This window comes from Limosilactobacillus ingluviei str. Autruche 4 (genome assembly GCF_000312405.1).
Taxonomy (GTDB): Bacteria; Bacillota; Bacilli; order Lactobacillales; family Lactobacillaceae; genus Limosilactobacillus; species Limosilactobacillus ingluviei.
This window is the reverse complement of sequence record NZ_HE997175.1, coordinates 1-57,671: the sequence shown is the minus strand read 5'-3', so window position 1 is coordinate 57,671 and position 57,671 is coordinate 1. Positions and strand designations below refer to the sequence as shown.

At 49.3% G+C, this 57,671-nt stretch carries 42 protein-coding genes and 1 tRNA gene (1 of these 43 running past the window's edge); 9 read left to right on the top strand and 34 right to left on the bottom strand.

Annotated features, from left to right (window positions below; genetic code table 11):
• From recQ to BN54_RS07580, 7 genes are all read right to left on the bottom strand, one after another.
• Positions 1 to 704 carry the beginning of a DNA helicase RecQ gene (gene recQ / locus BN54_RS07605; RefSeq protein ID WP_019206588.1) on the bottom strand. It extends 1,093 nt beyond the left edge of the window, so only the first 704 of its 1,797 coding nucleotides appear in the window; its start codon is at positions 702 to 704; its stop codon lies off the left edge, out of view.
• Positions 705 to 832: 128 nt separating this feature from the next.
• A complete protein-coding gene (locus tag BN54_RS07600) occupies positions 833 to 1,111 on the bottom strand; it encodes a helix-turn-helix domain-containing protein (RefSeq protein ID WP_019206587.1) in 279 nt (92 codons plus the stop codon).
• Positions 1,112 to 1,176: 65 nt separating this feature from the next.
• A complete protein-coding gene (locus BN54_RS10410) occupies positions 1,177 to 1,344 on the bottom strand; it encodes a type II toxin-antitoxin system RelE/ParE family toxin (RefSeq protein ID WP_235720487.1) in 168 nt (55 codons plus the stop codon).
• A 259-nt stretch (positions 1,345 to 1,603) separates the two neighbouring features.
• On the bottom strand, positions 1,604 to 2,767 hold the full coding sequence (locus BN54_RS07595) for an RNA-guided endonuclease TnpB family protein (protein WP_019206586.1): 1,164 nt from the start codon (positions 2,765 to 2,767) through the stop codon (positions 1,604 to 1,606).
• Entirely contained in the window at positions 2,767 to 3,165 is a 399-nt protein-coding gene (gene tnpA, locus BN54_RS07590; RefSeq protein WP_040470070.1) for an IS200/IS605 family transposase, read from the bottom strand. Before tnpA ends, BN54_RS07595 begins: the two co-directional genes overlap by 1 nt.
• Positions 3,166 to 3,620: 455 nt before the next feature.
• A complete protein-coding gene (locus BN54_RS07585; RefSeq protein WP_019206583.1) occupies positions 3,621 to 5,657 on the bottom strand; it encodes a right-handed parallel beta-helix repeat-containing protein in 2,037 nt (678 codons plus the stop codon).
• A 27-nt stretch (positions 5,658 to 5,684) separates the two neighbouring features.
• Positions 5,685 to 7,136 carry an MFS transporter gene (locus tag BN54_RS07580; RefSeq protein ID WP_019206582.1) on the bottom strand — a complete coding sequence of 484 codons (1,452 nt, stop codon included), beginning with the start codon at positions 7,134 to 7,136 and terminating at the stop codon, positions 5,685 to 5,687.
• A gap of 158 nt (positions 7,137 to 7,294) precedes the next feature.
• On the opposite strand from BN54_RS07580, the gene BN54_RS07575 reads away from it, so the two are divergent.
• Both BN54_RS07575 and BN54_RS07570 read left to right on the top strand, forming a co-directional pair.
• On the top strand, positions 7,295 to 8,476 hold the full coding sequence (locus tag BN54_RS07575) for a helix-turn-helix domain-containing protein (protein ID WP_019206581.1): 1,182 nt from the start codon (positions 7,295 to 7,297) through the stop codon (positions 8,474 to 8,476).
• Positions 8,477 to 8,554: 78 nt separating this feature from the next.
• On the top strand, positions 8,555 to 9,436 hold the full coding sequence (locus BN54_RS07570; protein WP_019206580.1) for an Rpn family recombination-promoting nuclease/putative transposase: 882 nt from the start codon (positions 8,555 to 8,557) through the stop codon (positions 9,434 to 9,436).
• A gap of 43 nt (positions 9,437 to 9,479) precedes the next feature.
• On the opposite strand, the gene BN54_RS07565 is transcribed toward BN54_RS07570, so the two are convergent.
• The 5 genes from BN54_RS07565 to rbsK (BN54_RS07545) all read right to left on the bottom strand — a co-directional run bounded on the left by BN54_RS07565 (position 9,480) and on the right by rbsK (BN54_RS07545) (position 14,565).
• The gene (locus BN54_RS07565; RefSeq protein ID WP_019206579.1) at positions 9,480 to 10,655 is read right to left on the bottom strand and encodes an ROK family transcriptional regulator; all 1,176 of its coding nucleotides are present in this window, start codon (positions 10,653 to 10,655) and stop codon (positions 9,480 to 9,482) included.
• Positions 10,656 to 10,776: 121 nt separating this feature from the next.
• Complete coding sequence (locus BN54_RS07560; protein ID WP_019206578.1) at positions 10,777 to 11,631, bottom strand: aldo/keto reductase; 855 nt, start codon at positions 11,629 to 11,631, stop codon at positions 10,777 to 10,779.
• Positions 11,632 to 11,856: 225 nt separating this feature from the next.
• Entirely contained in the window at positions 11,857 to 13,197 is a 1,341-nt protein-coding gene (fucP, locus tag BN54_RS07555; RefSeq protein WP_019206577.1) for an L-fucose:H+ symporter permease, read from the bottom strand.
• A gap of 25 nt (positions 13,198 to 13,222) precedes the next feature.
• A complete protein-coding gene (gene rbsD, locus BN54_RS07550) occupies positions 13,223 to 13,618 on the bottom strand; it encodes a D-ribose pyranase (RefSeq protein ID WP_019206576.1) in 396 nt (131 codons plus the stop codon).
• 23 nt (positions 13,619 to 13,641) lie between these two features.
• Complete coding sequence (gene rbsK / locus BN54_RS07545) at positions 13,642 to 14,565, bottom strand: ribokinase (protein WP_019206575.1); 924 nt, start codon at positions 14,563 to 14,565, stop codon at positions 13,642 to 13,644.
• Between the two features lie 557 nt (positions 14,566 to 15,122).
• Here rbsK (BN54_RS07545) and BN54_RS07540 point away from each other — a divergent pair.
• Both BN54_RS07540 and rbsK (BN54_RS07535) read left to right on the top strand, forming a co-directional pair.
• On the top strand, positions 15,123 to 16,139 hold the full coding sequence (locus BN54_RS07540) for an aldose 1-epimerase family protein (RefSeq protein WP_019206574.1): 1,017 nt from the start codon (positions 15,123 to 15,125) through the stop codon (positions 16,137 to 16,139).
• A 59-nt stretch (positions 16,140 to 16,198) separates the two neighbouring features.
• A complete protein-coding gene (gene rbsK / locus BN54_RS07535) occupies positions 16,199 to 17,128 on the top strand; it encodes a ribokinase (protein WP_040470083.1) in 930 nt (309 codons plus the stop codon).
• A gap of 661 nt (positions 17,129 to 17,789) precedes the next feature.
• Here the strand turns inward: rbsK (BN54_RS07535) and tkt are convergent.
• From tkt to BN54_RS07515, 4 genes are all read right to left on the bottom strand, one after another.
• Positions 17,790 to 19,751, bottom strand: a complete 1,962-nt coding sequence (gene tkt, locus BN54_RS07530) for a transketolase (RefSeq protein ID WP_019206572.1) — start codon at positions 19,749 to 19,751, stop codon at positions 17,790 to 17,792.
• Positions 19,752 to 19,824: 73 nt separating this feature from the next.
• On the bottom strand, positions 19,825 to 21,192 hold the full coding sequence (ulaA, locus tag BN54_RS07525) for a PTS ascorbate transporter subunit IIC (protein WP_019206571.1): 1,368 nt from the start codon (positions 21,190 to 21,192) through the stop codon (positions 19,825 to 19,827).
• 74 nt (positions 21,193 to 21,266) lie between these two features.
• A complete protein-coding gene (locus tag BN54_RS07520) occupies positions 21,267 to 21,563 on the bottom strand; it encodes a PTS sugar transporter subunit IIB (RefSeq protein WP_019206570.1) in 297 nt (98 codons plus the stop codon).
• A 3-nt stretch (positions 21,564 to 21,566) separates the two neighbouring features.
• On the bottom strand, positions 21,567 to 22,019 hold the full coding sequence (locus BN54_RS07515; RefSeq protein WP_040470069.1) for a PTS sugar transporter subunit IIA: 453 nt from the start codon (positions 22,017 to 22,019) through the stop codon (positions 21,567 to 21,569).
• A gap of 140 nt (positions 22,020 to 22,159) precedes the next feature.
• On the opposite strand from BN54_RS07515, the gene BN54_RS07510 reads away from it, so the two are divergent.
• On the top strand, positions 22,160 to 24,235 hold the full coding sequence (locus BN54_RS07510; RefSeq protein ID WP_155818345.1) for a BglG family transcription antiterminator: 2,076 nt from the start codon (positions 22,160 to 22,162) through the stop codon (positions 24,233 to 24,235).
• A 58-nt stretch (positions 24,236 to 24,293) separates the two neighbouring features.
• On the opposite strand, the gene BN54_RS07505 is transcribed toward BN54_RS07510, so the two are convergent.
• On the bottom strand, positions 24,294 to 25,544 hold the full coding sequence (locus BN54_RS07505; protein ID WP_019206567.1) for an oligosaccharide MFS transporter: 1,251 nt from the start codon (positions 25,542 to 25,544) through the stop codon (positions 24,294 to 24,296).
• 15 nt (positions 25,545 to 25,559) lie between these two features.
• A complete protein-coding gene (locus tag BN54_RS07500; RefSeq protein ID WP_019206566.1) occupies positions 25,560 to 26,534 on the bottom strand; it encodes a glycoside hydrolase family 43 protein in 975 nt (324 codons plus the stop codon).
• 243 nt (positions 26,535 to 26,777) lie between these two features.
• On the opposite strand from BN54_RS07500, the gene BN54_RS07495 reads away from it, so the two are divergent.
• Positions 26,778 to 27,668 carry an ArsR/SmtB family transcription factor gene (locus BN54_RS07495; RefSeq protein WP_019206565.1) on the top strand — a complete coding sequence of 297 codons (891 nt, stop codon included), beginning with the start codon at positions 26,778 to 26,780 and terminating at the stop codon, positions 27,666 to 27,668.
• 141 nt (positions 27,669 to 27,809) lie between these two features.
• Here the strand turns inward: BN54_RS07495 and BN54_RS07490 are convergent, their stop codons facing one another.
• Positions 27,810 to 29,045 (bottom strand): MFS transporter, encoded by a 1,236-nt coding sequence (locus tag BN54_RS07490; RefSeq protein ID WP_019206564.1) that lies wholly within the window; start codon positions 29,043 to 29,045, stop codon positions 27,810 to 27,812.
• On the bottom strand, positions 29,042 to 30,706 hold the full coding sequence (locus tag BN54_RS07485; RefSeq protein WP_019206563.1) for a glycoside hydrolase family 43 protein: 1,665 nt from the start codon (positions 30,704 to 30,706) through the stop codon (positions 29,042 to 29,044). The genes BN54_RS07490 and BN54_RS07485 overlap by 4 nt, the downstream gene beginning before the upstream one ends.
• Positions 30,707 to 30,884: 178 nt before the next feature.
• Between BN54_RS07485 and BN54_RS07480 the strand changes: the two genes are divergently transcribed.
• Positions 30,885 to 31,700 (top strand): AraC family transcriptional regulator, encoded by an 816-nt coding sequence (locus BN54_RS07480; protein WP_019206562.1) that lies wholly within the window; start codon positions 30,885 to 30,887, stop codon positions 31,698 to 31,700.
• Positions 31,701 to 31,773: 73 nt separating this feature from the next.
• Here BN54_RS07480 and BN54_RS10355 read toward each other — a convergent pair whose 3' ends face one another.
• The 9 genes from BN54_RS10355 to BN54_RS07435 all read right to left on the bottom strand — a co-directional run bounded on the left by BN54_RS10355 (position 31,774) and on the right by BN54_RS07435 (position 42,125).
• Positions 31,774 to 32,076, bottom strand: coding sequence for a hypothetical protein (locus BN54_RS10355; protein ID WP_019206561.1), 303 nt, complete (start codon positions 32,074 to 32,076; stop codon positions 31,774 to 31,776).
• Positions 32,077 to 32,111: 35 nt separating this feature from the next.
• Complete coding sequence (locus BN54_RS07470) at positions 32,112 to 32,957, bottom strand: Rpn family recombination-promoting nuclease/putative transposase (RefSeq protein WP_191976453.1); 846 nt, start codon at positions 32,955 to 32,957, stop codon at positions 32,112 to 32,114.
• 224 nt (positions 32,958 to 33,181) lie between these two features.
• On the bottom strand, positions 33,182 to 34,603 hold the full coding sequence (gene araA / locus BN54_RS07465; RefSeq protein WP_019206559.1) for an L-arabinose isomerase: 1,422 nt from the start codon (positions 34,601 to 34,603) through the stop codon (positions 33,182 to 33,184).
• A 142-nt stretch (positions 34,604 to 34,745) separates the two neighbouring features.
• On the bottom strand, positions 34,746 to 36,131 hold the full coding sequence (locus BN54_RS07460; RefSeq protein WP_040470065.1) for a sugar porter family MFS transporter: 1,386 nt from the start codon (positions 36,129 to 36,131) through the stop codon (positions 34,746 to 34,748).
• Between the two features lie 150 nt (positions 36,132 to 36,281).
• Entirely contained in the window at positions 36,282 to 37,364 is a 1,083-nt protein-coding gene (locus BN54_RS07455; RefSeq protein ID WP_019206557.1) for a GntR family transcriptional regulator, read from the bottom strand.
• Between the two features lie 165 nt (positions 37,365 to 37,529).
• A complete protein-coding gene (locus BN54_RS07450; protein ID WP_019206556.1) occupies positions 37,530 to 38,258 on the bottom strand; it encodes an L-ribulose-5-phosphate 4-epimerase in 729 nt (242 codons plus the stop codon).
• Between the two features lie 14 nt (positions 38,259 to 38,272).
• The gene (locus BN54_RS07445; RefSeq protein ID WP_019206555.1) at positions 38,273 to 39,877 is read right to left on the bottom strand and encodes a xylulokinase; all 1,605 of its coding nucleotides are present in this window, start codon (positions 39,875 to 39,877) and stop codon (positions 38,273 to 38,275) included.
• Positions 39,878 to 40,078: 201 nt separating this feature from the next.
• A complete protein-coding gene (locus BN54_RS07440; protein WP_019206554.1) occupies positions 40,079 to 41,167 on the bottom strand; it encodes an ATP-binding protein in 1,089 nt (362 codons plus the stop codon).
• Between the two features lie 169 nt (positions 41,168 to 41,336).
• Entirely contained in the window at positions 41,337 to 42,125 is a 789-nt protein-coding gene (locus BN54_RS07435) for an SDR family NAD(P)-dependent oxidoreductase (protein WP_019206553.1), read from the bottom strand.
• 135 nt (positions 42,126 to 42,260) lie between these two features.
• Here BN54_RS07435 and BN54_RS07430 point away from each other — a divergent pair, with 135 nt between their 5' ends.
• Both BN54_RS07430 and BN54_RS07425 read left to right on the top strand, forming a co-directional pair.
• Entirely contained in the window at positions 42,261 to 43,679 is a 1,419-nt protein-coding gene (locus BN54_RS07430) for a PTS transporter subunit IIC (RefSeq protein ID WP_019206552.1), read from the top strand.
• 295 nt (positions 43,680 to 43,974) lie between these two features.
• The gene (locus BN54_RS07425) at positions 43,975 to 45,288 is read left to right on the top strand and encodes an MFS transporter (protein WP_019206550.1); all 1,314 of its coding nucleotides are present in this window, start codon (positions 43,975 to 43,977) and stop codon (positions 45,286 to 45,288) included.
• A 48-nt stretch (positions 45,289 to 45,336) separates the two neighbouring features.
• Here BN54_RS07425 and BN54_RS07420 read toward each other — a convergent pair whose 3' ends face one another.
• From BN54_RS07420 to BN54_RS07400, 5 genes are all read right to left on the bottom strand, one after another.
• The gene (locus BN54_RS07420) at positions 45,337 to 45,648 is read right to left on the bottom strand and encodes a nucleotide pyrophosphohydrolase (protein WP_040470078.1); all 312 of its coding nucleotides are present in this window, start codon (positions 45,646 to 45,648) and stop codon (positions 45,337 to 45,339) included.
• 434 nt (positions 45,649 to 46,082) lie between these two features.
• Positions 46,083 to 48,863, bottom strand: a complete 2,781-nt coding sequence (locus BN54_RS07415) for an SEC10/PgrA surface exclusion domain-containing protein (RefSeq protein WP_019206548.1) — start codon at positions 48,861 to 48,863, stop codon at positions 46,083 to 46,085.
• Between the two features lie 772 nt (positions 48,864 to 49,635).
• On the bottom strand, positions 49,636 to 54,309 hold the full coding sequence (locus tag BN54_RS09875; protein ID WP_268869345.1) for a mucin-binding protein: 4,674 nt from the start codon (positions 54,307 to 54,309) through the stop codon (positions 49,636 to 49,638).
• 530 nt (positions 54,310 to 54,839) lie between these two features.
• Positions 54,840 to 57,197, bottom strand: coding sequence for an SEC10/PgrA surface exclusion domain-containing protein (locus BN54_RS07405; RefSeq protein ID WP_019206545.1), 2,358 nt, complete (start codon positions 57,195 to 57,197; stop codon positions 54,840 to 54,842).
• Positions 57,198 to 57,519: 322 nt separating this feature from the next.
• Positions 57,520 to 57,592, bottom strand: a tRNA-Thr gene (locus BN54_RS07400).
• Positions 57,593 to 57,671: the final 79 nt, after the last annotated feature.

Genomic DNA, 57,671 nt, shown 5'->3' with positions numbered 1-57,671 from the left:
TAGATGATTCCCGCTTCGCCGGCGTGGGCCTGCAAGTACTGGACGATGTATTGACGGTCCGGGACCTGCGGGTGGACGACCTTAAAGGCTAAATTGTCCCGGGTGAAGCTGGTAATCACGAAGTTGGCCGCCGGAATTGCCAGCTGTTCGCCAATGTCTTGGCGGACCGGCGGGGTCGCAGTGGCGGTTAAAGCCAAAACTGTCGGGTGGGTCGGCAGCTTTTCGATCGCTGCTTGCAGCTGCCGGTAAGCCGGGCGAAAATCATGCCCCCACTGGGAAATACAGTGGGCTTCATCGATGGCAATCAAATCAATGGGCAAAAAGGTCAGCTGATATTGAAAGAATTCCATCGCTAAGCGCTCCGGGGTTACGTACAGGAGCTTGAGCTTGCCCTCATACGCCTGGCGCAAGATCGGGTTGACCTCTTCTTTGGGAATCGTTGAATTGATTGCCGCGGCCGGAATCCCGTTTTGGCGCAAGGCATCGACTTGATCCTTCATCAGCGCTAGCAGCGGCGACACCACCAGCGTTACCCCCTTATTTAACAAGGCCGGAATTTGGTAGCAAAGCGACTTCCCGCCCCCCGTTGGCATCACCGCCAGGGTATTTTGGTGGTTTAAGACCTGCTGGATCACTTGGGCTTGGCCCGGGCGAAATTGCTCATAACCAAAGACGGTTTGTAAAATGGCTTGTGCGCTCGGCATTATTTTTCCTCCCTCGTTAAAAGCTTACTCTAAAAAACACGGTCAGAATCGGAAAGCTCTGACCGTACGCTCCTACTACTAAATTTACTGCCCCGTTGCATGTCCCGGACTTCTCCGCAACCTTAATTTCATCCTTCGAGCGCCGGTTTCAGTGGCGTTAAATTTAAGGTCACCCTCATCCCTAAACCGGAAGCATAACGATTTAATGTTTCCAATGACGGAACTGAATCTAAGCGTTCGATTTTGGCTAATTGCGATTGACTCATCCCAATCCGCTCTGCCAGTTCGCGTTGGGTTAGGCCACTTTTAATGCGCTGCACATGTAAGGCGGCTAAAGTGTCAATTACCGAAAGTTCCTCTTTAGAAATACTAGTAATGCTGTTTTTACTCTTTTCCCAATCACCCATTTCGGTGTCTCCTTTCCCAATCATCAATTAAATTCAGCGCCCGCTCAATTTGCCGTGGATCAGTTTTATTTTGTTTTTTTAGTGTAGTGGCTTACCAATAAGAACGCTTTACCGTCCCAAGTGGTATAAAAGACCCGCTCTGGAAGTGGCCGTAATTCCCACAATTTGTGACGGTAACCCTTCAGAAACTTCGCCTGAGGCATCCCAAGATTAGTTCCTAATCCCTTTAACAATTCAATTTGATACGCCAATTTTTTTAAGACGGCGACATCTTGCTTTTGACTACTATGCGCTAAACGATCATTGAACTTCTCCCACTTAGCTAAACCTAACGGTTTGAACGCTTAAAGTGGGAGATTCTGAGAACATCGCATACTTACACTACCGTTCTCAAAAGAATTTCGTGCAGAGGTTACGACTATTAATCGCTAGACCTAACGGCCTAGAGAGGGACGGCGCGTTCCGAGCCTTTCCTCTAGGATGTGGATTACTTTAGGCTAACCCACGAGCCAAAATATTTTGAGCTGCATTCACATCGCGGTCTAAGTGGGTACCGCAACTTGGGCAATCCCATTCGCGAACACTCAACCATTCAGATTTATTAAGCCCCAACCGATGGTTGTTTTTCCCACAGTGGGCACAGAGCTGACTAGTGTAGTATGGAGCGATTTGGATTAGTTGCTTATCGTACCATTCGCATTTATACAACAACATGGTGACCAGCTTTGCCCAACTAGCGTTGCCAATGGCTCTTGCCAACTTGTGATTCTTCATCATGGCTTTGACATTAAGCTTTTCTAACACAATCACATCATAGTTGCGTACCATAGTTGTAGTTAGCTTATGCAGTTGATCTTCACGTTGGTTCTTGATCTTTTGCTTATACTTAGCCACCATGACACGAGCCTTTTGATAGTTTTTGAAATCGCTTAACTGTCGTGGAACAGGAACCTTATTGTGTTCATCCCACGCAATTGCCTTTTTGGCTTCGCGTCGACGACGAGCAGCACGACGTTCCCAATAGTGGAGCTTGCTTGCCAGCTTATCTTCATAGTGGTGAATTGGTTCTTTATAGCCATCTGACAGATTCAGCAGGGCCTTGAGGCCCAAATCACCACCAACTTGTTTCCCGGTTTTAGGCAAGGCTTGGTTTTCGCTTTCTACTAAAACCGAGGCATAGTATTGCCCGGCGCTATTAATGCGTACAGTAGCGTTAATGATCCGCCCTTGTGGCAGTCGACCAGCCCGAAAATACACTTGTTTAAGGATTGGTAACTGAATATGGTGGTCGTCGATGATCTTAATAGAGCCGCTCTTGGTACGGTAACTTTGCGCATACTTCCGCTTTTTAAACTTTGGCCGCTCATTCTGGCCTTTGAAGAATCGCTGGTATGCATCGTTTAAATCACGGCTCACACATTGGAAAGCAGAAGAGTCTACATCTTTCAGCCAGGGATATTCTTCTTTCAAACGTTTTAGCAAATTATTCATGCCAAAAGTGTTAATGAACTTAGCCTTTGGATTATTTACATATCGTGAAATATGCATGGTAAGCATCTGATTCCAAAACCAACGCATGCATCCAAAAGTACGGGCCAACAGTACCTGCTGGTCCGGTGTCGGATACAATCGTATTTTATAGGCTTTTTGAACCATTATTTTATCCCTTGATTTTCGATGTATTTTTTAACGACTTCAAGCGGCGCGCCACCAGTGCTAATTAAGCAATAGCTTTGGGTCCAGAAAGCTGATTTCCAAAGGTATTGCGTAATTTCTGGGAACTTCTTCTTAACCATCCGTGAGGATGACGACTTATAGGCATTTAGAAACTTGGCAATTTCAGTATGCGGTGTCGCTCTGAACAGGACGTGAACGTGATCGACATCATGGTTCCATTCTTGTAGAGTTACGCCATAGAATTCACCAACGCGTACGAATTGGTGTTTAAGGTACTCCGACACTTCGTCGTTTATTACCTTACGACGGTACTTAATTACCATCACAAGGTGGTAATTCAAAAGATATACTGAATGTTGATTACGGTCTAATTTCACTGTTATCACAACCATATTATTTAATTACACTTAATATAACATAGTGCAAAAGAAAAAGCACTACGTGCTTTAGAAGGGGCGATTCATCCCCCGCTTATTGAAGCGGGGGTATTCTCGCTCATTAACGATAAATTCGCCAATTTCACTTTTGCCGTGCTGATCATGATAGTAATTAACTTCCATGGTTACTGACCTACATTTCCTTTCACGTATTTATGATAACACGTTTGCAATCAGGCACGGACAAAAGGGCACGCTTTTAACACCTCTGGCGGGTGCAACCTTTTATGCGCGCCGCTGACGGCCAACGTCCCCCTTACTTTATATATACGCGTTTTAGGGTCAAAAATAGCGAAACAATTTTATTTTTTTGTTCACCAAAAAGGACCGGCGCCCACAGCCGGTCCTTTGGTATTGGTTTTGTTTGAGTAGGGAGTACTAGCGGAGGATGGTTTTTAGATCAATTTTTGACCCGCTTCCGACGCACTGGCAAATGGCCCGGCAACCGTCTTGACCCCGACCCGGGCGTGACCAAAGTAGTCTTGGTCGAAGGTAATTGGTGTCCCGTCCGGGTTTTCGTAGCGTTGTTCTGGTTCAAAGGCTTCACCCAGCGTCGCCGTTGTAATAATTCCTTGGTGCGCTTGCAACTGCTCAAAGAGGTCCGTCTTTAAGTACAGGCCATCAGCGCGTTGTTCCACCGCCACGTCGACGGGACCGTCTACGACCAAAGCATCGGTCTCGTGCACACTTGGCGTGGCCCCACCGAAGTAGACGTTGCCGCCTTCGTAAACCGGCAGGTGACCATAGTAACGGTCGTTGTTTGGCGCGTAGATGTTTTGGTAGCCTTCAAATTGCTTGATCCATTCTTCGTAGACAGGGTAATCGTTGAAGACTTGGCTGCCGACCTTAAAGTTGTAGTCGTCCCATTCATCTGGTTCATCCGCCTTGCGGGCTTCTAAAGCCTTGATGCTGTCCCGCAGCGGCTTTTGCACGAAGATATTGTTGTAGAAGCGGTCATCCCCATGCAAGAAGCTCATGAAACCAACCACTTGGGTCCCGTGAGGCACGTGGTATGGGGTATAGCGGTCCGATGGGACGTTGACCGAGTTATTATTGGTCCCCCGCCCAACGGCACAGAAACTACCGGCAATCAGGTTGTGAACCAGCGCGACCCCTTGGGCTGCCAAACGTAACGACCGATCCGACAGCATCAAGTTGTTGTCCACCAGGGTTGGCCCGTGGGAAACTTCGACCCACAAGTCTTCCCCCAGCCCCATCAACAGGCCGTCGAGCGTATCTTCGTTGACCTCAAAGTCAAACGGCAAAGTGTTGTCGTAGAAGACGTTTTGGGAAACCCGCGTCCCTTGGGCTTGCCAGTCCAGCCAAATCCCCCGGTTGTTAAAGTGGATTTGATTGCGCCGAATGATCACGTCGATGGCCGCGTGGAGCTTGATCCCCCCGGTTTCAGCCCCGCCCAGGTTCTGGCGGATGTTGTTGCGGTCAATTTCGTTGTCTTCAATGACCGAGAAGATGCAGCCCAGGTGACCTACGATCCCGGCTTGACCGTTATCGTGGATGTGGTTGCGCCGAATCACGTGCGAACCAATGTGATCCTTGTCCCAGCCTTCGTAGGAAGCTTGCAGAACGGCTTCCCGTTCAGTCTGAGTTCCGTCCTTGAGCTTGGTCTTCAGCCACTTGTTATCGTTGTTGGGTTGCAGGTACTTCCCTAAGGAAATCCCGACACACTTGGAGTTGGCGATGTCACAGTCTTCGATGATCCAGCCCTTGGACCAGTGCGGCCCAATCATCCCGTCTTGGAAGGCCGTCGGCGGCGCCCATTGGGTGGCAGCTTTGTTAATCGCAAAGCCGCTGACCGTCAAGTAGCCGATCCCTTCTTGTTGCGGGAAGAAGCATTCCTTACGGACATTGATTTCCACTTGGGCCGTCGTCGGATCGACGCCTTGGAAGTTTGCGTAAATCACCGTTTGATCAGCCGCAGCATCTTGTTCGGCATACCAAGTCAGCAGGGTCTTTTCGGGTTCAAAGGAGCGCAGGTACGGCTTGGGATCCTTCACAGCTGCCAAGCTGGTAACTTCGTACAAGGCCTGGTCGTTTAAGTAAACTTCCCCGGTGTGGTGCACCGTCCGGCCGTCAAACCAGTCCCCGGCTACTCGCGTCGTGTACGGGTTGTAATCCCCAAACAAGGAGTTATCAATCCGGGTCACCCAAACATCACCGCTCACTGGTTCCCAATCGGTCACCGGTTCGGCCCCGGTAATCACTGCCCCGAAGGGTTCGACGGAGCGGTATTCAATCCGAGCAGCCGCCGTCCCGGCGTGCTTAGGGTTAACATTTTCCCGGTACACCCCCGGGGCCACTAAGACGACGTCGCCTGGTTGCGCGACATCGGCTGCCGCTTGAATCGTGGTAAAGGGGCGCTTTTCGCTCCCATCCCCGCTCACCGGGGCGTTGACATCAACATAAAGCTTCATTGTGCTTTCTCCTTTCGTTAACTTGGGCTACTGGTTGCGCCGCGCTTCGATTTCGTGGTTGATCCGGTCAACTTCAGTGTCACTCAAGCTGTACTTGCTCATGATCCACATCGCTACTACGGCCAAAATAATTGGCAACCAGATCATAGAAATCGTGATTCCGTTCAAAGCCGCCGCTGATTGGGTCGCCTTGGTTCCGTCAAAGTGACAGAAGGCGTTGATGTAACCTGGGATGATCCCCCCAAGGGCCAACCCAATCTTAAAGAACAGCCCCATCAAAGCGTTGATAATCCCAGCCACCCGCTTTTGGGAAGTGTATTCGCCGTACGAGATGACTTCTGGAACCAGTGACCACATGTAGCCGGTCGCCGCGGTAATCCCCCATTGCATGACAAACCGACCAACGTAACCCAGCCAGATTTGATCCTTCAAACCTGGGAAAGACCAGATCCAAAGCAAGAGCGTCCCGATGATAAACATCAGCAAGAACAGGTAGAAGAAATTCTTCTTCCCGAATTTGCGCCGCACGATCGGCCACAAGAAGACCAAGAAGATCCCCGGAATCGAACCAATCAGGTTAACTGACGCCATCCATTCCGAGTGTCCAATGTTGTATTGCATGTAAAAGGCCCAGGAAGTATTACCAAAAAACATGAAGGTAAAGGCAATCAAGAAGAACCAGCCTAAGACTTGCAGCGGTTTGTTACGCCGCAGCTCGTTCCATAGGTCGGAGAATTTAACCGCGTCAGTTTCTTTGGCCGTTGGCAAGACCCGTTCTTTAATCCCAAAGTAAGTGCACATCAGCATGATAAACCCAATCACCATGTAGATGGACATAACCTTGAAGTAGGCGCCGGCCGCCTCAGGCGAAGCGTAGTTCCCCAAGTTCAACTTGATCCCAAAGAACCCAATATCTTTTAACTGCTTCGCAGGGGAAGCCATTTGAACAAATAATGGCAAGAACGTGTACACTAACAGGTTCCCAATGTTGGCTTCCGTCATCCGCACCGTCGTCAAGGTTGACACTTCATCGTTGTCCCGGGTCAAAGACGCATTTAAGGACCCGTATGGAATGTTAACCAAAGAGTAAATCAAGGCCGTGGCCAAGTAAGCAACGAAGGCATAGACGACGCTCCCCCGGACCGCCGGAATTGGCAAGAACAGCATCGCACTGCACAGGGTCAACGGAATCCCAAAGTACAGCAAGAATGGCTTGTACTTGCCGGCCTTAAAGTTACTCTTGTCAACCACCGTCCCGATCCACGGATCCCAAAAGACGTTAACCCACCGGACAATCAGAAAAATGGTCGCCCCGGCCGCCGCCGAGATTCCAAAGACCGTCGTCAAGTAGAACAGCAACATGGACCCAATCGTCCCGAAAATCAAGTTTTGGGCCAGGTCCCCAGCCCCATAAGCAATTCGCTCGCCCCATGACAGCTTCGCGAATTCGTCAACCTTTTTAGTAGTTGGCGTCTCCATTCTTTGTCACACCTTTCTAAGAAAACAACCCTCAATAACAGTCACGTGACAATTAGTTGGTTATTCGAACCAACCATTTGATTATATTTTAAGAAAGCGGTAACATATTTGAATGAAGCAATCAAACTTTTTTTGAACGAAAAAGGGGTAGCGCTACCATGAGTCGAATTGAAAACTTTCTCAAGGCCCTGAATTTACCAGCGGGCATCTGGCGTCAAGCAGCGGGGGAATTGACCTTAGAATTCAAGCAAGGCGGTCTTTCCGCTGCTACAATGCAAGCCATCATTACGGCCCAGCCAACGAAACCGGTGGGTTTTTTGCGCCACAGTTCTTCCCTCTACAGCTGCGTGATTCAGCACCAAGACCAAATCATCTTGCTGGGGCCAACGATCATTACTGACGTCAGCCAACTGATCGGTCAGCGCGGGCAAGTCCTCTTCTTGCCCCGTTTTTTAAACACCACTTCGCTCACCACTGATCAATTTTGCTACCAAGTGCTGACCTTGTTGGAGTTGGCCGCCGCCCCGCTGCCGCTGGCGACGATCAAGACCGCCTTTCAAGCGGCCGCCTTTGCCAATACCTTTGGGGCCAAATTCACCAACCTGCAGTTTACCGCCGACGCCAACCACGTCAATTACTATTACGAACGGGCGGTCAAAAAGGCGATTGCCCAGGGGGACATCGCTGCCTTGCCAACGATTTTTAAGAACAACCTTAATTCCGGCCGGGTCGGGGTCTTAGCGGAAAATGACGAATTGCGCAGCGTCAAAAACTGGGCGATTATTTCCGTTTCGGTCAACTTACGGGCCTTTTTCACCGTGGGGATGGATTACGAAATGGCCTACTCGCTAAATGACCAGTACGTCCGCGATATTGAACGCCTGCAGAGCCAACACGAAGTCCTTGCCGCCATTGAACGGATCGACATCGATATGGCCACCCGCTGCAAAACCTTGCTCTCCGCGAAAATGACCGCCCCGATCAGCAAAGTTTTTTGGCGGCTGATGAAAGATCCCACGACTGCTGCCACCATCGCGGATTTAGCCCGAGCCGTTGACCTGTCCACCCAGTACTTGGGGACCAGCTTTAAAAAGCAGGTCGGCGTTTCCATCAATCAGTTCCGCCAATTATGCCGGATCAATTACGCGATCGAAGACCTCTTAGACTCTGACCTCGCGATTGGCGAGATCGCCGCCAAATATGATTTTGCCGACCAAGCCCACTTCTCCCGCGTTTTTCACCATTGGGCCGGCGTCAGTCCCAAAGCCGCCCAACAAGATCAGCGCACGATTACCGATTGGAATCTCTACGACTACCTGTTTCAGCCGAGTAAAAATTAAATTATTTATCCGCAACGATTTGCGCAAAAAAACGTATATATAAGATGGGGGGATTGATTAGAAGTAAGGAGGAGCTAAATGAACGATTTTTTAACACCAATCGAGCGGCATTACGCGACCAAGTGGGAGCAAATGACGATTTTGGACGATCCAATCTTTGGCGCTGTCATGGAAAACGAGCGACTTTGCCAGGAATTATTGCGCCGGGCCTTACCGGAATTAAAGATTGACACGGTGAAATTAGTGGAACGCCAGCACACCATTGTCGGCACCCTGACTTCCCACGCCGTCCGCTACGATGTCTACGTCCGTGACAACCGCCAACGTAACTTTGCGGTGGAAATGCAGATCGCCGACCAAAAGAACCTGCCCTACCACTTGCGCTACTACCAAGACATGATGGACACTGAACTGCTGCGCCCCGGGGAAGACTACCGTGCCCTGGCCAAGCGGCCGACCTACGTGATCATGTTCTGTGCCTTTGACTACTACGGCCAGGGAGCGGCGCGCTACGAATTTGGCAATGTCAACTTGTTTGACCGCCGACAAGAAATGGGCGACGGTCGCAAAATTGTCGTCTTTAATTCCAAGGCCAAGCACTTTGAGCACGCTCGTGAAATCCGCACATTCCTTGACTTTATGGAAAAGCGGCCCAATACTGAAGATAGCTTTATCAACGACGTCCAAACGACCATTGAATTAGTCAAAGGCAACAAGGAAAGGAAGTGGGCCTACGTGAAGTTTGAAGCAGACTTACAATACCGGTTGAACCAAAGTCGGGAACAAGGGATTCAACAAGGGGAAAAACAAGGCCAAGCTAAGAGTGCGACTGGGATCATCAAATTCCTCAGCGCCCAAGGGCAGTCCGCGCAAGAAATCGTGGCCAATTTGGCCCAGATGCTCAATATCTCCCCTGAGCAAGCCCAACGCTACTACGAGCAAACAATGGCTCACGCCTAAAAAATCGCGGCACGACCAATTTTTGGTCGCGCCGCGATTTTCCTTATTCGACATTTTTAACTTCCTTTGGCCACTTGAGGATCAGCGAGTAGTCCATCATCCCCAAGACAACGTGGATTGCCACCGAGCCAGCCCCGAGCAATGAGGCCATCTTCGAACCATGAATCATCGCTAGCGAAATCTGCGATGGCAAGGCCATCTTGGCGACCCATTGCTTAACGCCATGGTAGATTTCCGGAATGGCTTCCATGATCGGCGCATTGAAGTACACCGCCCGCGGGCCATAATTAATCATGGCGTTATAGGTAACCTTGCCCAGTTGGTTCACCATCTCATCGACAATTGCCACCGTTTCGCGGTCGCCTTGATGATAGAGTTCAGCAACCTTGGCAATTGAAATGTTGGGCAGCTGCTTCACTCGCTGGACCTTAGACAAGACTGCCCCTTCGGAACACACGTCTTCGACCTTGACTAAGTGGTCACCTTCCACCACCAGCGACCGGCCAATTTCACCGGCAAAGCCCTCGTTGCCCGCGTACAAGCGTTGGTTCGCAATGATGCCAGCCCCAATCCCGCGGTGAATGCTGATGGTGACTAAATTATCGTACCGATCCGAGGCCCCAAAGTCGCGTTCAAACACCGCCGCCATGTTGGCTTCGTTGGCCAAGACCACCGGCACGGCATACTTGTCCTGGTAGTATTGTTCCAGGTCGATCCCGCCTAACTCAATGAAGGGCGAGTCGGTAATCCGGTTGTCGACGATCACCCCGTGAATCGAAAAGCCAATTGCCAAGAGACCGTGCAGGGTCGTGTTGTGACTGAGCATCCGATCCAGTTCCGCTGAAATCAGCTGCATGATCGCCAAAATATCCCGCTTGGGCAAATCAATCTCCCGGAAGCTGATAATTTCCCCGTTTAAGTAGTTAAACATCGCCCGCAAGTGACTGGTGCCAATTTCAAAGCTGGCGACAAACCCGTATTCACGGTTTAAGCGAATCAAATTGGGCCGGCGCCCGCCACTTTTGGTCGACTCCCCACTGCCCAGTTCTTCAATAAAGCCCTCGGCCTGCAGCTCATTGTACAGCGATGAAACCGTTGATTTGTTAAGGTTCAAACGGCTCGCGATCTCCGCGCGTGACGTCGCTTCATGATTAAAAAGTTCTTGCAAGACCCGCCGCCGGTTGGTCAGCCGCAAGCCCGCCCGTTTATTTCCTGCCATTTTCAATACTACTCCCCGTTTAAGTTAGTTTATTAATTATACTAACACGCGATAAAAACAAATGCTACTCCGATTACCCTAACCTATGTACCAGGCCGCCCTTCGCCAGGCGGCCCACCGCTTAACGCGTGTACGGGTACTGTTCCCCAAATTCATAAACCATTTCTGGTTCTTTGCTGATCCGGTGGTTCCAATTCAAACCATCAATTTGGGCCATCTCAGCGGGCGACAATTCAAAATCATAGATTGCGGCGTTCTCTTGGATCCGCGCGGCGTGGGTCGACTTTGGAATGATTGCGACGCCGTTTTGTAAGTGCCAACGCAAGATCACCTGGGCACTCGATTTGCCGTGCGCCGCCGCGATTTGTTGCAAGACTGGTTCGGTCAAAAGCTGACCCCGCCCAAGTGGCGACCAAGCCTGGGTAACAATCTGATGAGCCCGGTTGAATTCAAGCATTGGCTTTTCGCTTAGCCACGGGTGGCATTCCAATTGGTTGACGACCGGCATTTCGTTGGCCTGGGTCGCCAAGTATTGCAAGTGGATCATCCCGTAGTTGCTGACCCCAATTGACCGGGTCAATCCGGCCTTTTTCAAGTCTTCAAAGGCCCGCCAGGTTTCAAAAAAGTGGGTGTGGATCGGCCAGTGCACCATCAATAAATCGACGTAATCCATCCGCAGCTTCTTAAGCGATTCCTTCACTGAAGCAATCGTTGTTTCATACCCCTGGTTAGCTTCGTTCACCTTGGTAGCGATAAAGAAGTTGTCGCGGGCCACGTTTAAATCGGCTAAGGCCTGCCCGAGCAAGGCTTCATTTTGATACATTTGGGCCGTGTCAAACAGCCGGTAGCCGGCTTCATAAGCAGCGTGGACCGCCCCGGTCAATTCCGCTTGGTCCGTAATTTTGTAAATGCCAAACCCTTCTTGCGGCATTTGGTTGCCATCGGCTAAGGTCAACAAATTGTCTTTAATATCCATAATAAATCCCCGTCCTTTTTCTTCCATTATAGCAAATCAATCCGGATGAATTTCGCTTTTACAATATTTCCTGGGAAATACAAACGACCCCGCCACTGGGGCAGGGTCGCAGAATTGGATTGTAGTTATTCTAGCGGAGTATTTCTAGAATGATTGTTAGTGCATTATGGGGTGGGAAATGCCCACCACCCGAATGGTTTGTTTTAGTAGATTAAGGTTGATTGTTTAGGCGGCCTTGGCTGCACCCTTCTTGTGTTCAGACAGGAAGAACCACAAGATCAACGCAAAGCCGATTGCGGGCACGATGAAGGATAATTGCATCGAACCACTCAGGTCGGAAACCCGCCCCATGATCACTGGGACAAAGGCCCCACCGACTAAGGACATGACCATGAAGGCCCCACCAGTTTCGGTGTGTTGCTTTTCGGTCACTTGGTCTAACCCGTGCGCGTAAATCGTTGGGTAAACCGGTCCAAAGAAGAAGCTGGTAGCCACGGCCCCCCAGATAGCGATTGGGGAGTGAATCGTCGCCGTCAAAATCAAGACCACCGTTCCAAGCAGGCAGTACCAGATCATGACCTTGGTAATCGAGAAGCGTTCCATCAGCCAGTTAGCGCAAAGCTTCCCAACGAACCAAACCCCGTAGGAGATGATCATGTAGTTGGTAGCCGCGTGGTCGGTAATCCCTGGGATAATCCGCAACGCCAGCCGGATCGTAAAGGACCAGACACAAGTTTGGATCCCCACGTAGAGGAATTGCGCCCCCACCGCCTTCATAAAGCGGGTGTTGTGCAGCAAGTAGTTGATTGATTCACCCAGGGATGGTTGCTTAACCCCGGCCCCACCTTGTGCAGCCGCCAGATCCGTCTTGGCCTTGGCGTATGGCATCTTGGTAATAGCGACTAAGACTAAGAGCACCAACAGGACAAAGAGGATGTACTTGTATGGCTTCAGGGTCAAGAGTAAGACTTCCTTGTTAAAGGCCGCCTTTTGTGCGGCACTCAAGCCGGCACTTTCGGCTTCCAGGTTGCTGTGCCCACTAAAGATCAAGTACTTCCCAAGGATGATCCCCATCGCGTCCCCGAATGGAATCAGGGTTTGGGAAATGTTGATCCGCCGGTTAGCGGATTCTTGGGGTCCCATCATCGTCGAGTAGGTGTCACAAGACGTTTCCAAGAAGCTCAGCCCGATGGCAATCACGAAGATCGCGGCTAAGAACATCCCGTAGGTCGCCATGTGAGAAGCCGGGAAGAACATCGCACAACCAATGATAAAGAAAGTCAAACCGGTCATAATTGCAGTCTTGTACGTGTTCTTCCGGATAATGTAGGCCGCGGGCAGGGCAATCAAGAAGTACCCACCGTAAAAGGCCGATTGCACAAAGGCCGTCGCCGTGTCACTTAAAGTAAAGACGGTCTTGAACTGGGTGATCAAGATGTCATTTAAGGAAGCGGCCATCCCCCACATTGGGAAGATCAATGAAACTAAGACGTATTGCCAAATTGGCGTTTTGCTCAGGTACCCGTTGTCTAACTGGACCCAAGATTGCTTTTTCAAACTATCCATGATGGAAAATTTCCTCCTAAGGTCACTAGAATGTCACACCAGATTCAAGGATGATGTTGGAGTAAGGCGTCGCTTCCCCGGTCCGAATAAAGGCGTGGGTCTTGGCCAAACTCTTCTTCAAGTCGCTGTGTGGCATGAATTCAATTTCCACGTTTGGCAAGGCTTGCTTAATGTTGGCCAATTGGGTCGGGTTTTGGTCCTTGATTTCTTCGGCCAAGTAGATCTTTTGGACGGCCATTTCCGTTAAGACGTTTTCCAAGACTTGCATAAAGGTTGGCAACCCTTGTTCCACGCACAGATCAATCTTCTTGGTTTCCATCGGCACCGGCATCCCGGCATCACCAATGGACAGCCAGTCCATGTGGCCCATGTCGGCTACGACTGATGCAACTTCTGAGTTTAAAATTCCTGACTTCTTCATTTTTAAATCCTCACTATCTCTGATTAATCATTTGCCAACGCCGCCGTAACTTCCGCTTCGGTTGGAATCGATGGCATCGCTCCCATCCGTTGGACCGTCAGGCTAGACGCCCGTTGGGCATAGCGGATCGCGTCGGCCAGGTTGGTCATTGCCGGATCGAGCTGGGAAATCAAGGCCCCTAAGAAGGTGTCCCCGGCCGCCGTCGTGTCCACCGCCTTCACCTTGAAGGCCGGCACGATGCCGTGGTCATCCTTGGTGGCAAAGAAGGCCCCCTTGGATCCCAGCGTGATCAAGGTCGTCGTAACGCCCTTGGCTTGGAACGCTTGCGCCGTTTGCACCAATGATGCTTCATCCGTGATTTCAATCCCGGACAAGAGGGCACTTTCCGTTTCGTTGGGCGCAATCACATCGGTGTAGGCCAGCAGTTCCGGCAAGATTTCCTTAGCCGGCGCCGGGTTCAAGACCGTGATCACGTCGTGGGCCTTGGCCGTCTTGAAGGCCGCCAGGGCCACTTCTTGCGGCGTTTCAAATTGCGTCACCAAGAAGTCGACTTCTTCCATCAGGGCATCGAGGTCCTTCAGGTTAGCCGTCGTCATGGCTTGGTTGGCGCCCCCGTAGACCATGATGTCATTTTGGCCATTGGCATCCAAGGTTACCAAAGCCGTCCCGGTTCCGTGGTGGGAGTCATTACCAATGTGGCTGGTGTCGATGCCGTCGGCTTGCAAGGCTTCACGCATGAACTTCCCTTCCGCGTCCGTGCCGACCATCCCAATAAAGTAGGTCTGCGAACCGGACCGCGCTGCTGCGACGGCTTGGTTGGCACCCTTGCCCCCCGGAGCAGAACTCTTATCCTTAGCAGCAAGCGTTTCCCCTGGTTCGGGGAAACGTTCCATGTGGTAGGTCGTATCAACGTTGATACTTCCCAAAACGGCAACCTTGTTTGACATACTCTCCATCTCCTACTTTTCAAATGATCCAATCAGTCGAGATATTTAAAACGTTTTACATATCAGCGATGGTGCTAATTTACCATCGCCCGAAAACGATTGCAAATTCACTCTTGCACATTTTGACCGCTTTTCGCGACTTTTGGGGCAGCTCATCGCTTTGGTAAACTGTTTTACCCAAACTTATTCATTTTTAGAGAATTTATTTTTTTGTAGTTACTATATATCCGTAACAGACTTAGTTAATTAATTTAATCTCTGACTTATTTTTTATTAATAAACTTTCGCTTGAAATGATCGCTTATTAATCATAAGCCGAGGCGCCTCAACCCCGGACGCAAACCGTTTTCACAGTTGTTTCATTTTGGAACATTTCACCCGCTTAATCCAAAAGAGCGCTTACAAATCTTAACTTTCACAATCTTTTGGGGCCGCTTTCCAATTTCTGGCAGGCATCGCACCTTCATAAACCCTTTTACTTTTTATGACTGGCTATTTACAATTGAATTTGTAACGCTTATGATGAAAGCGGATACATTCACGAAGGAGTTTTTTGTATGAAGAAGTTTAACTTAAGCCACGCCATGTTTAACCCCGCGTCCTTTACCTTGTATCAAGACGCGGATTTCACGGTTGAAACCTTTACTTATCCCTCCGGGGAGGAAGCCCTCAAGCTTACCAACCACCGCGGTTACCTGACCGTCTTGCCGTTTTATGGGCTGATGATTTGGGACGCTGTCTTTGATGGGATCAACCTCAAGGAAAAAGACGGCTTCACCTACCCACGCTTTGGCAAGCAAATCGCCGATACCTACGGGGCCTTTGAATTCAATTCCGGCTTGCTGGCCAGCGGGAACCCAAGCCCCGAGGATGACCACGTCCAACACGGTGAATTTGCGACCGCCCGCATGGATCACGCCGCCTTATTGATTGAAGACGGCCAACTGACCGTCCAAAGCGACTACGAATACATCAAGGGCTTTGGGGACCACTATTTAGCCACCCCGTCGGTCACCATATTTGCTGACAGCGGCCTATTCGATCTTGACATGCACGTTAAAAACCTGTCGCACGCGGCCCCGATGCCACTGCAGTACATGTGCCACCTCTGCTACGCCTACGTTCCTGGCGCGACGATGACGGCCAACGTGCCCGATGAAGCCTTCCAGCTGCGGACTTCCGTCCCGGCCCACGTTCACCCGACGCCGGAATGGACAGCCTTTACCGATGAACTGCAAGCCAGTGGCAAGCTGATTGACAAGCTCGACGACGCCAGCCACTACGACCCCGAAATCGTCTTTTTCTCCGATGACTTGTCCAAGTATACGGACACGGCCGAGTTCCGGGTTGAATTAGGCGACGGCCATACCTTCTTGACCAAGTACCCAACGGCCGACTTGCCAATCGTCACCCGTTGGATCCTCTACAACGGCGACCAACAAGTCAACGCCTTTGCCCTGCCCGGCACCTCCACTCCCGAGGGTCGCCTGGCCGCTAAGCAAGCCGGAACCTTGATTATGTTGCCACCACAAGCTGAAAAGCACTTCCACGTCCAAACCGGGCTGGAAAAGTAATGTCTGAACACTAATGATGAACCTCAGTGCAACCTGAGGAAACGAAGGGAATGATCACGATGATGTACGATGTATTGGTAATTGGCTCCAACATGATGGAATTAACCACCGAAATTGACCGGATGCCGCAACTGGGCGAAACCGTAGCGGCCCCCAACTTCCACATGGCCTTTGGCGGCAAAGGGGCGAACCAGGCCGTGGCCGCCGCGAAATTAGGCGCCAAGGTAGCGATGATTTCCAAGGTCGGCGCCGACTCCTTAGGCCAGGCCTACCTCGCCCACTTTAAACAAACCGGCATCGACATCAGCGGGGTCAGTGTCGGCACCCAATCCAACGGGGTCGCGCCGTGCTTCATTCACGGCAATATGAACAGCATTATCGTGGTCCAAGGGGCCAACAGTGAATTGACCCCGGCTAGTCTGGATGATTACCACGCCCTGATTAAAAACGCCAAGCTGATCGTCTTACAACAAGAAATCGACCTGGCAACCAACTACCGGGCTATTGACCTGGCGGAACAGTACGGCGTTCCAGTCCTGTTAAACCCCGCCCCGGCCAACGACGACTTAGACCTGGCCCACGTCACCAAGTGCGAATTTTACGCGCCCAACGAAACCGAACTGGGCCGCTTGACCAAGCGGCCGGTCGAAACCCTGGCCGAAATCACCACGGCGGCCAAGGAACTCGTGGCTCAGGGGGTCAAGAACGTGATTGTCACGATCGGGGCCCGCGGTGCTTTGTGGGTTACTAAGGACCAAGAGCTGTTGATTCCGTCCTACCAGGTTCCGGCCATCGATTCGATCGGCGCCGGCGATTCCTTTATCGGGGCCTTTGCCTACTATTACACCCACGGTGAAGACATCCCAACCGCCCTCCACCACGCCAACGCCTACGCGGCGGTGACCGTGACGAGGAAGGGCAGCCAAACCTCCTACCCAACGGCCGCTGAATTACCGGCCTTGCAAGCTCAACTAGGGATTCAAAGCTAAGTCAAACGGCCCCGGCACCATTCCATAGGCGCCGGGGCCGCTTTTTATTTCCCGGGAAATTTCCGACGCTAAAAGTTAATCACGCGCAAGGTCAAATGAAAAAGTGTAGTTTTCGCTTTCACGACGTATATAAGAAATAGGGGCTAAATTTAGTCCCTCAATTTTGAATTTCGGGAAAAGTGACACTCGGAGATTGCAGCAGGGGACTTGCGGACGCTGGTCGTTTTTAACACTAAGGTGAAGGATTATGAACACGCGACAGAGATCCGCCCTTTTCTTGACATGATCCGTGGAACCTTGACTAGTAGCGTCATTAGAAGCTCAGGGTGTTTCTGCAAGCAAGATTAATGCTATCACCGCTGAGCTTCAAAAAGCTTTTAGTAAAGACCCTGCGGAAAGGTTCACAGAACTGCTCGCCCAAGAAAAACTTAATTCACGTTAATGGTAAAGCGGCTGATGGTCCATGTTCCATCAGCCGCTTGTTTGGTTTTGTTGTTACTAATTCAGAAGGAGTTGCTTTTAGTTCAAGGTTGTAAACTCGCCGACTTCGCAATTAGCTAAAAAGGATAGACTTGTCCGGAATGATCCTTTAATCACAACAAAGTATATTTTATTTCGATTAACTAGCTTATCATCACGTTTTCCTTAGGAGGAATGTACATTAAAGTTCTTTAAAAGTTTCAGCAACCTTCCTTGGGGTAAAGCCAAAATGTTCAATAACCTCTGGCCCCTTACCACTTGCTCCAAAGGCATCAATCCCCATTACTTTTCCATTCAAGCCAACATATCGTCCCCAACTAAGGCTAGCACCCATTTCTACTGCAAGCCGCTTAGTAACCGAAGCAGGTAAGATGGCTTCTTTGTACTCAGCCGATTGCTCTTCAAACAGATTCATAACTGGCATCGATACAACTCGAACGTCGATCTCTTCTTCTAGAAGGAGCTTTTGCGCTGCTAGTGCCAAGGCAACTTCCGAACCAGCTGCTAGAATTATCCCGTCTGGCACCGCTTTTTTAGCGTCACTTACGATATATGCCCCTTTTTCAATCGGCGCATCTACCGTTTGAGCAAGAACCGGCAGTTTTTGACGTGAAGTAACCAAGAAAGATGGCCGGTCAGTGGTTTGCGCTATTAATTTCCAAGCAGCTAAAGTTTCATTTGCATCCGCAGGTCGAATTAAATTCAGATTTGGCATTGCACGGAAACTGGTCAATTGTTCAATTGGTTCGTGAGTTGGCCCATCTTCCCCAACCGCAATAGAATCATGCGAACCAATAAAGATCGATGGCAGATTCATAATCGCTGCTAATCGCACTGCCGCACGCATGTAATCAGAGAAAACAAAGAAGGTACTCCCAAAAGCGCGACTGCCACCATGTAAATTAATCCCATTGATTGCAGTTGCCATTCCAAATTCACGGACCCCAAAGAAAATGTTGTTGCCAGCTGGATCATCTGGAGTAAAAACACCTTGATCTTTCAAAAGAGTTTTATTTGAAGAAGCTAAGTCAGCTGCCCCACCCCAGAATTGTGGATTAGTTTTAGTAATTTGGTTCATGATATTTTGGCTTGCCACGCGAGTAGCTATTTCATCACCAATTTGATAATCATTAGTTACTGCTGACATATCCAACTGTGAATTAGTTAACTGAGCAGCTTCTGAAGGATACGTGGCAGAGTATTTTGCAAACATTTTTGCCCATTGATCATAAATAACACGCTTATCTTCAACGGCTTTGGTAAAGGCATCGGTTACCTCATCATCAAACTCAAAGGGTTCTTGATGCCAATCAAAAAATTCTCGAAGCTTGCGAACGCCATCTTCACCCAAAGCAGCACCATGGACCGCATTGGTTCCTTGTTTAGGCGCGCCATAACCAATCGTCGTCTTAATTTCAATCAACGATGGTCGATTGGTATGTTGTGCTGCTCGAATAGCCGCAGTAATGGCATCGATATCCGTGTTACCATCAACGACTAAACGATAATCCCAACCAGCAGCCTCAACACGAGCTTTGACATCTTCGTCTGTACTCAAACTCAATGGTCCATCCAATGAAACATCGTTTGAATCATAAAGGACGATCAGCTTACTCAACTGCTTATCTCCAGCAATATTAAGCGCTTCTTCACTAAGCCCCTCCATCAAATCACCATCACCAATCAGGGAGTAGGTATAGTGATCGATTACCGGGAAGCCTGGCTTATTGTAAATGGCTGCCAAGTGCTTCTCGGCAAGGGCCATACCGACCGCTGTTGCAATCCCTTGTGAAAGCGGGCCAGTCGTTGCATCTACCCCCGCAGTATGACCTACTTCGGGGTGACCTGGCGTTTTGGAACCCAATTGACGAAAGTTTTTCAAATCTTTAATTGTTAATCCAAAGCCATTGAAGTACAGCAAACTATACAATAATGACGAGCCATGGCCCGCCGAAAGAACAAAGCGGTCGCGGTTAATCCAGTTAGCATAATTAGGGTTGAAATGCATTACTTTTTCCCATAGTGCAAATGCCATTGGAGCAGCATCAATCGCTACCCCTGGGTGGCCACTATTAGCTTTTTGAATCATGTCGACACTTAGGATTCGCAATGCATTAACAGCCTTCATTTCGTTAGTTTCCATAATATCCTCCTGGTTTTAAAAAACTACTTTGTTCCATTCGCCTGGCTCAAAGTAGTTATTTCAAGCATTCAGCTTATTTGGCAGCGTTGTTGGCTGTTGTAGGTGTCTTCATAAACATACTGATCAAGACAACAATCACAACGAAACCAAGAATTCCAAAGGTAACCGCCGCATTCCCAAAGCTGCCAAGTTTTCCAAGTAAGATCCCCGGTACTAAGTAATCAGTATCCGCAAAGGTTGAAGCAGCCAACTTGAGGCTTCCAAGCATTGGTAAAATGTATAATGGTAACCACGAAATCAGCAGACTGTTAACAGTGGCACCGAGAATCGCACCCCGCCGGCCACCTTTTGAGTTACCATAGATTGCAGCTGCCGCCCCACAGAAGAAGTGACCGACAACCCCTGGAATAATAACTGTTGTGTGCATAGCAATCATGACAAACATTGAAATCGTCCCGACAATAAACGAAACAAAGAAGCCGAGTAAAACAGCATTCGGAGCATAAGGGAAGATAATTGGTACATCCAAAGCTGGTTTCGAGTTCGGTACCAACTTCTTAGAGATCCCTTGGAAGGCTGGCACAATTTCTGCCAAAATCATCCGAACCCCTTGCAGTACCACAGCAAACCCGGCGGCAAAAGTACCGGCCTGAACAATAACGTAAACCAAGAAGTTAGTCCCAGCGCTCAACTTACTTTCCACAAAAGCTGGACCGGAGGCAAGTGCAAGGCAAATGTAAACAATTGCCATCACTAAAGTAATGGACACTGTAGAGTCCCGTAAAAAGCCAAGCGCCTTAGGGAATTGGATATCTTCGGTACTGTGTTCTTTATTACCAAAAATCTTACCAACCCAACCAGCTAAAGCATAGCCGATGTTCCCGGTGTGCCCCATCGCAACCGCGTCACCATGAGTAATTTCGCGCATAAATTGCTGACACAAAGCTGGAGTAACCGTTAAAAGTGTTCCTTCAAACAAGCCGCCTAATAAAATTGTCTTCCAGCCGGTACCCATTCCTGCGCTAACCAAGATGACCGCAGTCAAACAAGATACATATAGCATTGCTTGCCCCGTTAAAAAAATATATTTAAATTTCGTAAAGCGAGCCAACGCAATATTCACAACCATACCAACAAACATAATTAGCGCGGTAATTGAACCATACTTAACCAATGCAATGGCAACAACCGCTTCGTTACTTGGCACCACCCCTTGGACGTTCAAAGCAAATTTGAACATCTTGGCAAATGGTACCAAAGCATTTTGTAAGATAGTGGCCCCACCGGTTAAAATCAAGAACCCTGCAAAGGTCTTAACCCCACCTTGGACCACGTCAGTCGCTTTCTTCTTTTGGAGAAGTAAACCCAGTACAGCTAATAACCCAACTAATAGTGAAGGTTGTTGTACAAGACTGACGAAGAAGTTTAATACAGCTTTCATGGTGTACCTCCTCGTACTAAGACGCTGCCATTAAATAATTGCTAACCTCGAAAGTGACAGCCTAAAAGAAATCATTAATCGTGAGCAATGCCTTCCTTGTCTAACACGGCATTAACCTTTTCTTTCAATTCATTTGCATCCACAAGACTTTCTAGAATAATCAAACGGTCTTGCGGCAAACTACCTGCCGAAGTCTTTAACGTGGGATCCAAGAAAAAATAATCCGCTTGATCAGCAGTAGCACTCCCAATATCTGAGTGATCCACTTCAATTTCCGCTTGAACATTTTCTTCTTGAAGTAAGTTTTGAATATTCATTTGAACCATAAAACTACTTCCGAGACCTGATTGACATAAAGCTTCAAACTTCATGACTTATACCTCCTTTGAATGACCTAATACATCTAAAATCTCTTCAACAGACTCAGCCTCGAGTAACTTTTGTGTATTCTCCGCGTTCATCAGCAGCGCTGACAATTCCTGAATAACTGAAAGATGACTAGTACTATCAACTGCGGCTAAAACAAACCATAATTTCACTGGGTGTTGATCATTAACCAAGTTGATTGGCTGGTTAGTTTTCATTAACGATAAGCTGACCTTTTTTACACTTGGGCAAGGTCGTGCATGCGCCAAAGCGATGTTTGGACCGATATTAATATATGGCCCTTGTTCATCCACAACTTGGATCATCTTATCGACATAATCATTTCCAACCAGCTTTTTTTGCACTAGCGGATCGGCTGCTTTCTTAATCGCCATCCGCCAATCTAAATCCTTCCCGTCAACCACTTGAACAGTTTGAGAATCCAATAAATCCAGTGCCAAAGCTTCACCCCCGTCTCTAACTAACTCGATTACAACTCAATAATATTGATTTGATTGTTATGTCACAAGTGCAAAGAAAACACTTGCAAAAGTGCAAAAACTAGACTATCTTAACAAAAAAGGTTAGTTAGGAGTTGCAAATGTTAGCTATTCGCAATAAACACGGTAATGAGTTGTTGAAGTTACTCCAACAAAATCCAGCTGGAGTCAACTTAAAAACACTAGAAGAACGAATGAACTTATCCCGCCGAAGTATCTTCTACACTATTAAAGCGGTTAATCTTTCTTTAGCTGAAAACCAACTTGATGAAATCGAACATATTCATGAACTTGGTTATGTACTTCCTCAAGAAACTGCTCGAGCTTTGCAACAACTGCAAACGCAAGAGAAGCGAGCTACTAGCTTTACCGATTTTCTCGCTAATCCGTGGTGTAGTTCTTCAGTTAATAAAATTGAGCGACAGTTGCTAATGCGATGGCTTTTAGTTAGTCGCTCTACTACATCAATCAATCAGTTCAGCCGTTTCTTCAGGATTAGCCGGAACACCGCTATTCATGATTTAGCAGCAATTGAACGAAATTTACCAAAGGGAATTGTCTTAAAAAATTCACCCCTAGGAAAAACAATGCTGGGTGATGAAGTCAACAAGCGGCGCTGGGTCTTTGCTAACTTTAACCAACTGTTCGAACTGGTTCATGATCAATTAAGTTTCTCTGATGACAAACGAATCAATCAGCAATTGCACTTATTAGAAAAAATCACCGGAAATACGCTCGTTGACGAAGCTTTTCACTCATTAGTGTTATACATAAAGTGGGTGCTCGAGCGAATCAAAACTTTCCCTCAATATCAGCTAAAGGAACCAGTAGCTGAACCTGAAACCTTAGCATTCACATGGGCTAACAGTTTTTTGCATGATTTTGGGGTTGATTTACCAGCCGAAGCTAAATTTTTGGCTGAGATTATCAACACGCAAGCATTCCAACATGTCAATCAGGAAAATCCTCTCGTAAAAAAGCTTTATCCTATTACCGTTCGGATGATTGAACGCTTCAATGAAATTTCTGGTACTGAGCTACAAGTTAATAAGGGAACGTTAGTGCAAAATCTTTCCGTCCACATGGTTTCAACCTACTATCGGTGTATGTATGGAATTAAGTATCATAATCCGTTACTAAAGCAGATTCAAACCGACTACCGCGAGTCTTTTGAACTTACCCGTAAAGCTGTCGAACCATTTGTCACATTCACGGGTAAACCATTATCTGATGATGAAATTGCATTAATTACCGTTTACTTTAGCGGTGCAATTCGAAACCTTGACTTGCCAACCAATAGCCATGGCGGTGTGATGGTAATCTGTTCCAGCGGAATTGGTACGTCACAACTATTGATTTCGCAACTAAGAAGTCACTACCCAATGGTTGAATTCATCGGACCCTACAATACTTTTCAGTACGAGAATGCCTCACTCAATAATGTACGATTAGTTATTAGTACCGTTAAATTACCGCAACGACTATCCACCACTCGTCCAATGATTACCGTCCCTGTAATGCCAACCACAACTGATTGGCAACAGATTGGAACTTGGCTTAAACGAACTGGAGCGATCCCTGAATATGCCTCACAGACAAACACCAAAATCGATATCAACTCGTTAATTGATGTAATGTCAAATTACGTTCGAATTGTTGATTATCAAGGTTTAGAAAAAGCACTCAAAGAATATGTCGGACAAGTTACTCCGACCGCCAATCCTATTGTCCCAACAGCCTTTGACAATAGTTTTGCCACATATGTCGATCGAGCGGTTGAGTGGAAAAACGCTACCTGGTTGGCCATGGATCCGTTGATAAAAAACGGCTCCATCGAACCGCGCTACACTTCAAGAATTATTCAGCTTACTGAAGAACATGGCGATTACATGGCTATTGGGAAAGGCATCTTTTTGGCGCATGCTGCACCAAGCGCTGGGGTCAATCAGCTTGGCTTTACGTATACATTTTTCAAAGAGCCCTTTCGGATCACCGGTTCAAAGAAAGAGCTTAATTTAATTATTGGCTTAGCGCCAATTGATCCGAAACAACATTTAAAAGTTCTTGGAACATTAATGCACTATATTCAAGATGATCAGTGGATCGAGCAATTGCACCACGTCCGGTCACAAGCCCAATTAGAAGAATTATTAGTACACAGTCATTTAATCAATTAACTCAAAAAGAGGATTGCTCAATTAATGAACAATCCTCTTCAAACTCATTTCCTAGAGATTAATTTGCTTCTTTAACTTCACCTGCTTGAACAGGATCTTCCTTGGTTAACGTCAAGGCACAGATGACAGTTACAACTGCAACGATAATACCCAAAATTAAGTAGGTGTGTTGGAAACCGATTTGATCGTAGAGCTTCCCGGCAAATGATGAGAAGAAGAATAGCGCTATTTGTTTAGCAAAATTAGATGACAGAGCATATACGGTGGCGTATAAGCGCAAATCAAACGCCCCCGCAATGTACTTCATGATCGAAACCAGCAATAACGGCATTTCAACCCCAGCTAACAAGCGCAAGAAAATGATAAAGGCTACATTGGGTACCAAAGCAGAACCAATAATCCGAATTGCTAAGACTACCCCGTAGATGATTAGCCCGTTCCGTGAACCAATCTTGTTAATCAACCACGGCATTGGAATCATCAACAGAAATTCAATCGCCGTTTGAGCACTGATCATGTAACTATAAGCGATAGTCCCTGATGAAGCAGTATCAAAAAATGTCTTAAAGAAGATAATAAACTGCTGATCAAAAGTATCATAGACAGCTGATGTCCCCATGTAGAAGAGTGATAAAATCCAAAAGTTTCGCAGCTTGAAAATTGAAGCAATTTGTTTCCAATCTAGCTTAGCAGACGTATCCTTACCTGAAGCGGCTTCAATGTTCTCCATGTGGATCTTATCACTGAACACAAAGCAACAAGTTAAAATAATGGCAGAAATCGTACATGCCCAAAAAATCGAGTTTGGACTCCAGAGGAATAAGCGACCACCAATTAAAGATGCAACCGCCCCAGCTAATGAGCCGCCCATCCGTGAGTGACCATATTCAAATTTATTCGTTAAACTGGCACGTTGAACGTATTGTTCAATTACGGCTACCCCACCGTTTAAAATAAAACTAAGGTAAAGTCCCGTAACCAAAGCAGCAGCCGTCGCATTAATCCCCAAGAAGATATTAAAGACCCATTGGAAATATGGCCCAACTAAAATCATCCCAACCGCAATAGCAATTACCAAGTCTTTTCTCATTACCAAACGGTCAGAAACAATTCCGAAAATAGGTTGGAATAACAGCGATAACCCCGACATCATTGAAAAGACAAGTCCCGCTTCAACTCCATTAAAGTGTGCTTGTTGCTCCAACCAAAGTGTCAGATAACCAAAAACAATTGCCCAAGTAAAGAAATACGAAAAGTGGGTGACTGGAAAGCCCCAAAAGTCTTTCTTTTGTTTTACATCACTACTCATAATTAACAGTTCTCCTTATTCATAGTTGTACGGAACCGGCTTACCAAAATTAGGGGTTCCATCATCGTTCCACGTAAAGGCTTTAATTAAGGTGTGACGGTTAGGATCGTACAGAGGATCCCCCTTAATATCCGTATAATTACGACAATGATAAACCATTAAATCCGTCTCACCATCTTCAGCAACTGTAAATGAATTATGACCAGGACCATATTGATGAGTTGCTAAGTCACTTTGGAAAACTGGCTGCGCCGATTTTGTCCAATTTTTTGAATCTAACAAATCAACGTCATCAGCTACCGTAAGCATCCCCATTGCATAGTTCTCGTCAGTAGCACTAGCTGAATAAGTTAAGAAGAAGCGTCCATTGCGATGAAGAACCGCTGGCCCTTCATTTACCCAAAAAATCTTGGTTTCCCAATCATATTCTGGTTTAGTTAGCATTACAGGTTTGGTTTTAAGAGTCCACGGATTTTCCATTTCAGCAATGTATAAATTAGAGTTTCCTTTAATATCTGGGTCCTTTTGCGCCCAGACATAATAAAGCTTACCTTTATGCTCAAAAGTTGTTGCATCTAGGGAGAATGAATCCATACCCGTTTGGATTTGCCCCTTCTCTACCCAATCTTCTTCACTCTGCATCGGATCTGGGTTAGCACATTCAATACAGAACATCCGATGTTGGAACATACCATTTTTATCAAACGCTGTCGTTTCCGCAGCCGCAAAATAGATGTACCATTTGTTATTAATGTAATGAATTTCTGGCGCCCAGATTAATTGACTCATTGGACCCTTATCATGTTTGCGCCAAACTGTCCGTGGTGCAGCATGTGCCAACCCTTCCAATGTCTTAGCACGACGAATTTCAATTAAATTATAAGCAGGGACTGAAGCGGTAAAGTAATAGTATCCATCAGTATGCTTATAGATAAACGGATCGGCTCTTTGAATAATCAATGGTGCTGTATAACTCGGTAATGCCACCATCATTCTCCCCTTTCAACAAAATCCATAACAATTTGCTTACAAATATAAGATATAATCCTTGGTAAGCGGTTGCAATTAAATTTGTTGGAAGTTATACTGTTTTTGGAGAATGATAAACATTTACGTTTATAATATCGTTTTCAAGAGACTTTTTTGCTTATTTAATCAATATATATATTTAGTATACTTGTTATTAGGCTTTTTCAATTCAACTAAATCTCATTATTTATACGGACAAATACTATGGAAACTAATATTTCACTTACTGATCTCGCTGTTTATAAAGCTTTAGCTAGTCCTGTTCGGTTGCAAATCATCCAGCTGCTTGCTCAAAGATCGCAAAATGCTCAAGCTCTCGCAAAAGCTTTGCAACTTAGTCAAACCATTACTTCACTCCATTTAAAGAAACTTGCAGAAGCAGGTATCATTGATTTTTATCAAAAAGGACACTGTAAAATGGCACAACTCGAGGTTGACCATATTGATATCAACTTTCCGAAAAAAATATATGAACCTTATAATGTATACCAAACTGATATCCCAGTGGGTCAATTTACCAATTTCCATGTTGAACCATCTTGTGGGATGGCAGATCAAACTGGCTACATTGGTAAAGTAGATGAGCCAGCCTACTTCATTGATCCCCGTCGCTTTAACGCTGGAATGATTTGGTGGAATAACGGCTATCTCGAATATCAAGTTCCAAATCACCTAACCCAACAAGATACCCTTCAAATGATTGATATTATTGCTGAATTAGGAAGCGAATTTCCTTTCTCAAACAATAATTGGCCGTCCGACATTACAGTATCCGTCAACGGAACTGAATTGGGATATTGGACAAGTCCCGGTGATTTTTCTGATGTTAGAGGAAAATATACTCCTAATTGGGTTCCGAATAACGTTAATCAATATGGCTTACAAAAAATATTCCGCATCACTGATCATGGTACCTATCTCGATGGTAAACCTTGGTCAGATGTATGCTTACAGGACCTTGAGTTTATTCCTGACCGTTTTATTCTTCGCTTTGAAATTAAGTCAATTGCTACTAATAACGGGGGATGCACTATTTTTGGCAAGGGATTTGGAAACTATAACCAAGATCTACGGATGAAGCTCTTCTATAGTTAATAAATTAAAAATGACATAGTTATTCGCCATAATTTGCAAAACTTTCTATTAGCTGCCTTTTGAGAAGCATTTTTTAAAGATACACCAAAAGACCGCCACAGCAATCAACGCTCTGGCGGTCTGAGTTTTATATCCAAATTTTTACCTATCTACCGTTTTAATCGCTAAGACACATAGTCCGCCGATTAAAGCAAAGATAAAGGAAACAAAGAAGATGGCTGAGTAACCAAAGACAGAAATTACCGCTGCCGCAATAATTGGCGCGATCGCTTGGGTAACGGTATTTCCCAGGTTGTAGACACCCAAGAAGAAGGCGACCCGATTTTCATCTGGAATGACCCGCAAGTTTAACAAGTTATCCAAGGCGTTCCACAGCCCCATTCCCAAGCCGGCAAAGAAGGCATAAATAAAGATCCCCGTCGTATTTCGGAAGAAGAACAAGGCTAAAGCGGCAATCGCTAGGAAAATCGTCGAGAAACCAACCGGTAACTTCAAAATCTTCAGCTTATCGGAAGCCGGTCCTGCTAACAACCCCATCAAAATCCCGAAAATCAGCATAATCGTGTTAATCAACTGGATTGAAGATTGGGTCTGGCTCCCCCGGTGTAAGAAGTCGGTCATGATGTACAAAATATAGCCCGTAATGGCAAAGTTGCCGACCCCTTGGAACATCTTACCAATCAAAGCTAAGTAGTAATCCCGGCCAACTGACCACTTTGGAAAAATAACCGTCAAATCCTTTAATGACCACTTTTGCTTGGTTTCCTTAGTTGTCACCGTTTCATCTAAGTTACTTGGTTCGTGGACAATCAAAACTGCTAAAACCGTACCGATGAAAGCAATGATCCCAAAGACAATAAAACCAAAGCGGTACTGGCCTAAGAACAGGGCTCCCACGACATTAAAGCCGTTGTTCCCCAAGGCCATCCCCAAGCCACCATAAGCCGAAGAAGCCGCCCCTTTGCCGTCTTCTGGAGCAAAGTCAATCCAAGCCACCATTGGCGCCACAATGAAGTTCAGCGCCGCTTGTCCAACCATCCAAGCAGCTAACAGCATCGGAATATTGGTCGCAAAAGAGGCCCATATCATCGTCAACATGAAGACCAAGGCCCCACCGACGATCCACGGGGCCCGCTTCCCAAAGCGCGATCGGGTTTTATCTGAAAGCGCTCCGGCCACCATGTTGGAAATGGCAGCCACGATCATCCCACAGGTGGAGAAGAGGGCCACCAGTTGAACCTTGTGCGGCGCATCCAAGTGTTGGATCAAGGCCGGTAAAAACAGACTGTTCATTACAATGTACGGCCCCAACCAGCTCCCGGGACCGATAATCAACCCCGGAATCAGCCGGGGCAACGGAATCGTTACTTTCTTCATGCGTTTGCTCCTCCTTGATTAATTACACGGTAGTAACTAAATTCACCGTATGAGTCATGCTGATGGGCATCGACGGCCCCAATAAAGTTAAACAGACCAGTAAAGCCACCAATTTCGCCTGGTTCGCCATTCACCCCTTCGTCCGAAAGGTATTGAACGTCAATTGGCTGGCCGAGGGCTTGCCAAGCTTCATCCGCAGCAAACCGGTAGCTGATCGTCGCCACCCCGAAATGATACGTTAGCTTAATTTCTACGCTACCCGCTGGGACGCCCACTTCATCAAAGCGGTAGTTCAACCGCTGGCCGAGTTTGGCCTGCATCAAGCGCAAGGTCAATTGCTTTTCGTCGTCTGCCAAGCCAAGACGGGCATAAAGCCAATTGTTGGAATCATAATATAAGCCTACCCCGGCCGATTCTGAATAATGATCCGGCTTAATTTGCACCTTCGTTTGCACGGTATAGTCTAATGAGGTGGCCCGCGTTGCCATAATTGATGGTGCAAACTGGGAAAACAGGGAATTCCCGCCGTAAATTTTCAGCTTCCCCGGAATCGTATTATCCAACCAAGCCGGACTTTGCGGGTGGTAAGGGGTCATAAACCGTTGATCATAAATTACCGTGGCAAAATCCTCATCAATGTCCCAACCCGCTTGGTCTTGAACCTGCGCACCAGGAATTTCTACCGTTGCTTTGGCCAGATTGCTGCCATCCGTTAACGTTAACCAACCATCCGCGGTCCACTTAACCGGCTGCAAGCCTGTTTCCCGCCCTAGAGGGTTCAGCTTCGTCCCTGGTAATGGTCGCGCCATTAAGTGGGTCAAATACCAGTGACCATCTGGTGTCTCGACCAGCGAACCGTGCCCCGCCTTTTGAATTGGCGAGTGCGGATTGTACATTTCAAAGTGCCCAGCATCGGGATCTCCCAGTGAGAAAAGATGCGCCGGTTGCGAAGTCAGAATTGGTTCACCGGTCGGATTTGGTTCATACGGACCAAAAATTGATTTGGCTCGGCCAATCTCAATTCCATGGCCATAGCCCGTGCCGCCTGACGCTAACAACAAGTAATAATATCCATCGTGATAATATAATTGCGGTGCTTCAACACATCCCCGGGTCGTAAAGCCTTGCGTAACGCGGTGCCATTCCCCAACCTGACCGGTAGTCAGATCAACTTCCGCCAATACAATGTGCCCTGGCGCTTGATAGCCCTCCCGCGTTTCCCACTCCAAGATCGCCAAATAATGGTGACCATCTGGTGCATGGTAAAGCGAAGGATCAAACCCAATCGAGGTTAAGTACAGGGGCTTTGACCACGGCCCCCGAATATCCGACGCCCAGACCGCATAGGCATCGGCGTTAAACTCTCGGCCGGCCATATTTTGCATGTGCGAGTATACCAACCAAAACCGCTTTGTAGCTGAATCATACGACAAATGCGGCGCCCAAATCCCGGCCGGGGTATTAGTACCTTGGAGGCTGACTTCTTCCTTCGTCAAGGCGTAACCAACTGCTTCCCAATTCGCCAAATCACGGGAATGAAAGAGTTGGATACCTGGTTGCCAATGAAAAGTCGAAGTCGCCAAGTAATAATCTTCACCCACTCGAACAATTGACGGATCTGGTGCCATACCTGGAATAACTGGATTTACAACTTTTCCCATCTTGTTCTTTTCTCCTATTAAGCTTTATAATCCTTACTAAATCAGTAACAAAAATTTCTGATTCGAATCAACGCTTAGATCATATCTTGAAAGCGCATTCGTTACAATAGTGTTAGTTGATATGATCAACAAACTGCACTAACCAAGTAAGAATTGTTACTTTTTAGGAGGGAATATGATGAGCGGTCAACACCACGAAAATGTTGTGCCTAATTTACAACCCGGCGTACGCTTCTATTTTTCTAACGTCACTACCAACGGCTACGTGCCTTTTCACTGGCACAGCAGCTTAGAAATCATTACCGTGGTCAAAGGTCATTTGCGGTTTACTTTAAACGGCCAGGTCTACCACGTGAGGGACAATCAATTTATCATCATCCCCTCCGGGGTCGTCCACGACGTTGCCAACGATCCCAACCAAGCCTACGTCCTCCAAATCCCGATCCAATTCATCACGCCTTACTACGCCCACCCCGAAAACGTCACTTTTACCAATCGTCACCAAGCATCCCCTGCTTACCAACAGGTTGTCACCCAGATTTACGCATTAGGCCGGCTGATTCAGCATCCCGATGCCACGACCCCCTTTGACTTTGGCATTACGCTGCTAACCATTCTGAAACTCCTCTTCCAAGAATTCCGGACTGAGCAGCCCTTGCCCACCGTCGTCAGCAATATTCGCAACATCATCATCTACATTAATGAACACCACCGCCAACGGCTAACCGTCCAGGGCTTAGCCACGCGTTTCAATTACAACGCCAACTACCTGTCGCGGCTGTTCAAACAGCAAGTCGGCCTCTCTTTGATTGAGTATATTTACGAAGTGAAGCTCAGTCATCTCTACGACGATTTGCTTCATAGCGACGAGAGCATTGCCGATTTAATGGCGCAAAATGGGCTCACCAACCGGCGAACGAGTCGTGAAATCTTTAAACGGATGTATGGCAAGCTCCCCAAAGACGTGCGGACCAGGCCAACGAAACCTCTATAACTCAAAAAGGGTGCGCCCACCACTGAAATTAGTGATGGGCGCACCCTTCGCATTTTATTTGCCATATCGTGAATTAACCGGTAACGACTAGCCGATCATAATATTTTTGCGCTTCGGCTTGAGAAATGGATTGCATATCCGCAATGGTTGCGACAATTTCTGAAGTCGCAATCCCCCGCTTTTCTAACGCCTTTGCCATGTCTAAAATTCCTGCTTCCCGACTCTTCCGCAACTCATGGCGCCGTTCTATTTGTTCTTTCATAAACCTCGCCTCCCGCTTTTTATCGGCGTGAATTTCTTGCACTTCCGCATCCACGGCGGCAATGAATTTATCTTTAGCATCGGCGGTCCCATTCTTCCCACGAGAGAACCACATCAAAATCTTTCTGGGACAGTTGGAGTTAATAAAATTTAGTTAGCCACCGTTGCTTGATCATAAAATTTTTGGGCTTCTTCGGTTGAAGTCCCCATTGAAGTCGCAATGATCGTAATAATTTGCTCTTGCGGAATGCCCTGGGCCGCCATATTCTTAGCGACTGTTAGGATTCCTGCTTCCCGACTCTTGCGCAACTCACGGCGCCGTTCAATTTGTTCCTTCATAAACCTCGCCTCCCGCTTTTTATCGGCACGAATTTCTTGCACTTCCGCATCCACGGCGGCAATAAACTTATCCTTAGTATCGACGGTCCCCCGGATCATGTCAAGAAAAGGGCGGATTTCAGCAGCGTGTTGGTAGTCCTTCGCCTTGGTGTTAAAAACGACTAGCGTCCGCAAGTCACCTGCGGCGATCTCCGGGTGCCACTTGTCCCGGAACTCAAATTGGTAGCGGGCCAAGCCGCGCCGGTAGTAGTCAAAGTTGCAGAAAAAGATTACGTAAGTTGGGTAGTTGGCCAACTTGTCGTAATCATCACCGCTGTTTAGGATCTCCTGGTCCATCAACTCTTGGTATTCTCGCATCCGGAAGGGCAGATTGTGTTCATTCACCATCTGCATTTCAATGGTGTAAGTTCGGTTCCGATCATCCCGCGCATAGACATCAATTCGAATCCCCTTGGCCGTTGGGGTGGCTTGGATCGTGTGCTGGGGGTCAGCGTCCTTGACCCACTTAATCGTTAATTCCGGCAAGGCCCGCCGCAACAGCTCGGCACACAACTCAGGATTGGTCATCACCGTCCCGAAGATCGGATCGTCCTTGATTGTCTTTTGTTGCCACTCAGCTCGTAAAGCCGCCCGTTCCAACGTTAAATTCTCTGGCATCATTTTCGCCTCCTTCAAAATTGCGGGACTAAATTTAGCCCCTATTTCTTATATACGTCGTGAAAGCGAAAATTCACTTTTTCATTTGACCTGCTGGGCGATAAATTTTCCAACAAAAGACGCGCCGCTCTTCCGTGTGTGCAGTCACGGAAGAGCGGCGCGCCTTGATTAAGGTTGCATTTATTCTAGAAAGAGCGTGGTCAGATCATTGAGGAGTAACGTTATTACTTGATGCTGATGAAGTCAACCTTGAAGAGGTCAGCCAGTTGCTTCAATTGGGCTTCGCTCAGCGTTAAGGTCAAGACGGTGTGGTGACCCCCACCGTAACGCATCCATTGCTTAGCCCCTTCTTCCAAGCCGACTTCTGGCGTCCACATTTGCTTAGCCACTGGCAGCTTCGGCATTTCAGCTTCTGGCGTCTTGCAGTCCACTGGGTAGCCAATGAACTTGTAGCCATCGTCAAAGTAAGACAGGGTAATGTCGTAACCCTTACCTTCGGCCCCCGTGAAGACGAGCCGGGCTGGGTCGTCCTTGCCCCCAATGCCCAGTGGGTGAACTTCTACCCGTGGCTTGTCAGAAGCCAAGGTTGGGTCGACTTCCAGCATGTGCGAGCCCATGATCGCTTCGTGGCCGGCCCGCAGATCAAGCGTGTAGTCTTCCATCAGGGCAGTTTGCTTGTTGTCGGCGGCAATCTTGAGCAGGCGGGTTAAACCAGCCATCTTGAAGTCCCCTTCTGGACCGAAGCCGTAGCCGTCAATCATCAACAATTGGACCGCTAAACCTGGCAATTGTTCCAAGCCGTTTAAGTCTTGGAAGTTGTCAGTAAAGGCATCGTAGCCGTTGTCATCCAAGAACTTCTTGATTCCCAGGTATTCACGCAGTTGGTAACGCACGGAGTGAACGTACTTGTCGTGGTCGTTGTCGCCTTCGACCAGGTCGTACTTCTTTTCCAGGTCGGCGTAAGCTTCGTCGATCGCTTCTTCAGAGATACCGTTGATTACATCAACCAATTCATTGATTGGGTAGTAGTCAACCGTCCAGCCCAACTTGATTTGTGCAGCGACCTTGTCACCTTCCGTCACGGCCACGTCCCGCATCGTGTCGCCAAAGCGGGCAATCTTGATGTGGAAGCTTTCGTTGTAGGCAATCGCAACGTGTTGCCAGTCCGCAATTTCCTTTTGGACCTTTTCGTCACCCCACCAGCCGTAAACCGAAGCGGCTGGGATGTGGAGCCGGGAATTGATGTAGGCGTATTCGCGGTCCCCGTGAGCACTTTGGTTCAAGTTCATGTAGTCCATGTCGATCGAATCGAATGGAATGTTGTTCAAGAATTGGGTTGCCAGGTGGAGCAATGGCTTTTGCAGCAATTGCGTCCCGCGGATCCAGTTCTTAGCTGGTGAGAAGGTGTGCATCCAAGTGATCACCCCGGCCACTTCATCAGTGAAGTTAGCTTCCTTCATGAACTTGGTAATGCTGTCCGCCGTCGTAGCAACCAGCTTGAATTCCACCGGGTAGTCCAGCTTGCCACTTTCGTTCAAGCTAGCGACGATTTCCTTAGCGTCCTTTTCAACAGCTTCTAGTGCTTCCGGCCCGTAGAGGGGTTGACTGCCGACAACGAACCAAAACTTGTAATCTACATTCCGCATGATTGATAATCCCCTTTGTTAAAACTGTGCCTATGCCAATAAACACATTTTCCAAATCAACTTTCAAACTAAATCGCTTACAATTTGCATTGTAAAATATTTGTACGGATAAATCAATACAAATTCCAAAATTGTTATTGATTTATTTTAACGTCCCTTGAGCTTCGATTTCTTCCAAGGTCTTCCCTTGCGTTTCTGGGACCCGGAACTTAACGAACAGAACCCCCAGGACACAAATCAAACCGAAGATGGCAAAGACGGCTTCTTGTGACATCGTGCTGGTCATAATCGGGAAGACTAACCCAACTAACCACGAACCAACCCAGTTCATGGATGACGCCAGCCCAGCGGCCCGGCCCCGGATTGACAGCGGGAAGATTTCCCCCACAATCACCCAGGTCAACGGCGCCCAAGTAAAGGAGTAAAAGGCCACGTAGATACTCAAGAAGACCACGATCATCATCGGGTTAACGTTTGGCACCATGTAGTGAATCAAGGATGGCAAGAGGAAGGACAGGGCCATCACGGTCCCACCCATCATAATTAACGTCCGCCGCTTAATCTTGTCGGCAATGGCGATAAAGAGCAAGGAACCAAGCACTAAGATGACCCCTTGAATAATCGGCCACATCAAGGCTGAACTGGCCGCATTCCCGGTTGCCTTTTCAACAATCAGTGGAATGTAGTAGAAGATCGCGTTGGCCCCTTGGAATTGTTGGAAAGCAGCCACGCCGACCCCAGCAATTACCAGGTAACGGTACTTCTTGCTAAACAGCATCTTGTAGCTAACGTGAGCCGCCGCAGCCTTTTCTTCCTTAGCCGTCGCTTTGATTTGACTTAATTCCTCATCAATTTCTTGTTGCGTTGAGCGAATCATCCCCAGCACGTGGCGGGCACCTGTTTCATCCCCATTTTGCAGCAAGAACCGTGGTGATTCTGGCAACCGCAGCACCCCGAGGAACAAGATGATCGCCGGTACGGCCGCCAAGGCCAACATCGTCCGCCAAGCCCAAGTACCTGGCAAGTCCTTCAAAACAAAGTCCATGACGTAAGATAAGAGCATCCCCGACACAATCATCGTTTGGTTCAACCCGGACAGCCGGCCCCGCATCTTAGCTGGTGCCATTTCTGACATGTAGGCGGGCACGAGGGCTGAGGCCGCCCCAACGGCCAACCCCAAGAACATCCGGACAATCACCAGGAATAAGGCCCCGTTGTGTGGTGCCACCCCAGACAGGATGGACCCCAAGGCAAAAATAATTGCTGAGTAAAGAATAACTTTCCGCCGTCCCAGGTGGTCAGATAATTGCCCCGCCAAGGCGCCCCCGAAGATCGCCCCAAACATTACGGCTGAAGTGATCCAACCGACAATGGAAGCATTACCCGACAAGTTCCAGTCAACTTGCAAGAACGGCAAGGCCCCGGTCATCACCCCAATGTCATAACCGAAGAGAATGCCCCCGAAGGAGCCAAAGAAGTAAATAAATTTATTCGAGATAGTCTTATTCATATTCGACCTACCCTCCATAGAAATTTGTCCTAATAGGTATCGATAAGTCGTAAGCGATTTCATCAGATATGATAACAGACTAACCAAATAAATTCAATACAATTTACGTACAAATTCAAAACGCTTCCTTGGCCAAAAGAAAAAAGCCGTTGCTAACAACGACTTTCCCTAGTTCCGTTTCGCTACCGATTCATTGTAATGCGGTGGCATCTCGTATTTGATTGATTCGACGGGTTCCCCTTCAATCATTTTGACAATCATCGTCCCCGCATCGAGCCCCATCTTCTCCTTTGGGTGTTCCAACGTCGTCAACCGCGGCTTGATGTAGCGGCCCAAGACAAAGTCATCACAACCAGTGACGCTGACGTCTTCTGGAATACGCAAGCCTAACGAGCGAATCACGTCCATAATTTGGATCGCCAACTCATCGTTGTAACACATCACGGCTGTTGGGTGTTCGGGTTGACTCATAATCGTTGAAACCTGCTTCAAGACCTTGGTCATATCCTGTCCGGACTGGTACATAATCGTCTTGTTCAGGTACGAAATTTCCGGGTGGGCCATATAAGCATTAATAAAGCCCCGCATCCGGTGGGTCCCTTGCATGTCATCGACTTGGAAAATCCCCAAAATTCGTTGGTGACCTTGGCTAATCAGGTATTCCGTCATCGCCAGCTCGGCTTCCATATCCTTGGTTTCCAAAAATGGCACTTGCAGTTGCGGATAGTGCGCGTTGATAAATAAAGTCGGGATCTTGGCCGCCTCAATTTGTTGATACAGTTCAATATTGGGATCCGGCATGGCACTTTGGGTGGGTTCAATAATCAGCCCGGCGACCTGGTTATCCAACATTTTTTGCAGGCTCTGGGCTTCTTTTTCCCGGTTATTATGCGTATTACTGATAATCAGCGAATACCCCCGGGCAGAAATCGCCCGGTCAATCCCACTGATGATGCTAGGAAAAATGTAATCAGCCAAGTGGGTGGTTACAACCCCAATCATCTTGTTATTGATTGTCCGTTTTTGCACGCTATCTTGCCAATCATCAACGTACATCCCCCCACCTTGAATCCGATAAACATAGTGATCATTTTGCAGTTCGCCAACGGCCCGCCGCACCGTATAGCGACTGACCTGGTACTGAGCCATTAAGTCCGATTCCGTCGGCAGCTTATCCCCTACCTGATAATCACCGCGTTCAATGGCTTCTTTCAGTCCTTTTTTTACGATTTCGTATTTAATCTCCGCCATAATACTCCTCAATTATTTTGCTTGATATGTTCTATATCTTTTTATCATAACGCAACTAACCGCCTTTCTGCTACCGATCTGACGTTAAATAAAACATTAATAAAAAGAACTCACCCCGCCCCTGGCCAGGTAAGTTCTTTTAAACAACTAACTTATTTTAACCGGTTATAACCGCTTCGCATGGTCCTTAGAGTGGGCGTTATTTTGCCCGTAGTAGGCGTTGGCGCCGTGCTTGCGGTAGTAGTGCTTGTCCAAGAGGTATTGGGGCAGGTGGGAGTCGCCCATCGTCATTTGCATCGTGTGATAGTCTTCTTCGGCCACGACTTCCAGTACTTTCGCGTTGTAAACCGCCTTAGCCGGCGTTGCCCCCCAGGTAAAAGGCCCGTGTTGGGAAACCAGGGTCCCCGGGGTGGCTTCGTAATCCAAGCCCCGTTCCTCAAAGGTCTTGACGATCGTCTTCCCGGTGTTGCCTTCGTAGTCGGCTTCGATTTCGTCCTTCGTCAGGGCGTCAGCGGCGGGAATGTCGGTGTAGAAAGTATCGGCATGGGTCGTGTTCATCGCTGGAATGTCCAACTTGGCCGCCGCAAAGGCCACCGCCCACGGGGAGTGGGTGTGCACAATCCCGCCGATCTTTGGGAAGTGGTTGTACAAGTAGGTGTGGGTTGGCGTGTCAGATGATGGATTGTAGTCCCCTTCGACGACTTCCCCGGCCAGGTTCACCACAACCATGTCGGCCGGCTTTAATTCATCGTACGGCATCCCGGACGGCTTGATCACGTACAAGCCCTTTTCCCGGTCAATCCCGGAAACGTTCCCCCAGGTAAAGGACACCAGGCCTAATTTGGGCAGTTGCATGTTGGCTTCGTAAACTTCTTGTTTTAATTGTTCGAGCATCTTTGATTCCTTCCTTAATCCAGTTTCATGGCTTCGCCCGCCGCTTGTTCAGCCGGCATGGCCTGCTTATAGTTGTCAATAAATTGTTCGTAACCCTTCACGCTGGCTGGTTCCGGCATCAGCGTCGCACTTTCGCTGGCGACAAAGACTTCTTGGTCGAGGTAATCGGCCAGGCTCTTGCCACGGTTATCCGCAGTAAAGAGGGCCAGTACGGCCATCCCCCACGGGCCCCCTTGGCCGGCGTTGCTCATCACCGTAATTGGGGTATCCAAGGCATCGGCCAGAGCTTGTTGGGCCACGACTGGAGTCTTGAAGAGGCCCCCTTGCGCCACCAGCGAATCGGTCTTAATGTGCTCTTCGCGCAGCAAAATATCCATCCCGATCTTCAGCGGGGCAAAGGCCGAGTATAGTTGGACCTTAAAGAGGTTGGCTAACGAGAAGTTGCTGTCGGGCTTGCGGACCAGCATTGGCCGGCCTTCTTGGACCCGGGTAATGTTTTCCCCGGACAGGTAAGCAAAGTTCACCAAACCCCCGGCGTCTTGTTCCCCGCGCAGGGACGCGTCAAAGAGTTTTTCGTACAGTTCATTCGGCTTGAGATCAACCCCGAGCAAGCGAGCAAACTGGTTAAAGACGTTGGCCCAGGCGTTAATGTCTGAGGAGCAATTGTTGGTGTGGACCATTGCTACCGGCGCCCCATCTGGGGTCGTGACGACGTCGATGTCGCGGTGGACTTGGGTCAAAGCTTGGTCTAAGACCACCATTGAGAAGGCTGACGTCCCAATTGAGACGTTCCCCGTCCGTTTGCGAACCGCGTTGGTTGCGACCATCCCGGTGCCGGCGTCCCCTTCGGATGGGGCGAAGACGGCGCCAGCTTGCAACTGCCCACTTGGGTCGAGCAGTTTGGCCCCGGCTGCCGTCAAATGCCCCGCCGTTTGACCAGCCAGCAAGACTTCTGGTAACAGGTCCTTGATGTGCCAATCAAAGGCCGCCACTTCCGGCAGGTTAGCAAACTGCGTCAACATCTTCGCATCGTAGTCATGGGTTGCTTCATCAATTGGGAACATCCCGGAAGCATCGCCGATCCCGGTGTTCTTTTCCCCGGTCAACTGCCAGGTTACGTACCCGTCCAAGGTCGTCAGAAAGGCCAGGTCCTTGACGTGGGCTTCGTGGTTTAAGATCGCTTGGTACAAGTGAGCAATGCTCCAGCGTTCTGGAATGTTAAAGCCAAACAATTCCGTCAGCTTCGCGGCTGCCTCGCCAGTAATGTTGTTGCGCCAGGTCCTAAATGGCACCAGCAATTGATCGTGTTGGTCAAAGGCCAAGTACCCGTGCATCATGGCACTGATCCCCACCGACCCCAGCTTAGTCAGCGCCACGCCGTATTCACTTTTGACCTCGGCTGCCAGCTTGGCATAGCTGGTTTGAATCCCATCCCACACTTTAGCGAGTGGGTAGGTCCAGATATGGTGATCGAGTTCGTTTTCCCACACGTACGACCCGCTGGCCACGACTTGAAAATCATTAGTGACCAACACCGCCTTAATCGTGGTCGACCCCAGCTCGATTCCGAGGGCCGTTTCCCCGGCTAAGATGGCTTGCTTAATTTGTTCGCGCTCCACTTGTCTTCACCTCACGTAACTTCCGTACAAATCGATATTTGTAATTAATTCATCTTAAAACAATTACATTTTATGATTTTTGTACGGACAAATCAATACAAGATGGCAAATTTATTGAAGCGGTTTCATTTCGCGATACGCAAAAAGCCCGGTCGATCCCCCCAAAAGGGGATCAGACCGGGCTTTAGTGCCGAATAGCACCTAACCGCCGATCTCGACTGGTTGGTAATAAATCGTATCTGGATCTTGGGTGGCCAGAATAAATTCCTTAAATTGCGGCAGAGTGTAGGCCACTTTGCCATAGCCAGTAGCAACAATCAAATGGCGCGCCAACGCCCGCCGGCGATACTGAGATACATAGGAGCGCGATTTCTTCATCCGTTCACTGACCGTCGCAAAAGTGGGATTGTCCGCAATGGCCACCAAGTACTGGCGATCCATTTCGGATAAATCCGCAAAGATTTTTTGATAAGCATTCTCAAATAAATATAGCTGATACTGATCCATGACAGAATTGATCGTCGCCTCCGTAACCGGCGCCCCATTGGCCGTTTCAAAGACCAAATAGCCCAACAGTTGAAAGGCGTAGGAGTAGCCAGCCGTTAATTTTGCCATCCGTTGCGCCAATGGTAAGTCCAACTTTAATGTCTGTTGGTAGGCCATCGTCATGGCTACTAAATTTAAAGGTGACAGGGCCACCTTATCCGCCCGCAATAAAAAGGTCAACCGATCGGCAGTTTGGACGTCTAGCACCAAATCTGGCAATCCGGTCATTAACGCAAACAAAGGAAGATCAAACCGTTTCATCGCACTGAATAGTTGGGCAAACTCGCGAATCACCGGCGAATTATCGACCTCATCAATTACTACAACCACGTATTTTCCCTGTTGCTTAATCTTTTCCAGCAACTGGCGAATGACGACTTGATCACTAGCCCCCGGAGCTTGAAATTCAAGGGTAATCCCCGCTGCCGAGAGTGAACTTAACTTAGCCAATCCTTTCTTAACCGGATTGGCCGCGGCTTGAGCCAACTGCTGCTTTAGATCTTCAATCAAGGTTTCGTTATTCAGCAAATCAATTACGCAACACTTGGGCTGCCGGGCTAATTCTTTTTCCGTTTTTGTTAGCAAAACCGTTTTGCCAGAGCCACGAACCCCAGTAATAAAAATCGCCCGTGGATAATTACTGCTTTCAATCAATTGGGCTAAATCTTGGGCCGGCACTTGATGTTTATTCACCAGCACTTGGGGCACATCCCCAAACGTAGGATTAAATGGGTTCGTTTGCAATCTGATCACTCCTTTTTAGATTTCTTTAGATTGTTGATTTGGTTTTAGATACTTTTAGACTCTTTTAGATTGTTAAATTCATTTTAGACTCTTTTAGATTGTTTCGCAATAACTGCGCCCACCAAAAAAATCCGGTGAGCTCCCCCACCGGACTTCACTGGCTTGATCATTACTGCCGCACCCGTTGCAACTCTTCAACCACCTTTAAAACCAAGCGTTTAGGCAAAATTGGGTAGGCCTTAGCCGTGACTTGCATCCACCAGGGCAGCCCGGCCACGACATTGAGCTTACCTTGCAACATCCCCGCGTAACCAGCCTTGGCAATCACGGCCGGGTCGGCCCCGGTCCCGGGCGCAAAGAGCTTGGTGGCCATTAAATGACCAGCCGCCGCAAAGCCGGTCTCAATTGGCCCGGGCATCAAGGTCGTCACCGTCACCCCCGTGGTCCGCATTTCTTGCCACAAGGCGTTGCCCAACGAGGTCAAGTAGGCCTTGGTCGCAAAGTACTCGGCCTGTTCGGGCCCCGGGAAAAAGGCCGCTGATGACGAGACGTTTAAGACCCGCCCCCGACCGCGCTTGACCATCCCCGGTAAGAACAGCTTCATCAATTCCGTCGGCACCGCGGCGTTGACCCGCAGCATCGTCAAATCCGCTGCCAGACTGCGGTCAATAAATTTCCCCTGGCCGCCAAAGCCGGCGTTATTGATTAAATAATCGACCGGCCAATCAAAGCCTTGCACTTCTTGGTAGACCTGGGCGGCCGTATGTCCCTTGGCAAAGTCGGCGGTGACCGTCGCCACCCGGCTGGCCGGGCACTGGTGGTGCAAATCGGCCACCAGGCTGGCCAACTTCATTTCATTGCGGGCCACTAAAATCAAATCGCCCCCGCGCCGGGCGTGTTCAAAGGCCAAGGCCCGGCCCAAACCGCCGGTCGCTCCTGTAATCAGTGCCACTGTCATTGTGATTCCCCCTTTGTTTTGGTTATCCCCATTGTACGCCTGGCGTGGGCAGATTGTTTCGGTTTTCGCCGTTCATTTCGTATAATTATCTTAATTATGCGCTCACTTGCGCGGTTCGTAGAAAGGATGTCCATCATGCTCAACGCGGTTAATCACTTCTTTACCACTTTTGGCGCCAGCGTGATCGTGCCGGTAATGATTTTTTTGGTCGCCGGCTTACTGGGGGTGAAGCTGAAAGTCGCCCTGCAAAGCGCCCTGGCCGCCGGGGTCGGGCTGACCGGCTTTGGCTGGCTGATCAGCGCCTTTACCCCGACCGTGACCAAGCTGATCAAGCAAATGGTCCAAACTACCGGCATTCACCTGCCCATCGTCGACCTCGGTTGGCAGACCGGCTCACTGGCCGCCTTTGGTTCCACCGTTGGTTTGACCTTTTTCATCGGCGGGCTGCTGCTGGAATTGGCTCTCTTTGCCCTTAAAATCACCAGGGTCTTTATGCCCTCAAACCTCTGGAATAACTTTGGTTTTATGATTTGGGCGACAATGGCCTATACCGTTACCCATAATTTGGGGCTCGCCCTGGGCTTGGCGACCTTTTTACTGTTGGTCACCTTGCTGTTAGCCGAAATCCAAGCCGACGCCTGGTCCGCCTTTTACGGGATCAAAAACGCTACCGTTGCCGCGCCCCACAACATCGAGCAAGTGGTCCCAATCCTCTTGCTCGATCCCTTGTGGAACCTGCTGGGCTTTAACCGGGTCCACGTCACTCCGGCCCGCTTCAAAGCCCGCTTCGGTCTCTTGGGCGAGCCCACCGTCCTTGGCGCCTTGCTCGGCCTTTTGATCGGGATTTTAGGCAACTTGACCCGGCTAACCAGCTTGAGTGCCTGGGGGCAGATCGCCCAATTTACGATCCAACTCGCCGCGATCATGACGATCTTCCCGCTGGTGACCCAAGTCTTTGCCGGCGCCTTTGCCCCGCTGGCGGCGGCAATCGACCAACGCCACCAGACCAGCGACCAAGCCAGCACGGACTTAACGGACCCCAAGCGCTGGTTTTTAGCGATTGACGATGGGGTTGGCTACGGGGAAACAACCACCCTGATGGCGGGAATGCTGCTGATCCCCTTGATGGTGGGAGTGGCCTTTCTTTTGCCGGGTAACCGGGCCCTGCCGGTCGTGGACCTGATCGCAATTCCCTTCATGATTGAATCGATCGTGGCCCTGACCCGCGGTAATCTGCTGAAGATCCTGGCCACCGGGGTAATCTGGTTCTCCTTGGGCCTGTACGCGGCCAGCTGGCTTGGCGACGTCTACACCGCCGCTGTTGCCCAATACGGGACGGCGCTGCCGACCGGAGTCGTCTTGATCACCAGCTTTAACTTGATTGCCCGGCCACTCAATGCCCTGATCTTCGCCGCCTTTATCTCGCAAAGTCCGGTCTGGATCGGCCTGTGCCTGCTCTTGTATCTGATCGGCCTGGTCGCCTTGCGGACCCGGCGCCCGCAAATCTGGGCCTACCTGCGCAAGATGGCCGCCCAAAATGAACCCGCGAAATAACCTTAACCCTTGGCCATCCAGTTTCGGATGGCTTTTTAAGTCCGTTGATGAAAGCAGTTGACACCATCCTTTAAATCCGTAAGTAACATCCCCACCGGACGGTTAGATGATTGATCAAAGCTAAAGATAATTAAGTCCGCTCCCATTAAATGCTTATGCCACCCGGGGTCTGCGGCCGGCTGCACTTATTTTCTCATCATATTCTCATTTAACCCTTTTAAAAAACCGCAAAACTCGCTATGATAACCCCACTTACTAAAAACGGTGTCCTCACCGCCAGATTGGAGGAAATTATATGCGTGAAATAACTGCAGCCCCGGGCTTTAATTTGCCAGTCCGGAGTGAAAAACAAATCGCCAGCAACGTCTTAAAGGGTTCTTTGGGTAACCTGATTGAATGGTTTGATTGGTACGTCTACGCGTCCTTTGCCATCTATTTCTCCGGGGCCTTCTTCCCCGCCGGCAACCAAACCGCCCAACTCTTAGCCTCCGCGGGCGTGTTTGCGATCGGCTTCTTTATGCGCCCGTTGGGGTCGTTGGTGATGGGTCGTTTGGCAGATCGCCACGGCCGGCGGACCGCCTTGACGGTCTCCGTCTTGATCATGGCCACCGGTTCGCTGATCATCGCCTTGGTGCCAACCTACGCGACCATCGGGCTTTGGTCACCCCTCATTCTGATCCTCACCCGCTTGCTCCAAGGCCTCTCGCTCGGCGGGGAATACGGCACCTCGGCTACCTACCTGTCGGAAATGGCCAGTCCCCACCGGCGCGGCTTTTACGCCTCTTTTCAATACGTCACCCTGATTGCCGGGCAATTGTTGGCCCTGCTGGTGCAAATTGTCCTACAAAAGCTTTATACCAACGCCCAACTCACCGCCTTTGGCTGGCGGATTCCCTTTGCGATCGGGGCCGTGGGAGCGCTGGTTGTCCTCTGGTTGCGGCTGTCGATGGAAGAATCCGACCAATTTACCCGCCGCAACCAACACCAAGCCAACGCCGGTACGCTGCGGCTCTTACTTCGCTACCCCAAGCAAGTCGTGATCGTCATCATGATGACCTTAGGCGGGACGATTTGTTTCTACACTTTTACAACCTACCTGCAACAATTCATGATTAACTCAGTCGGCTTGGCCAAGGAAAAGGTCGCTTTGATCAACTTCGTCGCCCTCTTGGTCATGATCCTGCTCCAACCCCTCTTTGGGGCATTATCCGACCGGATCGGCCGGCGCCCGCTCCTAATTTTCTTTGGTTTGGGGGCCACGCTGGGAACGGTCCCGCTCTTTACCCTGCTAGGCCACGCCACCACCGGCAAGCAAGCCTTTGGGTTAATGGTGGTCGCTCTAATTGTTGTCTCGGGCTACACCTCAATTAATGCCATCGTAAAAGCCGAACTCTTCCCGAGTGAAATCCGGGCCCTGGGAGTTGGCTTGCCGTACGGGCTGACCGTGGCCCTCTTTGGCGGCACCGTTAACTACGTGGCCCTGTGGTTGCGGAGCCTCCACCACGAAAGCCTCTTCTTCTGGTACGTTTCGGCGACGGCCTTCATCTCCCTGTGCGCGTACCTTTTCCTATTAAAGGGCCACCGCTCCCAATTTACAACCGAAGCCTAATTTAAACGTCGCTAGCTCCATCAAGCAAGGAGCCAGCGGCGTTTGTGGTTAATTTTGATCTTCTTTCCAGTGACGCCCTTCATTAATCTTCATCTTCTTAGCGATCTCTTCATACGGGTCCATCCCCAGTTGGTCACACATGTAAAAGAGGTAGATCAAGGTATCGGCAATTTCTTCTTTTAAATGTGCCGTTTCTGCATCCGTCAAGGCTTGGCCTTCGGGCTTCCACTGAAAGATTTCTAAGACCTCGCTGGCCTCCAAATTAACCGACAGGGCTAAATCCTTGAGGTTATGATAATCGTCCCAGCCCCGCGCGGCGCGAAAGTTGCGCAAAATTGTTAACGCTGCTTGGTAATCCATTTTGTTCACCGCCATCCTTGTCATTTTTCTTCCATTATAAACCAAAAGCCCCCGGCGCATCAGGCACCGGAGGCTTCTGGTTTTGGAATATACGACTAAGTCTCGTCAATTAACCCCTTGACGAACTTGGGTCGAGAACGGCCTTATCACCCCGACAGACCTCTGGGACACAAATTCCCAGACGTTTAGGCAGATGAGCACGCTCACTGCCATTAAGGACGACCAGGTTCTTCCTCGCCCATGGGGTTCTCACCCGAGGCTGAGAGAAAACCGTGTTTTCTCCCAGCCTCTGTTGGTTTTCGAATATTACACAGATCACGTGGTAAATAACCACAAGCCTAGTGGATAAGTACGAACGACGCGTACCGCGTCAACCTTCGTCCTAGCTTATCCATCCGGCTTGCCGAGGAGGTTATTTCCCACTCTCTTTTTTCTTAGTGCCGCTTGAAGGCCAAGCCGGCCCCAGCCAAAGCCGTCGTCAGCATCAGTCCCAGACTGGCCAGCAAGCCCGCTTGGATGTTGGCGTGCGTTTGTTGCGCCGTCGCCGACGTGGCCGTGACTTCACTGACCTTGTCCTTCACGTTCGCGGTTGCTGCTTGGACCACCGGTGCGACCGTATCTTGCACCGCTGTAGCTACGTGAGACACAGCCGGTTGGACCTGGCTGATGGCCGCGACTGGCGCCACGGCGGCTTCAACGATCGCTTGGGCGGCCGCCGTGGTCATTGGGATCACCACTGGCGCCACTGGGGTTACAACTGGAGCAACCGTCTTTGCGACCGGTACCACGGCTGGCAACGTTGCCGGCAAGGCTGAGGCTGGTTGTTCAGCCGCCGCCTTTAACATCAGCAGGGCGGTCTTGCCAGGGGCAACCGTAATCACAATCGGTTGGACAGCTGGTTCTTCAACTTGGGCCTTCACGTTCATTAACTTCGTTTGCGCCTTAGCTAACTTCGCAGTCGCTGCCTCGGCTGCCGCTTGGGCTTGGTCAACTACCGCGGCCTTGGCATCCACGGCGGCCTTCAACAGTTGTAATTGGGCCGTCGCCGTTGCCAACTTTTGTTCGGCCACCGCCAGGTCAGCTTGGGCGACCGTTAAATCAACCGGTGCCCCTTGTTGACTAGCCAGGCTGGCCTTTAAGGCCGCCAGCTTCGTTTGCGCCGCACTGACTGCCGCTTGGGCCGTCTTGACCGCTGCTTGACTGGCGTTAAACTTCGCTTGTGCCTTAGCTTGAACGGCTTGTTTCGTTGCTAAGTTGGCTTGGGCTTGGGCTAACGTTGCTTGGGCCGCTTGTAAGGCCGCTGCTTGAGTCGCGTGCCCCGCCAGCAATTGGTCAACCTTAGCTTGAGCCGCTTGGACCGCCGCCTTGGCTTGCGCTAATTGAGCTTGGGCGGTCTTCACCGCCGCTTGGGCCACCTTGACCTTGGCTTGGGCTTGACTCAGGTTCGCCCGGGCCGTTTGCAAGGCTTGTTGGGCGGCCTGGACTTGCGTAGCCTTAACTTGGGCCGTTGCTTGAGTCAACTTGGCTTGGGCCGTTTGATAGTTGGCCTTGGCGGTGGCCAAGTTGGCTTGCGCGGCTTGCAGGGCTGCTAATTGCGCCGCCGTCGCGTGCCCAGTCACCGTCAAGTCCAGCAGCTTTTGCCCTAAGACATTAGTCTTGCCGTAAACCGTGGTCGTCCCGAGGTTAAAGTGGAGCCAACCATCGTGGCCCACGCTGACCCCTAAGGCTTGTTGGTGGTCACCCGTAATCAATTTGGCGTTGATCAAACCGGTTAAGGATTCACTGTGGCCCCAGTTGGAATCCAAATCGTTAAAGAGCATCCCGACCAGGCCCTTGTAGATGTTTTCCTTGATTGCATCCAAGGTAACGCTGGTCTTGACCGTTTGCCAGCCCGGCAATTTATTGCGGGCCATTTGGTTCCACACGATGTTGATACTTTCGTCTTCTTCCCAGAAGGTATTGAATTGATCACCGATCTTGTAGAGGGCGTGGGTGTCGTGGCCCGGTTCCGCGTAGTTGTTAAAACCATCGGCATCGTATTGCGCCGCCACGGCTTGGGCGTACGCCACGGAGCCTTCACTGACGACCAGCGGCGTCGTCCCCATTGCCCGCCGAATTTGGTTCAACAGGTTGGCCGTCCACTTGGTCAATTCCGTCCGGGCCGCCACGCTCATGTTAAAGACGTTGTCGATCACCGTCGCTTGGTCGGCCGCGTTGTGGACAAATTTGTTAACCTTGACGCTATCCCAATTGCCGTTTCCAGCCAGCGCAATCACTTGCACTTGTTGTGCGGAAAGCTTCCCAGCCATAAAGTCCTTCAAGGCTTGGGCGTAACCCTTCGGCAGGACGATTTGGTTAGCATTGTCCACGGCTTTGGCCTTCGCCACAGCGGTTTGGGCTTGTTGGCAAGCGACTTGGGCCGCGTTCAATTGCGCTTGGGCGGTCTTAACTGCTGCGGCCGCTTGGCTTTGGGCCGTTTGCGCTGCTTGTTGGGCCGCCGTGGTCGTCTTGACCGTTTGGGTCGCCGCTTGAACGTCACTTTGGGCGTTGGCTACCGCCGCATTAGCGTGGGCTAAATCAGTTTGCGCATCAGCCAGGGTCGCAGCCGCGTCACTTTGCGCTTGCTTCGTTGCCGTCAACTTGGCTTGAGCGGCGTCCAAGGCCGGATCGTTTAAGGCCGCTTGCAACTTAGCCACGTTGGCACTGGCGGTAGCAACTTGGGCTTGGGCCGCTTGGGTCGCGGCTTGCGCCGTGTTAAGTTGGGCTTGAGCCGTGTTAGCCGCCGCTTCTTTAACCGTTAAGGCTGCTTGCGTGGCAGCGACGGTGCCGGCTTGTTGGCGCAGGGCTTCGTTTAACGCGGCCCGGTTGGCACTCGTCGTGGCCGCAGCACTTTGCATCGCAGCCACGGCACTGGCTTGGTTGGCCACAGCCGCCGACGCATCAGCGACGACCGCCGCTTGGGTCGCGTAATCGCTGGCCGCTTGGGCGTAATCACTTTGGGCGCTGATCAGGGTTGCTTGGGTGTTGACAACCGCATCACTGGCCTGGTTCACCGTTGCTTGGGTGCTTTCAACTGATTGGACTGGGGCGGCTTGGCTTGCTGAAAGGGGGGTGAGGCTATCAGCTTGCGCTTCCGTTTGGTTGACTGCTACACCGGCAGTCACTGCTGCCGCCAAAGCTGTTGCCGCCGCGAAACTCTTTACTGTCTTGTTCATGATGTTCACTCCTTAGTCGTATATTAAAATCCAAAACTTGTTTACGGTTCGAGTTTACTCATGAATATTTCATTTTCAGACTGATCATTATGCGAAAAAAGAATATTTTTCGGTTTTCACGTGACATGAAAGCGCCTTTCATGAATTTAAAGGTGATAAGGTGTTTTTTAACCTCATGATTTTTTAATTTTCTGGTGATTAAACGCACCGCTGGTTGCTAAATCAACGATTAGCGCCATTGTCAAGTGAAAACCATTTTAGGAGTGAAAACGCTTCACTCTTAAATAACGGCCGTTAAACTAAAAAAATAATAAGTCGGAAATTTTTCCTTAATTTTTGTATTATATGACTATATTTTCATATAAAAAGCTAATCCAACGAACAATTCCGTTTCTGAATGGCCAAATTGATCGCCCGTTAGCCAAAGCCCTTGGTATCATTGATTTTTCGACAGCTAAGTTAAATTAGCTTTATTTATCATGCGACACCAAGCCGTTTTTGTCCTGGACAAAATATAAAAAATTCAGCTTATCGCCATTAAAACTAACGGTAAGAATACTTTTTAACCTTACATATCAGTTACACAAGCAAGGACCCTTAAAAAACGTTCGTCCGTATTTATCCAATGACAACCAAGCCTGGCAACTAGTAAAACGCGAATTTAGAAAATAGCAACAACAAAAAGCGCTAGAAAGCAACGTTTTCAGTAACGTGGTTTCTAGCGCTTTTAAGTTGGAAGATTTTTTCTCAGGCTGCCCGTAGCATGATTTAACTAACGTTTATTTTCACGACGTGGGCGATTGAACCAACCGACTAACAACGTTAATGTTCCTAGTAAGTTAAGTAGGACTGTTGATTTTGCCCCCGTTTGCGGCAATTGCTGTGGCTTTGCCTGCTTTGAGTCACCATTCTCCTTCAGGGTAGCTGCGTTAGCCTTTCCGAATCGTGTTGGACCTTCTTTGCTATCCGTACTCAACACCCCTGGAGTAATCAGTTCCGGCGTCAGTGGATTATCATTCGCCGAATCTACTGGTGCTTCCGGCTTTAATGGTTGAACTGTCGGAACCAACGATCCTTCTGGCAGTGGCGTTTCATGATCATCTTCTGTCGGATCCACTGCTACTTTTGAAGGCGGCACCACCCTATTTGCTGGATCTTTAGGAGTTATTGAAGCATTGGCTGCCATTGGTGTGTAGCTAACTACTTCGCGGTAGCTCAGCGCCAGTGGCGTAACTGTTTTACCCCCTGCTTCTTCACGATCCGCACGATAACCCGCGATCTTCGGTGTGGATTCACTGCTAAAACCAAATACTTCCGGCGACCACGAATCTGACCGTACTTCTCCCGTAACTTTATCAACCACAATTTTTCTTGCAAAAGTTACTGACTGAATTTTATCGGCTGGCGTTTCAGCCCCGGCCCCTTGATAATGCACCGTTTGAGTTAGCGTCCGTTGAACGTCGCCAGCTTCGGCCGGCCACTTTGGTCCCTCGGGATCATTTGGATTGATTGGTGTCCCAGGTTCTTGAGGAGCCGCTGGCGTGACTGTTTGCGTCCCGTGCTTGACGATCACATCGTAGGTCTTGCCGTTGTTGCCATCGCCCAGTTCGCCACCAACTTGGTTGGTGTAACCATCGTCAACCAGGACGTAACCTTGGTCGCTCAACGCTTTCAGTTCGTCGGCCGTACGGTACGTGATTTGGTCGCCGTACTTTCCGTTGACACTTTGGCTGTCGATTTCTTTGTTGCCATTGTCTTGATCCAGGTACCGCACCGTAAAGCCGGCATCCTTCTTCACGTAGGTCACTTCCGTATCCTTCGTTGGATCTTCTGGCGTCACCGTCTTTTCAAGCGGCGCGTAACCTAGCACGTCTGGCACTGATTGATCCGGCGTTACCTTGGTTGGATCCTTTGGATCCGTTGAGTAACTTGGTCGATCAACCCCTGGAATCTCATGACCTTCTGGGTCCACCGGCACGATCTTCCCGTTTGGCCGGTACGTAACCGTATCCGTCACGTTCAGGTTGTCCGGCGTTGCCGTCTGGGTCCCGGCCGTGGCTTTGTCAGCCGTGTAGCCTGCTACCACTGGCGTCGCTTCTGCCCCAAAGGTGTGATCCGTTGGCGTCCACGCCGTCGTGCTCGTCACTTCCCCCGTGACCTTGTCGACCGTCACCGTCCGGGTAAAGACGTTTTCAGCCGTTTGGGTCCGGTCAGCTGGCGTCTTAGCGCCGGCTCCTTGGTAGTGCACCGTTTGCGTGGCCGTCCGTTGGACGTCGCCAACTTCTACTGGCCATTTTGGTCCTTCCGGATCGTTTGGGTTGATTGGCGTCCCAGGTTCTTGTGGGTCATCTGGCGTGACCGTTTGTGTTCCGTGCTTGACGATCACATCGTAGGTCTTGCCGTTGTTGCCATCGCCCAGTTCGCTACCAACTTGCTTGGTGTAACCATCGTCAACCAGGACGTAACCTTGGTCACTCAACGCTTTCAGTTCGTCGGCCGTACGGTACGTGATTTGGTCGCCGTACTTTCCGTTGACACTTTGGCTGTCGATTTCTATGTTGTCCTGGTCTTGATCTAGGTACCGCACCGTAAAGCTGGCATCCTTCTTCACGTAGGTCACTTCCGTATCCTGCGTTGGATCGTCTGGCGTCACCGTGTCTTCAAGCGGCACGTAACCTGGCACGTCTGGCACTGATTGGTTCGGAGTGACCTTGGTTGGATCCTTTGGATCAGTTGAATAACTTGGTCGATCAACCCCTGGAATCTCATGACCTTCTGGGTCCACCGGCACGATCTTCCCGTTTGGCCGGTACGTTACCGTATCCGTCACGTTCAGGTTGTCCGGCGTTGCCGTCTGGGTCCCGGCCATGGCTTGGTCAGCCGTGTGGCCTGCTACCACTGGCGTCGCTTCTGCCCCAAAGGTGTGATCCGTTGGCGTCCACGCCGTCGTGCTCGTCACTTCCCCCGTGACCTTGTCGACCGTCACCGTCCGCGTAAAGACGTTTTCAGCCGTTTGGGTCCGGTCAGCTGGCGTATCCTTCCCAGCTCCTTGGTAGTGCACCGTTTGCGTGGCCGTCCGTTGGACGTCGCCAACTTCTACTGGCCATTTTGGTCCCTCCGGATCGTTTGGGTTGATTGGCGTCCCGGGTTTTTGGGGAGCCTTTGGCGTGACCGTTTGTGTTCCGCGCTTGACGATCACATCGTAGGTCTTGCCGTTGTTGCCATCGCCCAGTTCGCCACCAACTTTGCTGGTGTAGCCATCGTCAACCAGGACGTAACCTTGGTCGCTCAACGCTTTCAGTTCGTCGGCCGTACTGTACGTCACCTTGTCGCCGTACTTCCCGTTGACACTTTGGCTGTCGATTTCTTTGTTGTCCTGGTCTTGATCCAGGTACCGCACCGTGAAGCCAGCCTCCTTCTTCACGTAGATCACTTCCGTATCCTTCGTTGGATCTTCTGGCGTCACCGTTTCTTCACGCGGCACGTAACCTGGCACGTCTGGCACTGATTGGTTCGGAGTGACCTTGGTTGGATCCTTTGGATCAGTTGAATAACTTGGTCGATCAACCCCTGGAATCTCATGACCTTCTGGGTCCACCGGTACAATCTTACCGTTTGGTCGGTACGTGACCGTTACATTTGAAAGGCCACTAACTTGACCGGCATCATTGATCTTTACCACGCTTGTTGCAATTTCCGCCACTTGTTTTTGATCCGCATGATAACCATCGATCACTGGAACCTTTTGTGCTGGTAGACTCGCGACTGCCGTTTGCCATGGGGTTGCTGCTACCCCCGGGTCGCCTTGCAACACCCGGGCATAATCAATTGTCACCGTTCGCGTAAAATCAGCTTCTTGCGTTACTGATGGCGGCAAAGTCGGTTCATTTGCTTTAGGTCCTTCATATTGATAGTTGATCTGCCGGCTGGCGGTTACTGTTTCACTCGTCTGAAGCAGGTCTTCATGATACGTCAAGGTTGGTTTATCATAGCTCACAAATTTTGATTTATCTAAAATCCCAAAACCAATCTGCGTATAATCTTTCCAAACCATATTCGGGTGGTCTGGATCCGCAGGATTGGCAGTTTGAATATCATCTGGATCACCTTGCGTATTCGGGTTCACCACCCCTAAGATAAAGCTAGCCTTCCCTTGCGTTAAGAAAACAATTGCTTCGGCATTGGCAATATACTTATCAAAACCTTTTGAATAGTACACCGTCTCACTCAGTTGCTGATCAGCAGGTCGGGTCGCATTAATTTTTTCAATTAATTGCTTCGCGCCAGAATTCCCCTGACTAATGTCTTGCGGGGTCGGAATAATCTGCGAGCCACTCGGAATAAACGCCGCCAGGCTGCCATCAATTGGCTTCACAAATTCCGCCCGTGCCTTCAAGGAATCCAAGCCATCAATTGGTACTTGGCGATTTAAGGTATCTTGGGTAAAGTAATCTTCCCCTTCATAAACCTTATCCGTTCCCGTTTCAACTAGGTACTTCGTCAATTTTAAAGCCGTAATCCGGTCAAAGACGATCCCATTAGCTGGGTCTCGAAAAATTTCATAAAACCCTTTGGTATTCGCTCCCGCAAAGCGTTGATCGATGATTGGGTCAGATAATTCAATCACCATATCGTAGGAACGCTTTGTGTTCGCGTCAGTTAAAACTTTCGTCCACTTAATTCGCAACTTGGTATCGGCAGTAACATCATTTACCTGCAAGCGGACAGGATTATTTTCCATAAAATCACGCGGCTTGCCACTTTGGTCTGCTAAAACATTGAAATTGGCATCCGTCAGCGGAATTGGTTGTTCAACTTCCTGACCGTCAACTACTTTGACATAGGCAGCTTGAACCGTTTCAGCATCATTATGGTATTCAAAGCTGTTTTCTACGTATGCTTTGTCCGTAGCTTCAATTGCTTGATTGGGATTAAATTTTTCTGCTTGCGCTTGCCGTTCTTGCTCCCACTTTGCCAAGGCCGCCTGCGTGTTTTCAAGCTGCTCCTGCAAGGCTGCCGCTTGCGTTTGATAGTCTGTTGTTGTGGCGGTTACCCAGTCTTTCGTGGCTTGATCTGCAACCGTTACCTGCGGAGTCGCTTGCTCAACCGTAATCCCACTGGCCTGAGCTGCTTTGATTGCATCAAGCAATGCTTGGCGGGCGTTAACTAATGCCGTCCGGTCAGCCGCGGTCGTCGCTTCGTTTAAAGTCGTCTGCGTCGGGGTCTGGCTCGTAGAAGCAACTGGGCGTAAAGTAATTTGGTTTTTGTCATTCGATTGACTTTCTGCGTCATTTAAAACCGTCGCGTCAACACTGGGTGCTTCGGCGGCCTGAGCATGAATTGTCAAGCCATTCCAATATAAGAGACTGGCGACAGCAACTGAAGCAACCCCAAGACTAGTTTTCTTAATTGTAAATCGATTGACTTTTTTGGCAGTTTTGCGCATTTTTAAGAATGTGTTTTTCCGGCTAACCATAACTTTATGAAATATTCCTCTCTTTTTTTAATTTCCAGATAAATAATTAAGAGGGTGATAACCCTCCATTTCACCAAATTGATAGAAATTATTTTTTTATATTCGAAAAATCAGCAGTTTTGATTTTAGCTGTTCACCTTCCAAAAATCAACCGTTTTACTAAATTTGTCTCATAGTCCAACTGTCATTTTTCGCTCAGTATCGCTACTTTTTTCTTTTATCATTTCATTTTTCTTCTATTCGAATTCATATTCCAATAAAAATACAAATAATTTTAAATTGTTTTTATTTTGAATTGTTATTGACTTTTCGTCAGTAACACTCCCCTCCTTAACAATCTTTTCGCTTAATGCTGCAAATCCCACCCGCTAAATCCTCAACTTTAGTAAGAAAGTGCTTAATAAACACCAAAAACCCCCACCAAGACAAAGCTCAGTGGGGGCTTGGGAAATCTTGAATTGTTAATTAGTGAAAATCAATGGTGCACAAATTTAATTAACCTAGTTGTGACGCTTCTTCAATAAACTGGTCCCGGTCAGCATGGAAACCATTGCCAAGCCTAAGGCGGACATCCAACCAACCGCCGGGGTAGCTTCACCCGTTTGTGGCAAAGCAGCTTGGGCCGCTTGGTGCTTCATTGCCGCGGCCTGGGCTTCAACCCGCTTTAAGGCCGCGACTTGCGCTGCCTTCGCCGCTAACGCCGCCTTAGCAGCCGCAACTTTCGCTTGGGCCGCTTGCAAGACTTCAACGGCGGCCTTGTACAGCGCTTCGGCCTTCGCTAACGCTGCTTGCGCGGCGTCAGCCCGCACTTGCAATTCTGGCAACGCCGCCTTGGCCGCTGACCAAGCGGCCTTGGCAGCCGTTAATTCCGCTTGCGCCTTGGCCAGGTTTGCTGGCGCGTTTTCCAGATCACTGAGCTGTTGCTTGAGCAAGGCCAGCTTTTCAAGGGCCGCCTGCAAATCTGCTTGGGCCTTGGTCAGGTTAGCTTGGGCCGCTTCGTACTTAGCTTGTGGATCAGCAGCAGCCGCCTGGGCCTTATTCAGATCACTTTCGGCCGTTGCCAAGTCTTGCTTGGCCTTAGCCAGAGCGGCTTCCTTTTCAGTTTGCGTTCCTTGGAATTGCTTGACTTGGTTTTCCGCATTCGTGACGGCTTCCTTAGTCGTCTTAACTTGGTTTTCCGCGTCCGTAACGTTCTTTTGAGCCGTGGTTACCTTGGTCGAAGCATCGTTGGCCTTACCAGTAGCGTTTTGCACGTTCGTGTTGGCAACGTCCAAATTGTACTTAGCCTTGTCCGCCGCTGGGTTAGCTGGCGTAGCGTTATCGGCAATCTTGCTGTGAACGCCATTGGTCGTGGTCGTTCCGAAGTCAAAGTGGAGCCAACCATCTTGGCCCATGTCGACCCCGAGGGCTTGTTGGTGATCCTGCGGTAACCCAGCGTTGGTCAGCCCACTGATCGATTTGGCGTGCGTCCAGTGCATCTCGGCATCCTTAAACAAGAAGCCCTTCAACCCGTCGTAGATCAATTCCTTTAATTGGTCCAAGGTCAGGCTGGTTTTAACGGTTTGCCACCCGTTTGCTTTAGCGCTAGCGGTTGGGTTTACCCAAACCTTGTCCGTCCCAGGAATCGTTTCGACACTCAGATCTTCTTCGTATTGGGTTCCATATTCGTCAGCAACATCCTTTAAAGCTGCGTTATCGTGATCAACTGGAACAGCAAAATTATTGAAGTTATCCGTCGTGTAGCGTTGCGTAATTTTGTGCGCGTACTCAACCGAACTTGTCGTGACAATTACCGGGTTGTAACCAGTTTGTTGCCGAATTTGATTAATCAAACCGGCCGCCCATTCAGATAACTCGGTCCGCGTTGCTTCATCCAAGGCAAAGACGTTGTCGAGCTTGATCTGTTGATCCGCCGCACTGTGCTTAAAGGTGTTCTTATCCATCCAACCAGCTAATTGGTTGGCCAAGGCCTCACTGGACAGATTCCCACCAAAATAAGCCTTTAACAAGCTCATGTAATTGGTCGGTAAGGTGATTTGGTTATCAGTTACCTCTGCGGCCGCGACTGGCTTAGCACCATTCTTGATTGCTTGATCATAAGCCGATTGAGCTTGCTTTTGTTGCTCCTTGGCGGCCGCTAAAGCATTATCCGCTTGTTGCTTAGCCGTTTGTGCGTCTGCTAACGCCTTTTGCGCGGCCGTCAACTTAGCTTGTGCTTGCTTAGCAGCAGTTTGTGCTTGCGTCAATTCCTGTTGGGCCTTTCCTAAGGCTGAGCCGTCTAAAGCGTTGGTCGCCGCCGTTACTTTTTGTTGCGCGGCGTCAACCTTAGCTTGCGCGTCATTCACGGCTTGGTTGGCTTGCTCTGCTGCCTGCTTGGTCGTTTCAACGTCCTTTTGGGCGGTGGCTACCTTTTCCTGGGCGGCACTAACCACTTGCTCTTGGTCCGTAACTGCCTGCTTAGCTGCCGCAATATTTTCACTGGTAGCGTTTTGCAGGTCGGTTTGCGCCTTGGCTACCGCCTTTTCCCCGGCTTGAACTGCCGCCGCGTCCTTGGCCACTTCATTCTGCTGGTTGGCTAGCGCCCCTTGCGCGGCGTCATTGTCCGCTTGCGCCGCATCAAGGGCTTGCTTGGCATTATTCGCCTGTTGCGTTGCATCAGCTAAAGTAGTTACCGCCGCACTAGCCGTACTTTCGGCCTTGACGGTTGGCGTTTGCACCGTTGCTGAAGCAGTTGAAGCTGGGGCGCCGGTTGTGGCATCGTCAGCGTGAGCCGTGGTCGCATTAACCGCGGCCCCCGTCGTTACAACGGCCGCCGCAACTGCCGTAGCCGTCGCTAATTCTTTCACGTTTTTCTTCATATCATCGACTCCTCACCATTTTTAAAAGTTCGCAAAAACATCTTAAACAACCCAAGGATAGCACCAACTAAACCAAAGGTAAATCTTTTGGAAAAGTCGTGCGATAAATAATCGAATTATTAACCAAGAAAGCGCCAACTTTTCCATACTGTTATTTTACACCTAATAATCTGAACTTGATAACCGATTATCGCCACCTTGCAACCCCTTTCATATTTTATAGACCAATTCCCAAAAATCACAAGGTTAGCAGTTAACCAGCTATGCAATGAACGCGAAATACGAAAAAAGCCCGCCATCAAACGATGACGAGCTTTACTAATGCTGACTAGAGGATTCGAACCTCCGACCTACGCATTACTAGTGCGTTGCTCTGCCAACTGAGCTAAGTCAGCATATAGCGGCGAACCGCTATAAAAAAAGAGTACGGATATCCGTACTCAACTCGCGTGGCGACGCCCTATCCTCGCAAGG

Coding starts and splice junctions, on each gene's coding strand:
- BN54_RS07600 (WP_019206587.1), bottom strand. CDS start 1,111: ATGGGTGATTGGGAAAAGAGTAAAAACAGCATTACTAGTATTTCTAAA.
- BN54_RS07595 (WP_019206586.1), bottom strand. CDS start 2,767: ATGGTTCAAAAAGCCTATAAAATACGATTGTATCCGACACCGGACCAG.
- BN54_RS07585 (WP_019206583.1), bottom strand. CDS start 5,657: ATGAAGCTTTATGTTGATGTCAACGCCCCGGTGAGCGGGGATGGGAGC.
- BN54_RS07580 (WP_019206582.1), bottom strand. CDS start 7,136: ATGGAGACGCCAACTACTAAAAAGGTTGACGAATTCGCGAAGCTGTCA.
- BN54_RS07575 (WP_019206581.1), top strand. CDS start 7,295: ATGAGTCGAATTGAAAACTTTCTCAAGGCCCTGAATTTACCAGCGGGC.
- BN54_RS07570 (WP_019206580.1), top strand. CDS start 8,555: ATGAACGATTTTTTAACACCAATCGAGCGGCATTACGCGACCAAGTGG.
- BN54_RS07565 (WP_019206579.1), bottom strand. CDS start 10,655: ATGGCAGGAAATAAACGGGCGGGCTTGCGGCTGACCAACCGGCGGCGG.
- BN54_RS07560 (WP_019206578.1), bottom strand. CDS start 11,631: ATGGATATTAAAGACAATTTGTTGACCTTAGCCGATGGCAACCAAATG.
- fucP (WP_019206577.1), bottom strand. CDS start 13,197: ATGGATAGTTTGAAAAAGCAATCTTGGGTCCAGTTAGACAACGGGTAC.
- rbsD (WP_019206576.1), bottom strand. CDS start 13,618: ATGAAGAAGTCAGGAATTTTAAACTCAGAAGTTGCATCAGTCGTAGCC.
- rbsK (WP_019206575.1), bottom strand. CDS start 14,565: ATGTCAAACAAGGTTGCCGTTTTGGGAAGTATCAACGTTGATACGACC.
- BN54_RS07540 (WP_019206574.1), top strand. CDS start 15,123: ATGAAGAAGTTTAACTTAAGCCACGCCATGTTTAACCCCGCGTCCTTT.
- rbsK (WP_040470083.1), top strand. CDS start 16,199: ATGATGTACGATGTATTGGTAATTGGCTCCAACATGATGGAATTAACC.
- tkt (WP_019206572.1), bottom strand. CDS start 19,751: ATGGAAACTAACGAAATGAAGGCTGTTAATGCATTGCGAATCCTAAGT.
- ulaA (WP_019206571.1), bottom strand. CDS start 21,192: ATGAAAGCTGTATTAAACTTCTTCGTCAGTCTTGTACAACAACCTTCA.
- BN54_RS07520 (WP_019206570.1), bottom strand. CDS start 21,563: ATGAAGTTTGAAGCTTTATGTCAATCAGGTCTCGGAAGTAGTTTTATG.
- BN54_RS07510 (WP_155818345.1), top strand. CDS start 22,160: ATGTTAGCTATTCGCAATAAACACGGTAATGAGTTGTTGAAGTTACTC.
- BN54_RS07505 (WP_019206567.1), bottom strand. CDS start 25,544: ATGAGTAGTGATGTAAAACAAAAGAAAGACTTTTGGGGCTTTCCAGTC.
- BN54_RS07500 (WP_019206566.1), bottom strand. CDS start 26,534: ATGGTGGCATTACCGAGTTATACAGCACCATTGATTATTCAAAGAGCC.
- BN54_RS07495 (WP_019206565.1), top strand. CDS start 26,778: ATGGAAACTAATATTTCACTTACTGATCTCGCTGTTTATAAAGCTTTA.
- BN54_RS07490 (WP_019206564.1), bottom strand. CDS start 29,045: ATGAAGAAAGTAACGATTCCGTTGCCCCGGCTGATTCCGGGGTTGATT.
- BN54_RS07485 (WP_019206563.1), bottom strand. CDS start 30,706: ATGGGAAAAGTTGTAAATCCAGTTATTCCAGGTATGGCACCAGATCCG.
- BN54_RS07480 (WP_019206562.1), top strand. CDS start 30,885: ATGAGCGGTCAACACCACGAAAATGTTGTGCCTAATTTACAACCCGGC.
- BN54_RS10355 (WP_019206561.1), bottom strand. CDS start 32,076: ATGTGGTTCTCTCGTGGGAAGAATGGGACCGCCGATGCTAAAGATAAA.
- BN54_RS07470 (WP_191976453.1), bottom strand. CDS start 32,957: ATGCCAGAGAATTTAACGTTGGAACGGGCGGCTTTACGAGCTGAGTGG.
- araA (WP_019206559.1), bottom strand. CDS start 34,603: ATGCGGAATGTAGATTACAAGTTTTGGTTCGTTGTCGGCAGTCAACCC.
- BN54_RS07460 (WP_040470065.1), bottom strand. CDS start 36,131: ATGGAGGGTAGGTCGAATATGAATAAGACTATCTCGAATAAATTTATT.
- BN54_RS07455 (WP_019206557.1), bottom strand. CDS start 37,364: ATGGCGGAGATTAAATACGAAATCGTAAAAAAAGGACTGAAAGAAGCC.
- BN54_RS07450 (WP_019206556.1), bottom strand. CDS start 38,258: ATGCTCGAACAATTAAAACAAGAAGTTTACGAAGCCAACATGCAACTG.
- BN54_RS07435 (WP_019206553.1), bottom strand. CDS start 42,125: ATGACAGTGGCACTGATTACAGGAGCGACCGGCGGTTTGGGCCGGGCC.
- BN54_RS07430 (WP_019206552.1), top strand. CDS start 42,261: ATGCTCAACGCGGTTAATCACTTCTTTACCACTTTTGGCGCCAGCGTG.
- BN54_RS07425 (WP_019206550.1), top strand. CDS start 43,975: ATGCGTGAAATAACTGCAGCCCCGGGCTTTAATTTGCCAGTCCGGAGT.
- BN54_RS07420 (WP_040470078.1), bottom strand. CDS start 45,648: ATGGATTACCAAGCAGCGTTAACAATTTTGCGCAACTTTCGCGCCGCG.
- BN54_RS07415 (WP_019206548.1), bottom strand. CDS start 48,863: ATGAACAAGACAGTAAAGAGTTTCGCGGCGGCAACAGCTTTGGCGGCA.
- BN54_RS09875 (WP_268869345.1), bottom strand. CDS start 54,309: ATGCGCAAAACTGCCAAAAAAGTCAATCGATTTACAATTAAGAAAACT.
- BN54_RS07405 (WP_019206545.1), bottom strand. CDS start 57,197: ATGAAGAAAAACGTGAAAGAATTAGCGACGGCTACGGCAGTTGCGGCG.